We start from the raw sequence: 56,845 nt of genomic DNA on the forward strand, positions 1-56,845 counted from the left end.
ATCTCCGGCCCCTCCCGTCTGCGCTCAGCAGCAGCGGCTCCCGGGGTTGGCGTCCTGGTCCCGATACACGCGGCGCCAGAAGTCCCGTTCGCTGAGCGGCGCGCGATCGGGGTGCGCGACGCGCTCGTGCGCGACGTAGTCGGCGTACCGGGACTGGCCCGTGAGACCGTTCACGTACCAGCGCACGGCGCGCCAGCCCCGCCCGAGCGCGCGGAGGAGCGCACCCGGGCGGATGGTCGCGAGGTCAGTGGCCACGCTCGGGCCTCTGGTCCTCCGGCAGCGCCGCCCATTCCTTCTCGAGCGCGCGCTCCTCAGACGTCGCGATGAAGCCCGCGGGAGCGTACCGCTGCGACGGGACCGCGGGGTCCTCGCGATCGACGACCTCCGTCGCGCGGAACGCCTTGATCGTCTGGATGATCGCGGCCGCGATCACGATGGCGGCGAGCGTGACGAACACGATCGACAGCGTTCCCTGCACCGCCGTGTTGCGCACGGTGGCCTCCGCGGCCGCGAGCTTCGCCGCGTCGTCCGCGCCCGGCGCGAAGTCGACATACGAGCCGTCGGCGATCCCGTCCCGATACAGGAAGTGGTTCGCCCAGTAGCCGACAGCGGGCGTCGACGAGAAGATCTTCTGGAAGGATCCGACGAACGTCACGACCGTGACGAAGGCGAGGGGCAGGGCCACGACCCACAGGCCCTTGAAGGTGCGCCGGCGCGCGATGATCGTCATGACGACCGCGAGCGCGATCGCGGCGAGCAGCTGGTTCGAGATGCCGAACAGCGGGAACAGCGTGTTGATCCCGCCCAGCGGATCGGTCACCCCCATGAGGAGCACCGCACCCCAGCCCGCGACCATGATCGCCGTGCAGATCCAGGCGCCGAGACGCCACGAGGTGTCCTTGAACTTCGGGATCACGTTGCCGATCGAGTCCTGCAGCATGAAGCGCGCCACGCGCGTGCCGGCGTCGACCGCGGTGAGGATGAACAGCGCCTCGAACATGATCGCGAAGTGATACCAGAAGCCCATCCAGGCCGACCCGCCGAGCCACTGGTGGAGGATGTGGGCGAGGCCGAAGGCGAGCGTCGGCGCGCCGCCCGTGCGCGAGATGATCGACTCCTCTCCGACGTTGTCTGCCGCCGACTGGAGCATCTCGGGCGTCACGTTCACGCCCGTCAGCCCGAGGCTGTTCACGAACGCGACGGCGCCCTGCACCGTTCCGCCCGTCGCCGCGGACGAGGAGTTCATCGCGTAGTAGATGCCCTGGTCGATCGAGATCGCGGCGACGAGCGCCATGATCGCGACGAACGACTCCATCAGCATGCCGCCGTAGCCGATGAAGCGCGTCTGCTTCTCCTTCTCGATCATCTTCGGCGTCGTCCCCGACGAGATGAGCGCGTGGAAGCCGGACAGCGCTCCGCAGGCGATCGTCACGAACAGGAACGGGAACAGGCTCCCCGCCCACACGGGTCCGGCCTCTCCCGCCGCGAAGATGCTGAAGGCCGGCATCTCGACCACGGGGCGGACGAAGAGGATCGCGACCGCAAGCAGCACGATCACGCCGATCTTCATGAAGGTCGAGAGGTAGTCGCGCGGCGCCAGCAGGATCCACACGGGGAGGACCGCGGCGATGAAGCCGTAGATGATGATGTACCAGGCGATGGTGGTGCGGTCGAGGGCGAAGATCGCCTGGCCCCACTCGGTGGCGGCCACGTACTGCCCGCCGACGATCGCGGCCATGAGCAGCACGAAGCCGATGATCGAGATCTCGGTGATGCGGCCCGGGCGGATCCAGCGCAGGTACGCGCCCATGAAGATCGCGATCGGGATGGTCATCGCGACCGAGAACACGCCCCAGGGGCTCTCGCCGAGGGCGTTGACGACGACGAGCGCGAGGATCGCCGTGATGATGATCATGATGAGCAGCGTGGCGAGGATGGCCGCGGCTCCTCCGAAGCGGCCGAGCTCGTCCTTCGCCATCTGGCCGAGCGAGCGTCCGCCTCGGCGCATCGAGAAGAACATCACGAGGTAGTCCTGCACCGCGCCAGCGAGCACGACGCCGACGACGATCCAGATCGTTCCGGGGAGGTAGCCCATCTGAGCGGCGAGGACGGGACCGGTGAGCGGACCGGCGCCGGCGATGGCGGCGAAGTGGTGGCCGAACAGCACGCGGCGGTCGGTCGGCACGTAGTCCTTGCCGTCGGCCCGGTACTCGGCAGGCGTCGCGCGCCGGTCGTCCGGACGGACGATCAGCCGCTCGATGTACTTGGAGTAGAAGCGGTAGAAGATGACGTAGGTGCAGACGGCGGCGAACACGAACCAGACCGCGTTGACGCTCTCGCCGCGGACGATCGCGAGCATCGTCCACGAGACGCCGCCGAGCAGCGCGATCGCGATCCAGATGATGACCTTGAGCGGGGTCCACTTCGGCTTCGCGTCGACGGCGACGGGCGGCAGATCCCGTCGCGACGATGCGGATGAGGTCTTCGATGACATGGAGTGCGGGGCATCCTTCTTCGGCGTCGCGCGGCGCGGCGATCACCGCACCGCACGGGCGATCCTCGACGACCGCCGACGGACAAGCCTGGACCCGCGAGGCGTCTTCCTGCGAACCCATGAGGAGCATCCGATGAATCCGCTGGGATGCCCAGGCGTCAGACCAGCTCGTCGCCCTCGATGAGGCTCGTCACCAGCGCGGCGATCGCCGACCGCTCGGACCGGGTGAGCGTGACGTGTCCGAAGAGCGGCTGCCCCTTGAGGGTCTCGATGACGCTGGCGATGCCGTCGTGACGTCCGACCCGGAGGTTGTCGCGCTGCTGCACGTCGTGCGTGAGCACGACCCGCGAGTTCTGGCCGATCCGGCTGAGCACGGTCAGCAGCACGCCGCGCTCCAGCGACTGCGCCTCGTCGACGATGACGAAGGCGTCGTGCAGCGAGCGCCCGCGGATGTGGGTGAGCGGCAGCACCTCGAGCAGGCCCCTCTGCATGACCTCGTCGACGACGTTGTCGGAGACGACGGAGCCGAGGGTGTCGAAGACCGCCTGGCCCCACGGCCCCATCTTCTCCCCCTGGTCGCCCGGCAGGTAGCCGAGCTCCTGGCCGCCGACGGCGAAGAGCGGCCGGAACACGATGATCCGCCGCTGCTCGCGGCGCTCGAGCACGGCGTCGAGCCCCGCGCAGAGCGCGAGCGCCGACTTGCCCGTGCCCGCGCGTCCGCCGAGCGACACGATGCCGACCTCGGGGTCGAGCAGCAGGTCGATCGCGAGGCGCTGCTCGGCCGAGCGCCCGCGCAGGCCGAACACCTCGCGGTCGCCGCGCACGAGGCGCATCTCGCCGTCCGCCCCGGTCGCACGCGCGAGCGCCGAGCCGCGCTCGGACTGGATCACCAGGCCGGTGTTGGCGGGAAGGCCCCGCACGTCGTCGTGGAGCGCGACCTCGGACTCGTAGAGGTCGGCCATCTCGTCTCCCGAGAGGGCGATCTGCGCGATGCCCGTCCATCCCGAGTCGGCCGCCTGCTCGGCGAGGTACTCCTCGGCGGGGATGCCGAGGGCCGCCGCCTTCACCCGCATGGGGACGTCCTTCGACACGACCACGACGTCCTCGCCGTCCTCCGCGAGCCGCGCGGCGACCGCGAGGATCCGCGCATCGCCGTCGGCCGTGCGCAGGCCGTCGGGGAGCACGCGCAGGTCGGCGGCCCCGAGCTCGACCCGCAGCGTCCCTCCCCCGCGGGTGGGGACCGCGACGTCGAGCCGACCGTGCTCGATGCGGAGCTCGTCGAGGAAGCGCAGCGCCTGGCGCGCGAAGTAGCCGATCTCGGGGTCGTGCCTCTTGCCCTCGAGCTCCGCGAGCACGACGGCCGGCAGCACGACGTCGTGCTCGGCGAAGCGGAACATCGCCCGCGGATCGCTCAGCAGCACCGAGGTGTCGAGCACGTACGCGCGCTGAGCCGCAGGCGGGGCGTCGACGTCGGGATGATGCTCGATGGTCTGTGTCGTGGTGGTCACGGAACCGCTCCCTCCGCGGGCGATCTGCCCATTGGCACGACCGTAAATCACACCGGTGTCATTCGGAAGGGCCTCGGCTCGGCGCGCGGGAGGATTTCACACGCCGTTCACACGGCGCGCCGGTCAGCGTCCGAAGCGTCGGTCGCGGGATCCGTAGTCGCGCACGGCGCGCAGGAAGTCGACCTCGCGCAGGTCCGGCCCCAGCGCCTCGACGAAGTAGAACTCGCTGTGCGCGCTCTGCCAGACGAGGAAGTCGCTCAGCCGCTGCTCGCCCGAGGTGCGGATCACGAGGTCCGGGTCGCGCTGACCGCTCGTGTAGAGGTGCGCGCCGATCTGGTCGGGGGTGAGGTTCTCCGCGAGGTCCTCGATCGTGCCGCCGTGCCCGCGGTGCTCGGCGATGATCGACCGCACCGCGTCGACGATCTCGTAGCGCCCCCCGTAGCCGACGGCGAGGTTCACGTGCAGGCCCGCATTCTCGGCCGTGCGGCTCTCAGCGTCGCGCAGCGCGGCGAGAAGGAAGTCGGGGAGGCCCTCGTCGCGTCCGACGTGCTTGACCTTCCAGTCGCCCCGGCGCGAGAGGCGGCCGGCGAGCCCCGCGATGATCTCGATGAGGTCCTGCAGCTCGCCCGTGTCGCGCTTGCGCAGGTTGTCGCCCGAGAGCAGATAGAGCGAGACGACCTCGACGCCCAGGTCGGAGCACCACTCGAGGAACTCGACCATCTTGGCGGCGCCCGCGCGGTGCCCGTGAGCGGGCGTCTCGTAGCCGAGCTGCTTGGCCCAGCGGCGGTTCCCGTCGATCATCATCGCCACGTGCCTCGGCACGCGGTCGGGGTCGATCTGACGGCGCAGGCGCGAGGCGTACAGCCGATAGAGGGGTCCGGTTCCCGCCTCGGATCGCGTGCTCACCACGAGACGACGATACCCCGCCGCACCTGTGTGCGCCGCGGGGCATACGTTCTCTCGTACGCTCGGAGGATGACACCGCGCGAGACGCCCGCCCCGTCCGGCTCCGATCGCGTCCCGCCCGACGAGGGCGCGTCGATGCCCCAGCTCCCCCTCCTCGAGGCGACGAGCGGCGCACCCGAGGAGATCCGCCCCAGCTGGCGCGGGTGGATCCACACGGGCACCGCGCCCGTCGCCCTGGCCGCCGGCATCGTCCTCATCTGCCTCGCCCACGGCACCCCCGCGAAATGGGCCTCCGCGGTCTTCATGGCGTCGTCGCTGCTCCTGTTCGGCAACTCGGCCGTCTACCACCGCTTCCGCTGGGGTCCGCGGACGAAGGCCGTGCTGAAGCGCATCGACCACGCGAACATCCTGCTGCTGATCGCCGGCACCTACACGCCGATCGGCGTGCTCGCGCTGCCGCCCGAGAAGGGGACGATCCTGCTGATCGTCGTCTGGTCGGGTGCGCTCCTCGGAATCCTGTTCCGGGTGCTGTGGATCGGCGCGCCCCGCTGGCTGTACGTCGCGCTCTATCTCGCGCTCGGCTGGGCCGCCGTGATGTACATGCCGGACCTGTTCCGGGCGAGCGCCGCGATGATGGTGCTCGTGGTCGTCGGCGGCGTCCTCTACTCCGTCGGCGCCGTCGTCTACGCGATGAAGCGTCCGAACCCGTGGCCGCACCACTTCGGCTTCCACGAGATCTTCCACGTGTGCACCGTGCTGGCGTTCCTGTGCCACTGGACCGCGGCGCTGCTCATCGCCCTCGATCCCGCCTACAACGCGGGCTGACCGCCCCGGGCGCTCAGGGGCGGGGGTCGGGATCCGCTGCCGGGTCCGCCTCGGCGTCGCCAGGCGCGCTGTCGCGCTCCGACGGAGCCTCCTCGTCGCCGCGCGCCGCGCGCTCCTCGGCGTCGAGCATCTCGCGCACCTCCTCGCGGTAGCGCGTGCGGCGCACACGGCGCAGCATGTCGAGCACGAGGAGGATCACCGCGATCACGACCAGGGCGATCGTGAGGAACCCGAGCGGTCCCGGGGTGACCGAGTCGGGATCGACGGTCGGCGTGGGGATCGGCGTCTCCTCGAGACCCGCGAAGACGACTGAGAAGACGTGCATCCACCTGCTCCTGAGAATGGGGCGGCTAATCTGGAACCACCCCACCCTATTCGTCCCCGCTGAGAGGCGCTCGTGACCACACAGGAGCAGCTCGACATCCGCTACGGGCGCGCACGCCGCCTGCCCCGCGGCGTCGTCTGGACGCTCCTCGGCGCGGCGGGCGCCGCGATGATCGGCGTCGTCGTGTGGATCTCGCTGTCGCAGTCCCTCGGCACGGTCGACTACGACGATCTCGGCTTCGAGGTGCGAGACGAGAGCGCCGTGGAGGTGCGCTTCCAGGTCACGAGCGCGCACGACGCCCCCGTCGCGTGCGTCATCGAGGCGCAGGACAGGCAGCACGGGATCGTGGGGTGGCAGGTCGTGGAGTATCCGCCGTCATCCGGCGCGGCCTCCACGCACACCGAGACGATCCCGACGGTCGCGGAGGCCACGACGGGATTCGTGAACGCCTGCTGGCTCCGGTAGATTCTTCCGGATACCCGGTGCGGAGCCAGGCACCTCCCGCACCACTCGTCTCGATCGCCCGTCGATCAGGACGATCATCTGTTCCTTTCAAAGGAGAACGCATCGTGTCGAACGAGACTCCCTTCCTCACCCAGGAGGCCTACGACCGGCTCGCCGCCGAGCTCGAGCACCTCTCGACGGTCGGTCGCGAGGAGATCGCCAAGCGCATCGAGGCCGCCCGCGAAGAGGGCGACCTGCGCGAGAACGGCGGCTACCACGCCGCGAAGGACGAGCAGGGCAAGCAGGAGGCCCGCATCCGCCAGCTGGCCGCGATCCTGAAGGACGCGGAGATCGGCGAGGCGCCCGAGGCCGACGGCACCGTGCGGCCCGGCACCGTCATCACGGCTCTGATCCTCGGCGACGAGGAGCGCTTCCTGCTCGGCAGCCGCGAGATCGCCGGCGGGACCGACCTCGACGTGTACAGCGAGCAGAGCCCGCTCGGGTCGGCGATCATCGGCATGAAGGAGGGCGACAAGGGCTCGTACGAGGCGCCCAACGGCAAGTCGATCCCCGTCGAGATCGTCCGGGTGGAGACCTTCACCGGCTGACGCCGGATCCGCATACGACGAGGGGCGGCCCGCAGATGCGGGCCGCCCCTCGTCGTATGCGCGCGGATCAGTCCGGCACGATCTCGGGGCGGAAGCCTCCGGCGCGGAGCGCCTCGAGAACGAGCGCGCGATGCTCCTCGCCGCGCGTCTCGACGGAGATCTGCAGGACGACCTCGCTGATCTGCATGCCCTGTCCGTGGCGCGTGTGCAGCACCTCGATGACGTTGGCGCCCGCCTGCGCGAGGAGCTCCGACACCTGGACCAGCTGCCCCGGACGGTCCGGGAGCGGGATACGGATGGTCATGTACCGTCCGGCGGCCGCGAGACCGTGCGAGACGACGCGCTGCAGGAGCAGCGGGTCGATGTTGCCGCCGGAGAGGATCACGGCGGTCGGCCCCGTCGCACGCACCTTCCCGGCGAGGATCGCGGCGACGCCGACCGCGCCGGCGGGCTCGACGACCTGCTTGGCCCGTTCGAGCAGGGACAGCAGCGCGCGGGCGATGTCGTCGTCGGACACGGTGACGACCTCGTCGACGAGATCGCGGATGATCTCGAACGGCACCGCGCCCGGGCGCGCGACGTGGATCCCGTCGGCGATCGTCGGCTCGGTCGTGATGGTCGTGGGCTCGCCCGCCTCGAGCGACACCGGGTAGGCGGCCGCGTTCTCGGCCTGCACCCCGACGATGCGCACCTCGCGGCCCTCCGCGGCCGCCTTCGCCTTCGCGGCCGCCGCGACCCCGGCGATGAGGCCGCCCCCGCCGATGCCCATGACGATCGTCTCGACCCCAGGCACCTCGTCGAACACCTCGAGGCCCAGCGTGCCCTGGCCGACGACGATGTCGCGGTGGTCGAAGGGGTGGATCAGCACGGCGCCGGTGCGCTCCGCATGGGACGCCGCCAGCGCGAGGCTCACGTCGACCGTCGCGCCCTCGAGCACGACCTCCGCGCCGTACCCCCGCGTCGCGAGGAGCTTGGGCACGGGCACGCCCAGCGGCATGTAGATCGTCGCGGGGATCCCGAGCTGCTGCGCGGCGAGGGCGACGCCCTGCGCGTGGTTGCCGGCCGAGGCCGCGACCACTCCCCTCTCGCGCTCCTCCGCGGTGAGGCGCGAGAGGCGGTGCGTCGCTCCGCGGATCTTGAAGGATCCGGTGCGCTGCAGGTTCTCGAGCTTGAGCGACACCTCGACGCCGAGCACCTCGCTGAGGTGCTGCGACGGCTGGATGGGTGTGCGCTCGATGACGCGCTCGAGATCGCGAGCGGCCTCCTCGAACTCCTCGAGCGACGGCAGATCGGCGTGCGTCACGCGCGTTCCTCCTCTTCCTCTCCTCCGCGGCCGAGGGTCCTCTTCTCGGTCCGCCACATCAGGTCGGCCTCCGGCAGGTCGCCGGTGCGCCAGGATCCGGTCGCGAGGGTCACGGCCACGACGTTGACGAACGCCGCGAACGGGACCGCGAACAGCGCCCCGGCGATGCCGCCCGCCATCGACCCGGCCATCACGACGAGCACGACCGCGAGGGGGTGCACCTTCACGGCGGCGCCCATGATGAGCGGCTGCAGCACGTGGCTCTCCACCTGCTGCACGAGCAGCACGACGCCGAGCATCGCGACCGCCACCCAGGGGCCGTTGTAGGCGAGCGCGATCAGCACGGCCAGCGCTCCGGAGACGATCGCTCCGACGAACGGGATGAACGACGCGAGGAACACCGTCACGCCGATCGGGATCGCGAGCGGCACGCCGAGCAGAGCCGCGCCCACTCCGATGCCGATGCCGTCGATCGACGCCACGAAGATCTGCGTGCGCGCGTAGTTGATGAGCGTGGCCCAGCCGTTCTTCGCGGCGCGGTCGACGGCGACGCGCGCCCGCTGGGGGAAGAGGCGGACGGTCCAGCGCCAGATGCCCTCGCCGTCGGTGAGCAGGCAGATAAGGGCGAAGAACGCCAGGAGCGCGCCGGCGCCGACGTGGCCGACCGTCGATCCGACGGACACCGCCCCGGACAGCAGGAGGTCGCTCTGCTCGCGGACGAAGGATCCGACGACCGAGAGGAACTCCGAGACCTGCTCCTCGGGAAGGAGGCCGGAGGCGAGCACCCATGCCTGCAGCTCGCCCCAGCGCTCGACGGCCCGCTCGCGGACGATGTCGCTCTGCTCGGAGATCTGCCACACGACGAGCCAGACGAGGCCCGTCACGATCGCGATCGTGCCGACGAGCGAGACGACGATCGCGACGGGGCGAGGGACCCGGTGCCGCAGCATCCAGGAGAAGAAGGGCCAGAGCAGCGCCGTGAGGAGGATCGCGACGAGGACGGGGACGACGATGAGGCTGAACTTCGCGACGCACCAGACGGTGAGCGCGATCACCGCCGCGAGGATCAGGAGCCGCCACCCGTAGGCGGCGGCGATGCGCAGCGGGCGCGGAACCTCCTCGGCGACCGGGCGCGGCGACGGATCCGCCGTCTCGTCGACCGCTCTCGTGGAGCCGAACAGCCCGCGTCGCCTGCCGTTCCGGTCGCTCATCTGCGCCAGTCTCCGGGTCCGGAAGCGGTCAGAACTGCACGCGCGGCGGCTGGCTGATGGTGCTCTGGTCCTCGACCTCGAAGAACTCGCGCGCCGAGAAGCCGAGACCGTTCGCGAACAGGTTGTTCGGGAACTGGCGGATCTTGATGTTCAGCTCCCGCACGCCGCCGTTGTAGAAACGGCGCGACGCCTGGATCTTGTCCTCGGCGTCGACGAGCGACTGCTGCAGCTGCAGGTAGTTCTGGCTGGCCTGCAGAGCCGGGTAGGACTCGGCGACGGCGAACAGGCTCTTGAGCGCCTGCTGCAGGTGGCCCTCGGCCTGACCCGCTGCCGCGGGGCTCTGGGCCGCGATGACCTCGGAGCGCGCCCGCGTGACGTTCTCGAGCACGGACTTCTCGTGCGCGGCGTAGCCCTTGACCGTCTCGATCAGGTTCGGGATGAGATCGGCGCGGCGGGTGAGCTGGACCGTGATGCCGCTCCAGGCCTCGTCGACGCGCGTGTTGAGGGACACGAGCGAGTTGTACGTCGCCCAGAGGTAGATGCCGACGATCACGAGGACCGCGCCGACGATCAGGACCGGTACCAGCCATTCCATGGTGTTTCTCCCTGCTCGCTGTTGCAGACCAGCTTACCGGCGCGGATGGGCGCCGCCTGGGTGCGGGGCGGACGACGTCAGGCGTCGTCGCCCGCGCGACGCGATGCCGCGATCCACGCGTCGAGACGCTGCTCCGCGCGCCCGTCGTCGATCGCCGCCGCCGCCTCGTCCCGCGCCTCGGCGAGCCGCTGGATCATGTTGCGGTTCGCCTGAGCGGGATCCTGCGAAAGCCGGTAGGCGACGATGCCCGCGGCGGCATTGAGGAGGACGATGTCGCGCACCGCTCCGCGCTCCCCCGCGAGGGTGCGCCGGAGCGTGGACGCGTTCTCCGCCGGGGCGCCGCCCACGAGGTCGCTCATGACGGCGGTCGGGAGATCGAGGTCGCGCGGGTGGATGTCGAACTCGTGCATGTCGCCGTTCGAGATCTGCCAGATGCGGCTGTACCCGGTCGTCGTGAGCTCGTCGAGTCCGTCCTCCCCGCGGAACACGAGCGCCGTGGCGCCGCGCGTCCGGAAGACGCCCGTGATGATCGGCACGACTTCGGCCGAGGCGACGCCCACGGCGTTCGCCTCGGCGCGCGCCGGGTTGACGAGCGGACCGAGGAAGTTGAACACGGTCGGCACGCCCAACTCCGCGCGGACGGGCGCCGCGTGGCGGAACCCGGGGTGGAAGGCCGCCGCCCAGGCGAAGGTGATCCCCGCCTCGTCGAGCACCCGCGCCACGCCCTCCGGCGACAGGCGCAGATCGATGCCGAGCTCGCTCAGCACATCGGAGGAGCCCGTCTTCGAGCTGACCGCGCGGTTGCCGTGCTTGACGACGGGGACGCCCGTGGCGGCGACGACGATCGAGGCCGTGGAGGAGATGTTCACGGTGCCGTGGCGATCGCCGCCCGTGCCGACGATGTCGAGCACGTCCGCGTCGACCGGCAGAGGCACCGCCGCGTCGAGGATCGCGTCGCGGAAGCCGATCACCTCCTCGACCGTCTCCCCCTTGGCGCGCAGGGCCGTGAGGAGGCCTCCGAGCTGGGCCTGGCCCGCCTCGCCGCTCATCACCTGGCGCATCGCCCACTCCGCCTCGGAGACGGTGAGGTCGCCTCCCGAGACCACGGTGCTGAGGATCTGGGGCCAGGTGGGGTGACTCATAGGGGCGATGCTAGGGGATCCTCCGAATCTCGACACGCTGTAGAAGACGCGCGGAGGGTCGGCGGATCCGGAGGCGCGCAGAGCGTTCTCACGGCGCGATCTGCGCTTTCATCACGACTTCACAGCACTCTCACCCTGGCCCCATAAGCGATGGAGCTGGCCCCGCGCCCCCCGAGGTGCAAAAATCTCCCCCTCTTATCGGCCATAATGGTCACGTGACGACCCCAGCTACCTATTCCCCCGCGCCCAGAACGGTGAAGCGCCCCGATCCTGTCAGCGTCGGCACGATCGTGTGGCTCGGCTCCGAGGTCATGTTCTTCGCGGGCCTCTTCGCCATCTACTTCACTCTCCGCAGCACCTCTCCCGGCCTCTGGGAGCAGCAGACGGAGCTGCTGAACGTGCCCTTCGCGTTCGTCAACACGGTCATCCTGGTCGCGTCGAGCGTGACGTGCCAGTTCGGCGTGTTCGCGGCCGAGCGCATGCAGCCGTACACCGTCAAGGGCCAGGGCTGGAAGTCGATCGGGATGATCCCCTGGTTCTGGATGTCGTTCGCGCTCGGCGCGGTCTTCGTCTCCGGACAGGTGTGGGAGTACGCGCAGCTCGTCGCCGAGGGCATCACCCTGAGCAGCGACCCCTACGGCTCCGCGTTCTACCTGACGACCGGCTTCCACGCGCTGCACGTCACGGGCGGCCTCATCGCGTTCCTCCTCACCATCGGGCGCGTCTACGCCGTGAAGAAGTTCACGCACAAGGAGGCCACCACCGCCATCGTCGTGTCGTACTACTGGCACTTCGTCGACGTCGTGTGGATCGCCCTGTTCGCCGTCATCTACTTCCTCCAGTAAGAGCGGAGCACCATCAGTCATGGCATCTGAGAAGAAGAAGCGTCGCTCGTCCGGCCGCCGCAGCCCCCTCGCGGCTGCGGCGCTGATCGGTATCGGCCTCCTCGCGACGGGCGGTCTCTACGCAGGGGCGTCGGCTGCCGTCGCCTCGACGGAGACCCCGACCGTGTCGACCGCGCACGCCGACCTGGAGGAGGGCGAGAAGCTGTTCGCGGCCAACTGCGCCACCTGCCACGGCCTCGACCTCCAGGGCACCGACAACGGCCCGTCCCTCGCGGGCGTCGGCGCGCTCGCCGTCGAGTTCCAGGTCTCCACCGGCCGCATGCCGATGCAGATGAACGGCCCCCAGGCCGACCAGAAGCCCGTGCAGTTCACCGAGGAGCAGATCCTCGCGATGTCCTCGTACGTCGACTCGGTCGCGCCCGGCCCCGAATTCCCCTCCGAGCGCGTGCTCGACGGCGAGGGCGACGTGTCGCGCGGCGCCGAGCTGTTCCGCATCAACTGCGCCATGTGCCACAACGTCGCCGCCGCCGGAGGCGCGCTCACCCAGGGCAAGTTCGCGCCCGACATCCAGGACACCTCCGCGCTGCACATCTACGCCGCGATGGTGACCGGTCCGCAGAACATGCCGGTGTTCAGCAACATGAACCTCGACGACGAGGCCAAGCGCGACATCATCTCGGCTCTGCTCTACCAGCAGGAGATGCAGGCCCCCGGCGGCTTCACGCTCGGCTCGCTCGGACCGGTGTCCGAGGGTCTGTTCATCTGGATCTTCGGCATCGGCGGCCTCATCGCCGTCGCCGTCTGGATCACGGCGAAGTCGAACTGAGCATGTCGAACGAAGAGGACGTGACAAGGAGCACGATGGCACACGACGAATCGCAGGGCGTGGAGAAGGCGCAGCAGCCCTCCTCCGGCCTCGCCGTCGCGATCGACGACCCGGTGCAGAACCCCGGGCTTCCCCCGCACCGCGAGCGCATCACCGACCAGGACCCGAAGGCCGCGAAGCGCGCCGAGCGCACGATCTACACGCTGTTCTACGTGTCGGTCGCCGCGAGCATCTGGGCCGTCGCCGCGTACATGCTGTTCCCGATCGAGGACATGGAGTTCACCTCGATCCGGCACAACAACATGTTCATCGGCCTGGGCATCGCGTTCGCCCTGCTCGCCATCGGCGTCGGCGCCATCCACTGGTCGAAGACGCTCATGAGCGACAAGGAGCACGTCGAGGAGCGCCACCCGACCCGCGGCACGGTCGAGACGCGCGACGGCGCCGTCGAGGTGTTCGAGAAGGCCAACGAGGAGTCGGGCTTCGGTCGTCGCAAGATGATCCGCAACTCGCTGTTCGCGGCTCTCGTCGCCTCGATCCTGCCGGGCGTCACGCTGTTCCGCGGCCTCGCGCCGCACGACGGCCAGAGTCCCGTCGCCCTGCTCAAGCAGACGATGTGGACGGACGGCGAGCACCTCACCCGCGACCCCGACGGCACCCGCATCCGCGCGAGCGACGTCACCCTCGGCTCCGCCTTCCACGTCATCCCCGAGACCCTCGCCGGGCTCAGCCACAGCGACGGCTACCTCGAGGAGAAGGCCAAGGCGATGGTGCTCATGGTGCGCATGCGCCCCGAGCAGCTCACGGAGCGCGAGGAGCGCAAGGACTGGTCGTACGACGGCATCGTCGCGTATTCCAAGGTCTGCACGCACGTCGGCTGCCCCGTGGCGCTGTACGAGCAGCACACGCACCACCTCCTCTGCCCCTGTCACCAGTCGCAGTTCGACGTGTCCGACGAGGCGAAGGTCGTCTTCGGCCCGGCCTCGCGCCCGCTGCCTCAGCTGCCCATCACCGTCGACGATGAGGGATACCTCATCGCGAAGAGCGACTTCACCGAGCCCGTCGGTCCGAGCTTCTGGGAGCTGCATTGAGCACCGCACACGAACCTGAAGACAAGAAGGCGCCGCTCGGCGGGCGCTTCGTGGGCGCCACGGCGAACTACATCGACGAGCGCACGAGCCTCTCGGGACTGGTCAAGGCCCTCGGCCGCAAGGTCTTCCCCGACCACTGGTCGTTCATGCTCGGCGAGATCGCGCTGTGGTCGTTCGTCGTCGTGCTCATCTCGGGCACGTTCCTGACGTTCTTCTTCCAGGCGTCGATGGTCGAGACCTACTACAACGGCGCCTACGCCCCCATGCGCGGCATCGCGATGTCCGCCGCGATGGAGTCGACGCTGCACATCAGCTTCGACCTGCGCGGCGGCCTCCTCGTGCGCCAGCTGCACCACTGGGCGGCGCTGACCTTCGTGGCCGGCATCGGCGTGCACATGCTGCGCGTCTTCTTCACCGGCGCGTTCCGCAAGCCCCGCGAGCTCAACTGGGTCGTCGGCTTCGTGCTCTTCGTCCTGGCGATGGCCGAGGGCTTCACGGGCTACTCGCTCCCCGACGACGTGCTCTCCGGCAACGGCCTGCGCATCATCGACGGCATGATCAAGGGAATCCCCGTGATCGGTCCGTGGACGTCGTACCTGATGTTCGGCGGCGAGTTCCCCGGCACCGACATCGTCGGACGCCTGTACACCCTGCACATCCTGATCCTGCCGCTGATCGTGATCGCACTGATCGCCGTGCACCTCGTGCTGATGATCGTCAACAAGCACACGCAGTTCGCCGGCCCCGGCCGCACCAACGGCAACGTCGTGGGCTACCCGATGATGCCGGTGTACATGTCGAAGATGGGCGGCTTCTTCTTCATCGTCTTCGGCGCCCTGGTGCTGATCGCGTCGCTCGTGCAGATCAACCCGATCTGGGGCTACGGCCCGTACGACCCGTCTCCCGTCTCGGCGGGAACGCAGCCCGACTGGTACATCGGCTTCGCCGACGGCGCGCTGCGCCTCGCTCCCCCGCACCTCGACGTGACGATCCTCGGCCACGTCTACCCGCTGGGCATCCTCATCCCGATCGCCGTGCTGGGCGTGTTCATCGTGCTCGTCGCGATCTACCCCTTCATCGAGGCGTGGGTCACGGGCGACAAGCGCGAGCACCACATCGCGCAGCGTCCGCGCAGCGCGGCGACGCGCACCGCCATCGGAGCCGCGGGCGTCTGGTTCTACGCGGTCCTGTGGGCGGCGGCCTCGTCCGACCTCATCGCGACGCACTTCCGCCTCACGATGGAGGGCGTGATCCACGCCCTGCAGGCCATGCTGACACTCGGCACCGTGATCGTGTACTTCATCACGAAGCGCATCTGCCTCGCGCTGCAGAAGAAGGACCGCGAGATCGTGCTGCACGGCTACGAGTCGGGCCGCATCATCCGCCTGCCGCACGGCGAGTTCCAGGAGGTGCACAAGCCCCTCGACGAGTACGAGCGCTGGACGCTCGTCGCCGACGAGACGTACGAGCCGCTCATCGCGCGCCCGAACGACAAGGGCCGCATCCCGGCCTCGCAGAAGTTCCGCTCGGCGCTGTCGCGCTGGTTCTTCGAGGACCGCCTCCAGCCCGTCACCGAGACCGAGTACCGCGCGGCGCTGGAGCACCAGCAGCACACGCTGCACGAGATCGGCGAGCCGGAGCACGACGAGATCGAGAGCGGCGCAGCCAAGCACTGAACGCCCGCAGAGAGGGCCCGAACGGAGGATTCCGTTCGGGCCCTTTTCGCGTCCTCTCTCCCCCGCCTCTGTCCGGCGGTCTGCGACTCTTCCCGCCCCGGGTGCCTCTCCCGGAGAGAAGGAGACGCTCCCTCTCCGCGCCCGGTTCGCCTCTGAGAGGCTTCGGGATCCCGTACCACGAGTGCGCCGCGGCCACAGAGCCGTGGCGGGCCGGCCGATCCGTCTGCGCCTGCCGGTCCTGCGCACCGAGCGGTGCCGGAGCTCGTCGCCGCGCGAGACCAGGGGCATCGCGGTCATCGCGGGGCGTACGCTCCGTGCCGCGGGTGATTCTCGTCCCACCCTGCGAGCTGCGCCGAGGATCCGTCCCCCGAGCCCAGCCCCGCCGCGGAAGGGGATCTCCGGGGGGCGAACCGCCCGGCGCGCAGTTCGCCTCTGACAGGCTTCGGCCCGTCCCTCCGCGGGTGCGTCACGAGCCCTGGCGTGGGTCGGATCCGACGGTCCCTCTGCCTCTGCCGAGGCGCCGCGCCGAAGGAGGCACGGAGAGCGTCGTCGGGACGGACAGGCACCTCGCGACCGTCACGCCCTGCGTGCGCTCCGTGCCAGGTACGGGCAGGCGCCCGCGCGCCATCCCTCGCGATCGCCGACCCACCCGGCGCCGGGTCTGCCATCAGCCGCACGCGGTGGCCGTCACTCAGCCCCGCCCTCCGCCCGCCTCGCTCTCCTCGCGGCGTCGGAGGACCCCGTGGTTCGCCCGACAGCGCGGCGCACGGTCGGAGCACGGTCGACGACGGAAACTGCCCCCTCCTCCATCTGCCTCGCCCTCCTCGCGTCCCGTGTGCGGCTCCCCGCGTCGCACCACCCCGCACACGGGCCACGAGCTCGCCGCTGCGAACGCGCCCTCTCTCCCGGCACCTGCAACCACCTCCCCGGGTCGCCCGAACGCACGCGCCGAGCGCGGGGATCCATTCGTCTCCGCGACACAGACGGCCGACCACCTCCCCGAGAACACGGCAGGAACGCCCGACGGCGCGTACGGCGGTGACCCACGGCACCGAGCGGAGCCGGCGCGCGTCGCCCGCACCGCCACCAGCCGCGGTCGTCGACGTGCCTGCGCTCCGGAGCACGGCCCCTGGCAGCCACCGACGTTCCCCGAGCCGCGCAGTGCTCCTCTGACCGTCCCAGGTCGCGCGAACGCACCCGCGAACGGCCCGGGTCCCTGCGATTCTGCGACCCGGCCGTTGGGCAGCCCGCCCCGAGGAGGAGAAACGCACCGGCGGCGGGGCGCGATCCGTCCGCGGTTCGGGTGGCCTCCACGAGAACGCAGCACGCACGCCTGACGGCGCGGGATGCAGCCGGCTCACTCCCCGGAGGCGTCTGACCTCGGCGAGAACATGCCCGCGACCGCGAGCGGCGCTCTCGGAGGCGCGAACGTACGCACAGAGGGTCGGGTCCGATCCTCTGCCGTCCCGCTCCCTGCACCGCGCCTCCGGCGCTCCCGTCCCCGACAGCGTGTTTCGGGGCGCACGTACAGCGGGGGCGTGGTCCCTCGGTCACGGCAGCAGTTATTCCGGCTCGGGCGACGGAGCACCGCGTCAGGAGGCCCTCGGCAGCTCGAGCGCCGTGAAGGTCGTCAGCCGGGCGCTCCTCGCGCCGCAGACACCCTCACGGTGCTCCCGAGCACCAGAGAGCAGCGGCGCGCCTGCCCGCTCGTGGCCGCGAGAAGAAGACGCTCGCGACGACGCAAGCGGCCCCCGAGCGCGATGCTCGGGGGCCGCTTCGGAAGAGCGCGTGGGGCGCTCAGCGGGCGAAGTTGCCGCGGTAGTACTCGTACACCCAGCCGACGAGGCCGACGACGAGGAGTCCGGCCGCCAGCGGGATGAGGAAGTGCGCCGTCGCCAGGGCGATCACGCCCACCGCCGGCGCGGAGGCCAGCACGAGGGGCCACCACGACCAGGGGCTGAACTCGCCCTGCTCGAAGTCGCCGTCCTCCGTGCGCGCGTCGAGGCGATCCTCGGGGAGGTCGAGGCCCTTCTGCGAGCGGTGGATCTTCTCGACGAAGAACCCGATCATGCCCGACATGAAGGTGGTGAACAGCAGGGTCGCGGTGCCGACCCACTCGAGACCCTCGTACCAGGGCGTCACACCGTGGGCGACGACGTTCCAGACGATGTACACCGCGGTCATGAGGGCGAAGAACGCCGTCAGGACCCACCAGATGACCGCCTGCGACTTCATTTGGTCTGTCCTTCCGCAAGGGCCGGCGCCGGCTCGGCATCAGGCGCCGTCTCGGGGTGGTTGATGTCGAACGCCGGGCGCTCCGAGCGGATGCGCGGGATCGACGCGAAGTTGTGACGCGGGGGCGGGCAGCTGGTCGCCCACTCGAGCGAACCGCCGTAGCCCCACGGGTCGTTGCTCGTGACCTTCGGCGCGTTGCGCGCGGTGATCCAGACGTTCAGGAAGAACGGGATCATCGACGCCGCGAGGATCATGGCTCCCACGGTCGAGAGCTGGTTGCCCCACGTCCACCCGTCCGCCTCGGAGTAGTCCGCGTAGCGGCGGACCATGCCGTCGACGCCCAGCCAGTGCTGGATGAGGAACGTCATGTGGAAGCCGATGAACAGCATCCAGAAGTGCACGTAGCCGAGACGCTCGTTGAGCATCTTTCCGGTCCACTTCGGCCACCAGAAGTAGAAGCCCGCGAACATCGCGAACACGACCGTTCCGAAGACCACGTAGTGGAAGTGCGCGACGACGAAGTACGAGTCGCTCACGTGGAAGTCGAGCGGAGGAGCCGACAGGATCACGCCCGTGAGGCCGCCGAAGACGAACGACACGAGGAAGCCGAGCGAGAACAGCATGGGCGTCTCGAACGTGAGAGAGCCTCGCCACATCGTGCCGAGCCAGTTGAAGATCTTCACGCCGGTCGGAACGGCGATGAGCATCGTCATGAGCGCGAAGAACGGCAGCAGCACCGCGCCGGTCACGTACATGTGGTGGGCCCACACCGAGACCGACAGCGCCGCGATCGCGATCGTCGCGTAGACGAGGGTCTTGTACCCGAAGATCGGCTTGCGGCTGAACACAGGGAAGATCTCGGAGACGATGCCGAAGAAGGGCAGCGCGATGATGTAGACCTCGGGGTGCCCGAAGAACCAGAACAGGTGCTGCCAGAGGAGCACCCCGCCGTTGGCCGGGTCGTACACGTGCGAGTTGAAGATGCGGTCGCTCGCGGCGGCCAGCATCGCGGCGGCCAGAACCGGGAACGCGATGAGGATGAGCATGCTCGTGATGAGCGTGTTCCAGGTGAAGATCGGCATGCGCCACATGGTCATGCCGGGAGCGCGCATCGTGATGATCGTCGTGATGAAGTTCACCGCGCCGAAGATCGTTCCGAATCCGGAGATGCCGAGGCCGACCATCCAGAGGTGCCCGCCGACGCCCGGCGAGAACGACGCGTTCGCGAGCGGCTGGTATGCGAACCAGCCGAACGAGGCTGCGCCCTGCGGGGTGAGGAATCCGGCCACCGCGATGATCGAGCCGAACGTGAACAGCCAGAAGGCGAAGGCGTTCAGACGCGGGAAGGCGACGTCGGGCGCGCCGATCTGCAGGGGAAGCAGCGCGTTGGCGAAGCCCGCGAACAGCGGCGTCGCGAACATCAGCAGCATCACGGTGCCGTGCATCGTGAAGAGCTGGTTGTACTGCTCCTTCGTCGGCACGATCTGCATGCCGGGGGCGAACAGCTCGGCGCGGATGATGAGCGCCATGACGCCGCCCAGCAGGAAGAAGACCACCGAGGTGATCAGGTACATGTACCCGATCGTCTTGTGGTCGGTGGAGGTGATCCACTTGACGATGATGTTGCCCTTGTCACCCGTGCGGGATCCGCTCAGGAGAGCGGCCTGACGGGGAGGCAGAGGCTGGGACGCGCTCATTCTCAGTGCCCTTCCTCGTTCTCGTCCTGCGCCCCGGTGCCCGGGAGGTTCTGCAGGCGGTGGTATTCGTCGCTGACATCGCCGACGTTGCCGTCGGACTCGAGGGAGCCGAGGTAGGCCTCGTACTCGGCCTCGCTGACCACCTCGACGTTGAAGAGCATCATCGAGTGGTACTCGCCGCACAGCTCGGCGCACTTGCCGGCGTACGTGCCCTCGCGGGTCGGGATGAACGACCACGAGTTGTCGTGGCCGATGTACATGTCCTTCTTGTACAGGAAGTCGATGATCCAGAAGGAGTGGATCACGTCGCGCGACTGCAGGTCGATCGTGACCTTCTTGTCGACGGGCAGCACCAGCGTCGGCAGCTGCTCCTGGTCGATGTTGCCCTGCGCGTCGGGCTGCGCCTGGATGCCCATCGAGTAGACGGGCTCGCCGCCGGCCGTGGCGTCCTCGTACTGGAAGTCCCACGCCCACTGCTTCGCGATCGCGGTGATCTCCACCTCGACCTCGTCGTCCGCCCAGGGCTTCTCCACCGCCGCCTGCTCCCGCGCGGTGAACGCGAAGAGACCGAGGACGAGGATCAGCGGAACCGCCGTGAAGAAGATCTCGATCGGCATGTTGTAGCGGAGCTGCACGGGCAGACCGGACTGGCCCTTGCGGCGCCGGTACACGATCATCGCCCACAGCATGAGCCCCCACGTGATGACGCCCACGATGAGCAGCACCACCCAGGAGCCGACCCAGAGAGAGGCGAGCCCCTCGGTCTGGTTCGTCGTCGGAACGCCCGACTCGTCAAAACCGGGGAGGTAACCGTGGAGCTCAGTGGGAGTGCAGCCCGCGAGGGCGACCGCGGCCGCCGCGGTCACGGGGAGCGCGGCCCAGCGGATTCGGCGTTTCGACGGCACGAATTCACCTTTCGAACAGGGAAGTGGCTGTCTTCCATCCTATGGCAACGTCCCACCCGGTTCATGCCACGCTCTCAGCGAGCCGACACCTGGATGTGCACGAAAAACCCCCGGGCTCGGAGAGCCCGGGGGTTTTCTGCGTGCTGATCAGTGGAAGCTGTCGCCGCAGGCGCAGCTGCCCGAGGCGTTGGGGTTGTCGATCGTGAACCCCTGCTCCTGGATCGTGTCCTTGAAGTCGATCGTCGCGCCGTCGAGATAGGGGATCGACATCGCGTCGACGATCACCTCGACGCCCTCGAAGTCGACGGTCTGGTCGTCCTCGAGGTAGCGCTCGTCGAAGTAGAGCTGGTAGATGAGCCCCGAGCATCCGCCGGGCTGCACCGCGACCCGCAGGCGCAGGTCGTCGCGTCCCTCCTGGTCCAGCAGGCTCTTCACCTTCGCCGCCGCGGCGTCGGTGAGGCTCACGCCGTGCGCGCGCTCGGGCGCCTCGGCGGTCATCGTGGTGTCGGTCATGACCTTCTCCTCTCCGTGGGTCACCGCGCACGTGGGGCGGCTGTCTTCGTCGATTCTACGGGCCGGAGCCGGGGGCGGCTCGTCAGCCGGCGTTCTCGCGGCGGTCGAGGCGCGCCAGGAGCAGGGCCTCTGATCGGATCGCGCTGCGGAAGGTCTCGATGTGGAGCGACTCGTTCGGGCTGTGCGCGCGCGAGTGCGGGTCCTCCACGCCGGTGACGAGGATCTGCGCGCCCGGGAAGCGCTCCACCAGGTCGGAGATGAACGGGATCGACCCGCCCACCCCGTAGTCGACCGGCTCAGCGCCGTAGCCCTGCGCGAGCGCGGAGCGCACCTCCTCGACCGCCCAGCCTGACGTGTCCACGAGGAACCCGTCGCCGAGGTCGACCTCGCTGAACTGGAGCTGCGCCCCGAACGGCGCGTGGGCGCGGAGGTGCCGCTCGATCGCGGCGTAGGCGTCCGCGGAGCTCTGCCCGGGCCCGACCCGGCAGCTGACGACGACCGTCACCTCGGGCGAGAGGGTGTTGCTCGCCGCCTCGACCGGCGTGAAGTCGATGCCCGTGACGGTCACGGTGGGCTTGTTCCAGATGCGGCTGAGGATGGTGCCGTCGCCGATGGGCCGCACCCCGTCGAGGAGCCCCGTCTCCTCGCGCAGGCGCCGCTCGTCGTAGGCGGGGGTCTCCGCGTCGCGCTGGGCGAGGCCCTCCACCGCCACCGATCCGCTCTCGTCCCACAGGGTCGACAGCAGGCGGATGGCCGCCATCATCGCGTCCGGCACCGCTCCCCCGAACATCCCCGAGTGCGACGCGTGCGCGAGCGTGCGCACCGTGAGGTGGAACTTCGCGTTCCCGCGCAGCGACACGGTGACGGCGGGCGTGGTCTCGTCCCAGTTTCCCGAGTCGGCGACCACGATCACGTCCGAGCGCATCTCGTCGGCGTGCGCTTCGAGGAACGGGACGAACGAGCGGGATCCGTACTCCTCCTCGCCCTCGACGAACAGGACGATGCCGAGGTCGAGGTCGTCCGCGCCGACGGTCTCGGCGATCGCGCGCAGCGCCGCGATGTGCGTCATGACGCCCGCCTTGTCGTCGGCGGCGCCGCGCGCGTAGATGCGCCCGTCGCGCACGGTGGGCTCGAACGGCGGGGTCTCCCACAGCTCGTCGTCTCCGGGAGGCTGCACGTCGTGGTGCGCGTACAGCATGATCGTCGGGCGTCCCGCGCGCGCCCGGCGCACCGCGAGGACGGCCGGCTGGCCGAGCTCCCCGTCTCCGTCCGCCACGGGAGCGCGCGAGATCGACACGTCGTCGAACAGCCCGGTCTCCTCCGCGAGGCGCGCGATCTCCTCCGCGCTCGCCTCGAGACGGGTCTGATCGAACGCCGGCCAGGCGATCCCCGGGATCCGCACGAGCCGCCCGAGGTCGTCGACGGCGCGGGGGAAGCCCCCCGCGACCGCTTCGAGGAGCGCGTCGTCATCGGAAGGGATCTGGCCGTCCTGAGGAATCGCGGAAGTCATGCGGGTAATCTTAGGAGGATCCTCCCGCTCGACTCCCCTCCGAGGTGCTCCGTCATGGCCAAGAACGCCCAGCCCGCCGACAACGATGCGGCCGACGCCCCCCAGGCCGTCGGCAAGGGGCGTCCGACCCCGACGCGCGCCGAGCAGGAGGCGAAGCGCATCCGGCCCCTCGTCGCCACGACGAAGGAGGCCAAGAAGGCCGCGCGCCAGGACATGCGCGCCCGTCAGGAGCGCGCCCGGGTCGGCATGTCCAACGGCGAGGACCGCTACCTGGGGCCCCGCGACAAGGGGCCGCAGCGCCGCTTCGTCCGCGACTGGACCGACGCCGGATGGCACCTCGGCGAGTTCCTCATGCCGATGATGGTCCTCGTGATCGTCATGACGTTCATCCCGACCTACGCGACCCAGTTCTGGTCGTTCGTCGTGCTGTGGATCTTCATCATCTTCGTCATCGGCGACATGCTGCTGCTCTCGAACCGCGTCAAGGCGAAGGCCGCCGAGAAGTTCGGCGACAAGCGCGAGAAGGGCCTCGGCTGGTACGCCGCGATGCGCTCGATCCAGATGCGCTTCATGCGCGTTCCGAAGGCTCAGGTGCGCCGCGGGCAGTATCCGTCGATCTGAGCGCACGCGCACGAAGAAGGGGGCCGAAGCGAGCTCGGCCCCCTTCTTCGTGCTCAGCGCCGCGACGCGAGCGCGCGGCTGATGCGGCTGGCCCAGAGCGGGCCGCGGTAGATGAAGGCGCTGTAGCCCTGCACGAGGGTCGCCCCCGCCTGGAGGCGCTCGGTCACGTCGTCTGCGGTCTCGATGCCGCCGACCGAGATCACGCAGAACTCGGGATCCGAGACCGCGGCGCGCACGGTGCGGAGGACCGCGAGGGATCGCTCGCGCAGCGGCGCGCCCGACAGTCCGCCCGCGCCGATCCTCTCGACCTCGTCGGGCGCCGCGCGGAGCCCCTCGCGGGAGATGGTCGTGTTCGTCGCGATGAGGCCTGCGAGGCCCGCGTCGCGCGCCAGGAGGGCGATCGCCTCGATCTCGTCGTCCTCGAGATCGGGGGCGATCTTCACGAGGAGCGGCGTCGTGCCGACCGCGTCGCGGACCGCCTCGAGCAGCGGGCGGAGCGTCTCAGCCGCCTGCAGCCCGCGCAGGCCGGGGGTGTTGGGAGACGAGACGTTGACCGCGACGTAGTCGGCGAGCGGCGCGAGCATGCGCGCGCTGCGCAGATAGTCGTCCGTCGCGTCGGCGACGTCGACGACGCGGCTCTTGCCGATGTTCGCGCCGACCACCGCTCCCCCGCGACGCAGGCGGGCGAGTCGCCGGGCGGCCGCCGCCGCGCCGCGGTTGTTGAAGCCCATGCGGTTGACGAGCGCGTCGTCCTCCACGAGACGGAACAGCCGGGGCTTCGGGTTGCCCGGCTGCGGGATCGCCGTGACCGTGCCGATCTCCACGTGCCCGAACCCGAGCGCCGAGAGCCCTCGCACGCCCACGGCGTTCTTGTCGAACCCCGCGGCGATGCCGAGCGGCGACGGGAACGTGCGCCCCAGCGCGCGCACGCGCAACGACGGGTCCGGCGCCGTGAGACGCGAGACGACCGGCCGGAGCGGCCAGGTGCCCGCCGCGCGGATGACGAGCATGCCGACGTGGTGGATCAGCTCGGGATCGGTGTGCCGGAGCACGCGCCGGTAGATCAGGTCGTAGAGCCCCATGTCAGTCCTCGCTCGGCTCGGTGCGGTGGTCGGCGCGCAGATCGGCGATCGCCTCTTCGAAGTCCTCGAGCGAGTCGAACGCGCGGTACACGCTCGCGAAGCGCAGGTAGGCGACCTCGTCGAGGTCGCGCAGCGGACCGAGGATGGCGAGCCCGATGTCGCCCGTCTCGAAGGCGCTCTGCCCCGTCGCGCGCAGCGCCTCCTCGACCTTCTGGGCGAGCAGCGCGAGATCGTCGTCGGTGACGGGGCGCCCCTGACAGGCCTTGCTCACGCCGGAGACGACCTTGCTGCGCAGGAACGGCTCGACCGCGCCCGAGCGCTTGATGACGGTGAGCGCCGCGGTCTCGCTCGTCGAGAAGCGGCCTCCGCATTCGGGGCACTGGCGCCGTCGTCGGATCGACAGGCCGTCGTCGCTGGTGCGCGAATCGATGACGCGCGAGTCCGGGTGGCGGCAGAAAGGGCAGTGCATAGGGCGCTCAGCCTATCGCGACGGACGCCGCAGGGCCCTCAGGGAATCCGCGGCCTCAAGCGAATCTCGCGCGCACGGCCTCGCCGTGCGCGGGCAGCTGCTCCTCGTCCGCGAGCGCGACGATCCGGTCGGCGACCTCCGCGAGCGCCGCGCGATCGTAGGAGATCACCTGCTGCGGACGCAGGAACGTGTACGCGCCGAGCCCCGACCCGTAGCGCGCCTGTCCCCCCGTCGGGAGGACGTGGTTGCTCCCCGCCAGGTAGTCGCCGAGGCTGACGGGCGACGACGGGCCCACGAACACCGCTCCGGCGCTCGTGTACTCCGCGACCGCCTCCTCCGCATCGGCGAGGTGCAGCTCGAGGTGCTCAGGGCCGTAGGCGTTGCTGAAGGCCGCGGCCGTCGCCGCGTCGTCGACGAGGACGATCGCCGACTGCGGTCCGGCGAGCGCCTGCCGCACGCGCTCGGCGTGGCGGGTGCGACCGGCCACGCTCTCGACCTCCTCCGCGACGCGGCGCGCGAGGTCCTCCGACCAGGTGACGAGCACGGCGGAGGCCTGCTCGTCGTGCTCCGCCTGGCTCACGAGGTCGTAGGCGATGAGCCGCGGATCCGCGTCGCCGTCCGCCGACACGAGGATCTCGGTGGCGCCCGCCTCGGCGTCGGTGCCCACGCGGCCGGCGACGACCCTCTTGGCCGCCGCCACGAAGTTGTTGCCGGGGCCGGAGACGACGTCGACGGGATCGAGGTCGAGCGACGGCACGCCGTAGGCGAACGCCGCGATCGCCCCCGCGCCTCCCATCGCGTAGACCTCGTCGACGCCGAGGAGGCCGGCGACGGCGAGGATCGTCGGGTGCACGCGGCCGCCCGCGTCGCTCTGCGGCGGGGAGGCGAGGGCGATCCGGCCGACCCCCGCGACCTGCGCGGGCACGACGTTCATCACGACGCTCGACGGGTAGACAGCCTTGCCGCCCGGCACGTACACGCCCGCGCGCGCGACCGGCTGCCAGCGCTGCGCCACGCGGGCGCCGTCGCCGAGGAGCGTCGCGCGCGGCTCGGGAACCTGGGCCGCCGAGGCGCGGCGCACGCGGTCGATCGACTCCTCGAGCGCCGCGCGGACGTCGGGCTCCAGGCCGGAGACCGCCTCGGCGATGTGCGCGGCGGGCACCCGGATCTCGTGCGCGACGACGCCGTCGAACCGCTCGGCCTGCGCGCGCAGCGCGGACTCGCCGTCCGCGCGGACCTCCTCGACGATCCGCGCGGCCGCGTCATGCGCCGCCTGACGCGCCTCGGCGGCGCGCGGAACGGCGGTGAGGAGCTCGGCGGGGGTCAGGTCCAGACCCCGGAGGTCGATCGTGCGCATGGTGTCCTTCGTGTGAGCGGCTCAGCCGCGGGTGACGCCGGAGATGTCGAACAGGAAGCCGATGCGGCCGTCGTCGTGGCGGATGACGAACACGTCGCCGCGGTCCTCGAGCACGAGCGCCCAGGCGGTCGGGCCGACGCGGAAGCCGGGCTGGCCCTGCGGGTCGTAGACCTGGCGCTCCTCCGGAACGAGCGCCCAGAAGGGCTGGGGCGCGGCGGTCGCCTCCGCTTCGGCGACCGGCTCCGATGCGGGGCCCTCCCCCGCGTCGGGCTCGGACAGCCCGGGAGCCTCCTCCGTCTGCGACGGCGCGGCGTCCTCGACGGGTGCGGCCTGCGTGACGGGATCCCCCGAGGGCACGTCCGCGGCGGCGCCGGGCACGTCCGCGGCGGCCTCGGCCGGCGGCACGGGCGTCTCCTCCGCGGGAGAGGAGAGATCGCTCCCGACGATCGGCGCGACGGGGAACGCCGTCGTCTGCGGGGCGGACTCGGCGACGGGAGGGCCGGCCTGCTGCGGCGCGGCGACGGGCCCGTGCTGCTGGGCCCACGGGGTCGGGATGCTGCCGTAGGGCGCCTGCTGCGGCGCGCCGGCGGGGTGCGGCGCGGCCTGCTGTCCGTCCCACGCGGGCGCGGGCGCGAGGCGCACACGGGCGAGGGGGCGAGCGGGCCGGGCGGTCGGGTGAGCGAGCACCTCGTCGCGCCCCGCGAAGTCATCGGAGAACGGCGGGACGAGCGGCGCCAGGGCGGTGAAGAACAGGCCGGCGAGCGCGACGATCAGCCCCAGCCAGGGCACGGGACTGGCGTAGGGGAAGGCGTTCCAGACGACCGCGAGCCAGACGTAGGCCGTGACGGCGAAGGCCACGGAGGCGAACTGGTCGATGCCGAGCCCGCCGATGCGCTGCAGCGACGGACGGAAGCGGCGCGCCGCGAGGAGCGACGATGCGAGGAGCGGCAGGAGCACGGCGCCGACCCAGTCGATCCCCATGCGCCACACCGGCAGATAGGCGCTCGGCCCGAAGAAGCCGACCTCCGACGTGCGCACGACACTGAAGAAGGACAGGAGGAGCAGAACCGCTCCCGCGCCGACCACGAACCACTCGCGCAGGGTGAACGGACCCGCGCCCTGCTGCGCGTTCGCGGGATCCTCCTCGAGCGGCTGCTCGTGCGACGCCTGCGCGATGAAGCGCTGGTTCGGGAGCGTCCCGGCGGCCGGCTGCTCATTCTCGGGTCGGGGGGCGTTCAGGTCAGTCACGATGCACTCCTTCTGACGTCGCGGCGCGAGACGACCCGATGATCCTACGCGTCGAGATCGAACGGATCATGCGAGGCACTGCGGACCGAGCAGGGCCTTGAGGTCGCCGAACAGCTCGGCGGAGATCCGCACGGGCTTGGGGACCTCGAAGACCTTGGCGACGCCGCCCCTGTGCATCTTCAGATGCACCTCCGTGTCGCCGGCATGCCGATCGAGCACCTCGGCCAGATCGCCCACGACGCGCTCGGTCGCCCGCGCCTCGGGCAGGAGGAGCATGAGCGGGCCGGACACGTCGTCCGTGCCGATGTCGGGCGCGAACGCCGCCTGCGCGTGGATGTTGAGCCCGTCGTCGCGGACCGACACGCGACCGCGCACCACGAGGATCGAGTCCTGCTGCAGGATCGGCTGGAACTCCGTGTAGGTCTTGCCCATGAACATGACCGTGACCTCGGCCTCGAAGTCCTCGATCGTGATCATGCCGTACGGGTTGCCGCTCGACTTCGCCACGCGATGCTGCGCGGTCGTCACGAGCCCCGCGATCATGACCTGGTCTCCGTCCGAGACGTCCTCCGAGTTCAGGAGGTCGTTGATCGTGATCGACCGGTGCTTCGCGAGCGGCACTTCGAGCCCCGCCAGCGGATGGTCGGAGACGTACAGGCCGAGCATGTCGCGCTCGAACGCGAGCTTGTCCTTCTTCGTCCACTCGGGTCGCTCCGGCACCTTGTTCGCCGCCTGCGGCTCGTCCCAGAGGCTGTCGAAGTCGAACCCGATCGCTCCCCCGGCGGCGTTGCGCTTGTCCGAGACGGCCTGCTCGACGGCCTGCTCGTGGATCTCCACGAGCGCGCGGCGCGTGGAGCCCATCGCGTCGAAGGCCCCGGCCTTGATGAGCGACTCGACCGTCCGCTTGTTCGTCACGTGCATCGGCACGCGATCGAGGAAGTCGTGGAACGACGTGTACGGCCCCTCCTCCCGCGCCTGGATGATGCCCTCGACCACGTTGTGGCCGACGTTGCGGACCGCGCCGAGGCCGAAGCGGATGTCGTCGCCGACGGCCGCGAAGAACTCGATCGACTCCGACACGTCGGGCGGGAGCACCCGGATCCCCATGCGCCGGCACTCGTTGAGGTACATCGCGAGCTTGTCGCGCGAGTCGCCGACCGACGTCAGCAGCGCGGCCATGTACTCGGCCGGATAGTGCGCCTTCAGGTACGCCGTCCAGTAGGAGACGACGCCGTACGCCGCCGAGTGGGCCTTGTTGAAGGCGTAGTCCGAGAAGGGCAGCAGGATGTCCCAGAGCGCCTTGATCGCACCGGCGCTGAAGCCGCGCTCTCTCATCCCCGCGGAGAAGCCCTCGTACTGCTTGTCCAGCTCGGACTTCTTCTTCTTGCCCATCGCGCGGCGCAGGATGTCGGCCTGTCCGAGGCTGAACCCGGCGACCCTCTGCGCGATCGCCATCACCTGCTCCTGGTAGATGATGAGGCCGTACGACTCCTCGAGGATGTCGGCGAGCGGCTCCTCGAGCTCAGGGTGGATCGGCGTGATCGCCTGCTCGCCGTTCTTGCGCAGCGCGTAGTTCGTGTGGGAGTTCGCCCCCATCGGCCCCGGACGGTAGAGCGCGATGAGGGCCGAGATGTCCTCGAAGCTGTCGGGCTTCATGAGGCGCATCAGCGACCGGAGCGGACCGCCGTCGAGCTGGAAGACGCCGAGCGAGTCGCCCCGGGTGAGGAGCTCGTACGCCTTGCGGTCGTCGAGCGCGAGGTGCTCGAGGTCGAGATCGACCCCCTGGTTGGTGCGGACGTTGTCGATCGCGTCCGAGATGATCGTGAGGTTGCGCAGCCCCAGGAAGTCCATCTTGATGAGGCCGAGCGACTCGCACGCCGGATAGTCGAACTGCGTGACGATCTGGCCGTCCTGCTCGCGCTTCATGATGGGGATGATGTCGATGAGCGGGTCGCTCGACATGATCACGCCGGCCGCGTGCACGCCCCACTGGCGCTTCAGCCCCTCGAGTCCCACGGCGCGGTCGTAGACCGTGCGCGCCTCCGGGTCGGTCTCGATGACCGTGCGGAACTCGCTCGCCTCCTTGTACCGGGGATGGTCGGGGTCGAACATGCCGTCCAGCGGCATGTCCTTCGCCATGACGGGCGGCGGCATCGCCTTCGTGAGCCGCTCGCCCATGCTGAACGGGAAGCCGAGCACGCGACCCGCGTCCTTGAGCGCCTGCTTCGACTTGATCGTGCCGTAGGTGACGATCTGCGCGACGCGCTCGTCGCCGTACTTCTCGGTCACGTAGTCGATGACCTCGCCGCGGCGCCGGTCGTCGAAGTCGACGTCGAAGTCGGGCATCGACACGCGGTCGGGGTTGAGGAAGCGCTCGAAGATGAGGCCGTGCTCGAGCGGGTCGAGGTCGGTGATGCGCATCGCGTACGCGACCATCGACCCTGCGCCCGATCCGCGCCCCGGCCCCACGCGGATCCCGTTCTCCTTCGCCCAGTTGATGAAGTCGGCGACCACGAGGAAGTATCCGGGGAACCGCATCTGGGTGATGATGCCGATCTCGTACTCGGCGCGCTTGCGCACCTCGTCCGGGATGCCGTTCGGGTAGCGGTAGTGGAGGCCCTTCTCGACCTCCTTGACGAACCAGCTCTCCTCCGTCTCGCCGTCGGGGACGGGGAAGCGCGGCATGTAGTTCGCAGAGGTGTCGAACTCGATCTCGCACCGCTCGGCGATGAGCAGCGTGCTGTCGCAGGCCTCGGGGTGGTCGCGGAACATCTGCCGCATCTCGGCCGCGGACTTGATGTAGTAGCCGTCGCCGTCGAACTTGAAGCGGTTCGGGTCGTCGAGGGTCGATCCGGACTGCACGCACAGGAGCGCCTCGTGGGCGGTCGCGTCGTGCTGGTGGGTGTAGTGCGAGTCGTTCGTGGCGACGAGCGGGATCCCCAGATCCTTCGAGATCTTCAGCAGGTCGCCGATGACGCGGCGCTCGATGTCGAGGCCGTGGTCCATGATCTCGCAGAAGTAGTTCTCCCTGCCGAAGATGTCCTGGAACTCGGCCGCCGCCTGACGCGCCTCCTCGTACTGTCCGAGCCGGAGGCGCGTCTGGACCTCGCCCGAGGGGCAGCCGGTCGTCGCGATGAGGCCCTTGGCGTAGGTCTGGAGCAGCTCGCGGTCCATGCGCGGCTTGAAGTAGTAGCCCTCCAGGCTCGCGAGCGAGCTGAGCCGGAAGAGGTTGTGCATGCCGGGGGTGTTCTCGGCCCACATGGTCATGTGGGTGTAGGCGCCGGCTCCCGAGACGTCGTCGCGCTTCTGGTCGGCTGTTCCCCACGCCACGCGCGTCTTGTCGGAGCGGTGGGTGCCGGGGGTGACGTACGCCTCGAGGCCGATGATGGGCTTCACGCCGGCGGCCTTCGCCGCGTTGTAGAACTCGAAGGAGGCGTAGTTGTTGCCGTGATCGGTCACCGCGATCGCCGGCATCTCCATCTCGGCCGCGGCCTTCGTCATCTCGGTGAGCTTCGCCGCCCCGTCGAGCATCGAGTACTCGCTGTGGACGTGGAGGTGCACGAAGTTGTCGGAGGCCATGGCTCCAGTCTAGGTTCGCCGGATGGCCGTCGGCCGGGCGAGGCGGCGAGTCCGCCGAGCGCGTCGGACGACGAGGACGCCCCTGCGTCGGGCGGAGGCCGCCGCGGTCTCCCGAGGCGCTCAGCCCTCGCGCAGGACGTCGAGCGCGTGCTGCAGATCGGCCGGGTAGGGCGACGCGAAGGAGACCGTCTCCCCCGTCGACGGGTGCGCGAACGAGAGCCGATGCGCGTGGAGCCACTGCCTGGTCAGGCCGAGGCGCTCCGAGAGCGTCGGATCGGATCCGTAGAGCGGGTCGCCGACGCAGGGGTGGCGGTGAGCCATCATGTGCACGCGGATCTGATGGGTGCGGCCCGTCTCGAGGTGCACCTCCAGCAGGCTCGCCCGCGGGAACGCCTCGATCGTCTCGTAGTGCGTGATCGAGTCCTTCCCCGACGGGGTGACCGCGAACTTCCACGAGTGGCTCGGATGCCGCCCGATCGGCGCGTCGATGGTGCCGGCGAACGGATCCGGATGCCCCTGGACGACCGCGTGGTAGATCTTCTCCACCGTGCGGTCCCGGAAGGCGCGCTTGAGCACCGTGTAGGCGTGCTCGCTCTTCGCGACGACCATGAGGCCGCTCGTGCCGACGTCGAGGCGATGGACGATGCCCTGCCGCTCGGCGGCTCCGCTCGTCGCGATGCGGACGCCCGCGGCGAGGAGCGCGCCGGGAACGGTCGGCCCCTCCCATCCGACGGACGGGTGCGACGCGACGCCCGCCGGCTTGTCGACCACGACGATGTGCGCGTCCTCGTGCACGATGCGGAGGTCGGGGACCTCGACGGCGACGACGACGGGATCCCGCCGCTCCTCCCAGGTCACGTCGAGCCAGGATCCGCCCGTCACGCGGTCGGACTTGCCCACCGCGCGGCCGTCGAGCTCGACGCCCCCGGCCGCCGCCACCTCGGCCGCGAACGACCGGGAGAAGCCGAGCATCTTCGCGAGCGCCTGATCGACCCTCTGCCCCTCGAGTCCCTCCGGAACCGGGAGGCGGCGCGATTCAGGCATCCGCCGTCTCCTCGTCCTCCTCGCGGCGCGCCAGGTCCCGGCCGCGCGTGCCGTCGAGCCGGAGGTCGATGACGACGAGCAGCGCCACGGAGAGCATGCCGCCGACGATGAAGATGTCGGCGACGTTGTAGATCGCGGGGTCCGTCCAGAACCACATCCACGGGGTGAGGATGAAGTCGACCACGTGGCCGACGCCGAATCCCGGCTCCCGCAGCAGCCGGTCGGCGAGATTGCCGAGCACGCCGCCCAGCAGCAGCCCCAGGACCACCACCCACAGGCGCGATCGCACCCGCGTGATGGCGAGGAAGACGATCGCGCAGGCGACGAGCGCCAGCGCGATCGTGAAGATCCAGGTGACGCCCTCCCCCATGGAGAACGCGGCGCCCGGGTTGTACACGAGCAGCCACTGCAGCGCCTCGCCGACGACCGGCACCGGCTGGCGCTCCTCGAGGGAGGCGATGGCGGCGCTCTTGCTCAACTGGTCGGCGGCCAGCACCACGACTGCGAGGACAGCGATCGCGATGCCGGCCGCCGGACCGGGAAGAGGTGCTCTTCTCGTCACAGACGTCCGCGGCTCAGAGGCCGAACGCGGACGACGGCGAGTTGCCCTTGTCGGAGCCGCCGGGAGCGTCGAGGTCGGCGAGCTTCTGCTCGAAGTAGCCGCGCAGCTGCGCGCGGTAGTCGCGCTCGAACTGACGCAGCTCGGTGATCCGCCCCTCGAGGCTCTTGCGCTCGCTGTCGAGCTTCTGCGAGATCTCGCGCTGCTTGGCCTCCGCGGCCGACACGATGCTCGACGCCTTGAGCTCGGCCTCGTCGACGAGCTGCTTCGCCTTCGCCTCGCCCTCCGCGACGTGCTCGTCGTGCAGGCGCTCGGCGCGGGCGATGATGCTCGCGGCGCTCGAGGCGGTGCTCGTGACGCTCGACGTGTCGGCGGTCGGCTCCGGCTCCGCGGGAGCCGCGGGCTCCTCGACGACGGGCTCCGGGGCCGGAGCGGGCTCGGGGGTCGCGGCCGGGGCGGCGGCGGGAGCGCCGCTCTCGAGCTCGGCGACGCGCGCCTTGAGCTGCTCGTTCTCCTCGATCGTCTTCCGCCACTCGACGACGATCTCGTCGAGGAAGTCGTCCACCTCGTCGGGGTCGAAGCCCTCCTTGAAGCGGACGTGCTGGAACTGCTTGGTGACGACGTCTTCCGGCGTCAGGCTCATAATGTCGGCTCCTCTTTCGATGGCGAGATCATCTTAGATCAGAAGTGTCGGGTCAGAACATGAACACGATCGCACGCAGGACGCTCATCAGGACGAAGCACAGCAGCATCGTCAGAGCGAACCCGAGGTCGATCGCGACCTGTCCGATCCGCAGCGGCGGGATGCGCTTGCGGAAGAAGCGGATGGGAGGATCGGTCAGCGTGTACACGGCCTCGCACAGGACGAGCATGAAGCCGCGGGGACGCCAGGACCGGTTGAACAGCGGGATGTACTCGAGGATGAGACGCACGAACAGCGTCACGACGTACAACGAGAGCACGATGTGCAGGATCGTTGCGACGAACCCGATGAGACCCACGAGAGACCACCCTACGCGACGGGACCCGGCGCGCCCAAAGGCGCCCCGGGTCCGAGACCTGACGAGCTGATCCGGCGTCAGCCGGAGAACGCCGTGTCGTCGGCGGGAGCGATCCCGCCGTCTCCCGACACCGCGATGTTCTCCGGGCTGAGCAGGAAGACCTTGCTCGTGACCCGCTCGATGCGGCCGTAGAGCCCGAGCGACAGTCCGCTCGCGAAGTCGATGAGGCGCCTGGCGTCGGCATCGCTCATCTGCGACACGTTGATGATGACCGGGAGCCCCTCGCGGAAGTGCTCCGCGATCGCCTGCGCGTCGCGGTACTGCTTCGGGTGGACCGTCACGATCTCGCTGACCGACCCGGAGGCGGGCTGGTGCACGACGGCGGGGCGACGCAGGGGGGTCACGGGAGCGGTCCTCTCATCATCGTGCGGGGTCTCCTCGCGGTGCTCGCGCTGCGGCGTGCGGGCGGGCTGCTGCGGGGCGACCTCCTCGGCGTATTCCTCTTCGTCTGCGAGGCCGAGGTAGACCATCGTCTTCTTGAGCGGGTTCGCCATGGCGTCCTCCGGGTGTGTCGTCGTGCTCGTCTTGTGTGAAGGCTAATCGCGCGACGGCCGCTGACCGGTGATTGCGGTGCCGATCCGCAGGTGTGTCGCGCCGGCGGCGACGGCCTCCGCGAAGTCGTGCGACATGCCGGCCGAGATCGCGGCCGCGTCCGGCGCGATCGACCGGACGCGCGCCGCGTGCGCCGCGAGCCGCTCGAACGCCACGGCGGGGTGCTCCTCGAGGGGCGCCACGGCCATCGTCCCGACGAGGCGCAGGGACGGGGAGGAGACGATCGCCTCGGCGAGCGCCTCCAGATCGGCGGGCGCCGCGCCTCCGCGGCCCGGATCGTCCGTGAGGTTCACCTGCGCGAAGACGTCGAGGGGCGCGTCGCCCGACTCGGCCGCCCGCTCGAGCGCGTCGACCAGCCGCACCCGATCCACCGAGTGGACCGCGTCGGCGGCGCGCCGGACCGCACGCGCCTTCTTCGTCTGCACCTGGCCGATCGCGTGCCACCGCAGGCCGGAGAGCCCGTCGAGCTCGGCCCGCTTCGCCGTGAGCTCCTGCTGCCGGTTCTCCCCGACGTCGCGCACGCCGAGGGCGTGCAGCTCGGCGACGAGGGACGCCGGATGGAACTTCGTCACGACGATGCGGGTGAGCTCCGCCGGCGAGCGGCCGGCGGAGCGCGCCGCGGCGGCGATCCGCTCGTCGACCTCGGCGAGGCGCGACGCGAGCGAGGTCACTTCAGGAATTCGGGGATGTCGATGTCGTCATCGTCGTACCCGCCGGGCTCGGGCAGGGCCTGAGCCGTGGGGATCGAGGGAGCCGGCTGCTCGACGATCGCCTGCGGCCGCTCCTCTTCCTCCTGCGCGTCGGCGGAGGGCGCCTCGGACGAGGCGCCGTCGCCCGGGAGCACGGGCCGTCGCGGCTCCTCGCTCCGCGCGCCGAAGGACGGGACCTCGACGCGCGGCGCCGGATCGCCCCCGTCGAAGCCCGCGGCGACGACCGTGACCCGGACCTCGTCGCCGAGGGTGTCGTCGATGACGGTTCCGAAGATGATGTTCGCCTCGGGGTGCGCGGCCTCCTGCACGAGGCGGGCGGCATCGTTGATCTCGAAGATGCCGAGGTTCGACCCGCCCTGGATCGACAGGAGCACGCCGTGCGCGCCCTCGATCGAGGCCTCGAGCAGCGGGGACTCGACCGCGAGCTCGGCCGCCTTGATCGCGCGGTCGGCGCCGCGCGCCGATCCGATGCCCATGAGCGCGGACCCCGCGCCCTGCATGACGCTCTTGACGTCGGCGAAGTCGAGGTTGATGAGTCCCGGCGTCGTGATGAGGTCGGTGATGCCCTGCACGCCGGCGAGGAGCACCTGGTCGGCCGTCGCGAACGCCTCGACCATGGAGATGCCGCGGTCGCTGATCTCGAGCAGGCGGTCGTTCGGCACGACGATGAGGGTGTCGACCTCCTCCTTGAGCACGGACACGCCCTGCTCGGCCTGCTGCTGGCGCCTGCGCCCCTCGAAGGAGAACGGCTTCGTGACGACGCCGATCGTCAGCGCGCCGATGGACTTGGCGATGCGCGCGACGACGGGCGCGCCGCCGGTGCCGGTGCCGCCTCCCTCGCCCGCGGTGACGAAGACCATGTCGGCGCCCGCGAGCGCCTGCTCGATCTCCTCGGCGTGGTCCTCGGCGGCGCGTCGGCCGACCTCGGGGTCGGCGCCCGCGCCGAGACCGCGCGTGAGATCGCGGCCGACGTCGAGCTTGACGTCGGCGTCGCTCATCAGCAGCGCCTGCGCATCGGTGTTGATCGCGATGAACTCGACGCCGCGCAGCCCGATCTCGATCATGCGGTTGACGGCGTTGACGCCGCCGCCGCCGACGCCGACCACCTTGATGACGGCGAGGTAGTTCTGGTTCTGGCTCATGCTGCCTCCATCGAATGAACCCGGGCTGCCGCCGGCGGCTCCCTCGGCGAGCCCTCAACCTTAAACCTCAACAGGAGGGTTAAAGTATGCGCCGGCATAGATCTTGTGCTCGTGTCGACGCTACGTGGGATGCGGCGGACATCCGTCAACGCGCCGGGGCGTGTCGGGAGAAATCGCTCCCCGGGCGCGTCAGCCGACGACGAGCACCCCGGCGGAGGAGACGTCGTAGACCGAGACCTCCTCGGGAGGGTTCGCCTTCATCCCGCTCTTCAGCGTCTCGAGCTTGCGCGCCGTGTCCTCCGAGCTCCCCCAGACCACGCGCACGCCCCCGCCGTCGGAGAGGAACAGCGCGATGTCCTCGGGCGAGGACGCGGACACGGACGTCACGCGCGAGAGGACGTCGTCGGGCAGCGAGCGCAGCACCTGGCCCGCCGCGGCGAACGCCGCGGATCCCGGCCCTCCCTCGGCGTCGGCGATCGGCAGCCCCTCCGGCCGCTCCGGATCGGTCGCGAGCGCCACGCCCGCGGCGTCGACGGTCGTGAAGCCCGCGTCCGACTCGATGACGGCGACCGGGGTGCGCTCGACGATGCGCACGACGAGCTCGTGCGGGGGGCGCGCCTCGACCTGATAGGTCTCGATGAGGGGGAAGCCGACGAGCTCCGCCTTGATCTCGCTGTGGTCCACGAGAGGCAGGGGTCTCCCCCGCTGCGCGTCGAGCGCGGAGGAGATCGCCTCGGGCGAGATCGTCTCCGCCCCGACGACCTCGATGCTCTCGACGGCGAACAGCGGACTGTAGGCCGCGCCCACGCTTCCGGCGCCGACGATCAGGAAGGCCGCCCCCGCGCCGATCCACGCCCGGCGACGGCGCCGCGAACGCGCCGTGAACCGGCGCACCTCGCGACGCTCGAGGGAGCTCTGCCGACGATGCTCCCGCCAGCGGCGCAGCCGCCCGCCGTCCGACGACCAGCGGGAGTCGGGGACGTCCCCCGCGTCGTCGTCCTCGAGCGGATCCTCCCCGGATCCCTCGCCGCTGTCCGCCCCGCGCCCGCGTCGGACGAACGACAGCAGATCCGTCGGCCGGCGCCGCGGCGTCTCCTCCTCGAGCGCGCCGGACGGCGCGTCGGCCTCCTCGTCGGCCGGCGCGCTCGACCGCTCGCGCGGCGGCAGGGGGCCAGGACGCTTCACGCTGCGCTCCTCAGTTCCGGGGCGCCTCGCCGCGGAGCGCCTCGAGCACCTGCGGGATGATGAGGTATACGTTGCCGCACCCGAGCGTGATGATGAAGTCGCCCGGCTCGGCCACCTCCGCCGCGCGCTCGGCCGCGCGCTGCCAGTCCGGCTCGTACGACACGTCCGACGCGTCCCGGAACGCGCTCGAGACGAGCTCGCCCGTGACACCCGGAATCGGATCCTCGCGCGCCCCGTAGACGTCGAGGACGACCGTGTGGTCGGCGTGCTCCTCGAGCACCTGCGCGAACTCCCCCGCCATGAGCTGCGTCCGGGAGTAGGTGTGGGGCTGGTGGAGGGCGATGATCCGCCCGGCGCCGACGACGTCGCGCGCGCCCTGGAGGGCGGCGGCGACCTCCGTCGGGTGATGGGCGTAGTCGTCGAAGACCCGCACCCCGCGCTCCTCGCCGTGCAGCTCGAAACGCCGCACGGTGCCGCCGAAGGCCTCCACGGCCCGCAGCGCTGGCTCGAGCTCGTACCCGAGCGCGATCAGCACCGCGACCGCGCCGGCCGCGTTGATCGCGTTGTGCCGGCCGGGGACGGTCAGCCGCCCCTCGACCCGCTCGTCTCCCCTGACCAGAGCGAAGGACACAGGGCCCTCGGTCGAGATGCCCTCGACGCGGAGGTCCGCGCCGGCCGCCTCGCCGAACGTGACCACGTTGCCGTGCGTCAGGCGCGCGGCGACGCGCTGCGCGCCCGGGTCGTCCGACGAGATGACGACGGCCTCGCTCGCCGCGTCGGCGAAGCGCACGAAGGCGTCGTCGAAGGCCTCGTGGGAGCCGTAGTGGTCGAGATGGTCGGCGTCGACGTTCGTGATGAGGGCGACCGCGGTGTCGTACAGGAGGAACGTGCCGTCCGACTCGTCGGCCTCGACGACGAACAGGTCGTCGGAGCCTCCGCGGCTGGAGACGCCGTACGCCTGGATCACCCCGCCGTTCACGAAGCTGGGATCCGCCCCGAGCCCCTCGAGGCCGGTGACGATCATGCCGGTCGACGTCGTCTTGCCGTGGGCGCCCGCGACCGACACGAGCCGGTGCGATCCGATGAGGAACGCCAGCGCCTGCGAGCGGTGCAGCAGCGTGAGGCCGCGCTCCCTGGCCGCGAGCAGCTCCGGGTTGTCGGGCCAGATGGCCCCCGTGTAGACGACGACGTCGACGTCTCCCAGGTTCGCCGCGTCGTGGCCGATGCTCACGCGGGCGCCGAGCTCCGCGAGATCGCGGGTGTTCTGGCTCTCCGCGCGGTCGGACCCCGAGACGGGCACGCCCGCGGCGAGGAACATCCGGGCGAGGCCGGAGATGCCGGACCCGCCGATGCCGATGAAGTGCACGGAGCGGATCTCGTCCGGGATCGGGACGGTGAGGTCGGGAGCGATCATGATCAGGCCTTCCCCGCGCTCGCGAGCGCGCGGTCGAGATGGGCGACGACGTTCTCCGTGCCGCGGCGGGTGCCCGCCTCGCGTGCGGCGGCGGCCATCTCGTCGATCGCACGGCGGTCGTTCAGCAGCGGCATGACCTCGTCGCGCACCCGGTCGGAGTCGAACTCCGCGTCGTCGATGAGGAGCGCCGCGCCCGCTCGCACGCTGGCCGCCGCGTTGAGCGCCTGCTCGCCGTTGCCGACGGCGTACGGCACGTAGACGGCGGGGATGCCGAGGGCCGCGATCTCGGAGACGGTCGACGCGCCGGCGCGGGAGACGATGAGGTCGGCGAGCGAGAAGGCGAGATCCATGCGGTCGACGTAGCGCCGCATCGCGTACCCCTCCTGCTCGGGATCGACGAGGTCGCTCTTCTCCCCCGTGATGTGCAGCAGCTGCCATCCCGCGCCGCGCACGTCGCGCCAGGATCCGATGAGCGCGTCGTTGATGCGGCGCGCGCCGAGCGAGCCGCCGAACGCGAGGAGCACCGGCTTCGCGGGGTCGAGGCCGAAGTACCGCGCCGCCTCCTCGCGGAGGGCCGCGCGGTCGAGGTCCGCGATCTCCGGGCGCAGCGGCATGCCGACGACCTCGCCTCGCTTCAGCGGGGTGCCCTCGAACGCGACGCCGACGGCGGCGGCCGATCGCGCGCCGAGCACATTCGCGAGGCCGGGGCGGGCGTTCGCCTCGTGGACCACCGCGGGCACGCCCTCGCGCCGCGCCGCCACGTAGGCGGGCGCCGCCGCGTATCCGCCGACGCCGAGCACGACGTCGACGCCGCGGTCGCGGATGTAGCCGCGCACGCGCGAGACCGCCGCCGAGAAGCGCCGGGGGAACCGCAGCGCCGCGAGGTCGGGGCGGCGGGGGAAGGGGACCTTCTGCACGATCAGCAGCTCGTAGCCGCGCTCGGGGACGAGCCGGGACTCGAGCCCCTCCGCCGTGCCGAGCACGAGCACCTCGTCGTCGGGGCGGCGCGCCTTCAGCGCGTCGGCGACCGCGAGCAGGGGGTTCACGTGTCCGGCGGTGCCGCCGCCGGCGAGCAGGTAGGTCGTCACCGGACGATCTTATGCCGTTCCGCCTGGGGGTCGGCGGAGCCGCCGCGGGGCGGCAGCGTGCGCGCGAACGACAGCAGCACGCCGCAGGCGAGTAGGATCGCGATGAGCGACGATCCGCCGGAGGACAGGAACGGCAGCGGCACGCCGAGCGCCGGGAACACGCGCAGGACGACGCCGATGTTCACGAGCGCCTGCCCGATGATCCAGGTGCCGAGGCTCCCCGCCGCGACCCGCACGAACAGGTCGTCCGTGCGCTGCACGATGCGGAAGATCGCCACCGCGAGCACCGCGAACAGCGCGAGCACCACGACGCACCCCAGCAGCCCGAGCTCCTCGCCGAGGATCGCGAAGATGTAGTCGTCCGCGGCCGCGGGCAGCCAGTTGTACTTCTCCTTGGAGTTGCCGAGGCCGACCCCGAGGATGCCGCCTCCCGCGAGCCCCCAGATGCCGTGCAGCGGCTGGTAGCAGGTGTCGAGGTAGTCGGCGCACTCGCGGTCGAACACGCTGAAGATGCGCCGCATGCGGTTCTCGCTCGTGAAGATGGCCGCCGACACCCCGGCGAGGCCGACGACGACGATCGGGAGGATGAACCGCAGCGGATACCCGCCGAAGAACATCGCCCCGAGCACGATGAGCGCCATGATCATGGTCGTGCCCAGGTCCTCGCCGGCCATGACCGTGGCGAGGGCGAGCCCCGCGACCGGCAGCAGCGGGATCATCGCGTGCCAGAACCGATGGGCGAGCGGACGCTTGCGGGCGATGATGAAGGCCAGCCAGACCGCGAGCCCGAGCTTGAGGAACTCCGACGGCTGCAGCGTCGACGAGCCGATCAGGATCCAGTTGCGGTTGCCGCCGAACTCGTGCCCCAGGGGGGTGAACACGAGCATCTGCAGCGCGATGCCGAGGCCCAGCGCGATCCACGCCAGCTTGCGGAACCAGGACGCGGGGAAGCGGCTGAGCAGGAACATCGCGGGGATCGCGACGGCCGCGTAGATGAGGTGGGTCGTGCCGCCTCCGAAGGGGCTGCCACTGTCGCGGATCGAGGTCACGGTCGTCGCGGAGAACACCATGACCACGCCGAACGCCGTCAGCAGCACCGCCGTGGAGGCGATGAGGAGGAACTCGACGGAGACGGGGCGCATCCCGCGCCCGAGGCTCACCCGGGCGGCGAGCAGGCGGCGCTCAGTGCGCTCCTGCGTCTTCTCCGTCGCCATGGGCGCTCCCCTTCTCGATCCGGTCCGCCACGGCCCGAGCGAAGCGGTCGCCGCGCTCGCCGTAGGTGCGGAACTGGTCGAACGACGCGGCCGCCGGCGCCAGCAGGACGACGTCGCCGCTCCGGGCGACCGCGTCCGCCAGCTCGACGGCGCGCGCCATGACGTCCTCAGTCTGCGCGTCGTCCACCTCGTAGAGGGGCACCCCGGGGGCGTGTCGGGCGAACGCGTCGCGCACGGGGGCGCGGTCCGCTCCGATCACGATCGCGGCCTTCGTCCGCGCCCCGTGGTCCGCGACGAGCGCGCCGATGTCGACGCCCTTGAACAGGCCGCCGACGATCCAGATCGCGCCCGGGTGGGCGGTGAGCGAGGCGACCGCCGCGTGGGGGTTCGTCGCCTTCGAGTCGTCGATCCAGGTGATCCCGCCCGAGCGCCCGACGACCTGGATCCGGTGCGGATCGGGCGAGAACCCCGCGAGCGCGTCGCGCACGGCGGCGTGGGCGATGCCCGCCGAGAGGCTGAGGGCCGCGGCCGCCAGGATGTTCCGCACCATGTGCGGAGCGGCGAGGTCGCGCTCCCGCAGCGCGTCGATCGTCGTGATCTCCGCGGCCGATGTGCGGCGGTTCTCGACGAACGCCCGGTCGGCGAGGATGCCCTCCACGACGCCCAGGTCGCTCGGGCCCGGGATGCCGAGGTCGAAGCCGATGGCGCGCGCGCCCTCGGTCACCTCGGCCTCCTCCACCATGCGGAGCGTCGCCTCGTCGGCCTTGCTGTAGACGCACGCCGTGGTCGTGTGACGGTAGACGACGGCCTTCGCATCGCGGTACGCCTCGGCCGAGCCGTGCCACTCGAGGTGGTCGTCGGCGAGGTTGAGGCAGACGGACGCGAGCGGCACGGGCGCCCCCGGGCCGTCCGTCAGCCCGAGGTACCAGAGCTGGTGGCTCGACAGCTCGACGACGAGCACGTCGAACCCGGCCGGGTCGCGCACCGCGTCGAGGATCGGCACGCCGATGTTGCCACACGGCGCGGCGCGCAGACCGCCCGCCACGAGCATCGAGGCGGTGAGGTTCGTCGTCGTGGTCTTGCCGTTGGTCCCGGTGATGAGGATCCACTCGGCGGGGGTCCCGTCGGGGCGCACGACCTTGTCCCGCACCCGCCAGGCGAGCTCGATGTCGCCCCAGAGGGGGATCCCCGCCTCGCGCGCCCACGCGATGACCGGGTGGGACGGGGAGAAGCCGGGCGAGGCGACGACGACGTCGGGAGCGAAGTCGACGAGCTCGCGCGGCGCCTCCGAGAGCGGCGTCTCGAGGAGCGACGCGCCGATCACCGGGATCAGGCGCGCGTGCTCCTCGTCGGCCGTCTCGGTGACGACGAGCACCTCGGCGCGGAGCTCCGCGAGCGTGTCCGCCACCGAGAACCCCGTCGCGGCGAGGCCGAGGACCGCGACGCGCAGGCCGGCCCAGTCGGCGTTCCAGCTCGTGAGAGCGTCGAGGCGGGAGAGCGCGGGACCGGTCATACTCGGGAGAGCCATTCGATGTAGAGCAGGCCGACGCCGCTGATCGCGAAGAGCCCCGCGATGATCCAGAACCGCACGACGATCGTCGACTCGGGCCAGCCGCGCAGCTCGAAGTGGTGGTGGATCGGGCTCATCAGGAACAGGCGCTTGCCGTGCGTGAGCTTGAAGTAGAGGCGCTGGAGGATGACGGAGCCGCTCGACATGACGAACAGCCCGGCGATGAGCACGCCGAGGAGCTCCGTGCGGGTGAGCACGGCCATCGCCGTGATCACGCCGCCGATCGCCATCGAGCCGACATCGCCCATGAAGACCTTCGCCTTCGGCGCGTTCCACCAGAGGAATCCGATGAGCGAGCCGACGACCGCGGCCGACACGATCGAGAGATCGAGGGGATCGCGCACCTGGTAGCAGGCCGCGAGGTTGTCCGGGGCGATGCCCGCTCCCCCGCAGGTCTGGTTGAACTGCCAGAACGCGATCGTGCTGTAGGCGCCGACGACGAAGATGCCTGCGCCCGCGGCGAGGCCGTCGAGGCCGTCCGTGAGGTTCACGGAGTTCGAGAAGCCCGTGCCGAGCAGCGACAGCCACGCCATGTACAACAGCCAGCCGAGCACCGGGGTGAGCGCGAAGAACGAGAGCACGTCGATGTCTCGGATGAAGGAGATGTACCCGCTGCCGGGGGTGAGCTCGTAGCGGTTGCGGAAGTGCAGGGCCGCGATGCCGAACGGCACCATCACGAGCACCTGGCCGACGATCTTCTTCCACCCGGACAGGCCCGCGTAGTTCTGCATCTTGACTTTGAGGAAGTCGTCGATGAAGCCGACGAGGCCGAACCCGAGCATGAGCCAGATGACGAGCCAGCCCGAGATCGTGGGCGGATTCCCGCCGCCGTAGGTGCCCGCCAGGTATCCGACGATCGTGCCGAGGATGAAGATGACGCCGCCCATCGTGGGCGTGCCCCGCTTCATCTCGTGCTTGGGCGCGTTGAAGCCCTCGCCGTCGGTGCGGATGACCTGTCCCCATCCCCAGTGGCGGAACAGCCGGAGGAAGACGGGGGTGAGCAGGAGCGTGAAGGCGAGCGAGATCGCCGCCGCCGCCAGAAGGGATCTCACGAGAACGCCTCTCCCAGTCGATCGCCGAGCAGACGGAGCCCGGCGGCGTTGGACGATTTCACGAGCACGCGATCGCCGTCGCGCAGCTCGTCCGCGAGGTAGTCGTACGCCTCGTCCGCGGTGGCGAAGAACACGGCCTCCCCGCTCCACGACCCCTCGGCGATCGCGGCGAGGTAGAGCGCGCGGGCCTCCTCGCCGACCACGACGATCCGCGGGATGCGCAGGCGCACGGCGAGGAGCCCGATGCGCTGGTGCTCCTCGACGTGCTGGTCGCCCAGCTCGTTCATCGCGCCGAGCACGGCGACCATGCGCTCGCCCGGTCCGGTGATCTGCGCGAGGGTGCGCAGGGCGGCCTGCATCGCGTCGGGGCTGGCGTTGTAGGCGTCGTTGATGATGCGGACCCGGTCGGATCCCATCACCTGCATGCGCCAGCGCTCCGCGAGCTCGACCCTCTCCAGGCGCGCGGCGGCGCGTCGGGGGTCGACGCCGAGCGCGACCGCCGCGGTGAGGGCGGCCATCGCGTTCTTGACGTGGTGGGCGCCGAGAACCTGCAGGTGCAGGTCGATGCGCTCCCCGTCGACCTCGAGGACGGTGTCGGTGCCGGAGGCGGTCACGGCGACGTCGAGCGCGCGCACCTGGGCGCCCTCGCCCTCCCCGAACCAGCGGACGGAGACGCCGCGCGCCTCCGCGGTGGGCGCCATCGCGCTCACCCGCGGGTCGTCGGCGTTCAGCACCGCGACGCCGCCCGGCCGCACGGCCTCCACGAGCTCGCGCTTGGCGAGAGCCGTCCGCTCGATGCCGCCGAAGCCGCCCGCGTGCGAGAGGCCGACCATGAGCACGACGCCCACGTCCGGGGTCACGAGGCCGGCCAGGCGGGCGATCTGCCCCGGGGCGTCGGCGCCCAGCTCGCAGATGAGGAACTCGGTGCTCTCGGTCGCGCGCAGCATCGTGAGCGGCGCCCCGACCGCGTTGTTGAAGGACGCCACCGGCGCGACGGTCTCGCCGACCTCGCCGAGCACGGCGGCCAGCATGTTCTTCGTGGTGGTCTTGCCGTTCGATCCCGTGATGCCCACGACCCGCAGACGACCGAGGGCGCGCACGCGCGCGACGACCTCCCGCGCGAGGCGCGCGAGCGCCTCCACGACGTCCTCCACGACGATCTGCGTGACGGGCTCGTCGACGGGCCTCTCGACGAGGGCCAGCGCGGCCCCCTTCTCGACGGCCGCCCCGATGAAGAGGTGGCCGTCCGTCGTCTCGCCGGGCTTCGCGACGAAGACGCCGCCGGGTGCGATGGCGCGGGAATCGGTGTCGACGGCGCCCGACACCGCGGTCTCCGCGGTGTCTCCGCCGTGCAGCCGCAGGTCGCCGTCCGCGAGGGAGGCGATCTCGGCGAGGGTGAGAGCGATCATGTGTCTAAGGTGTTCTCCTGCTCGCGAGCGCGGATCAGTCCGTGAACTTGGGAAGGGGCTCGAACGGCTCGCTCGACGGCATCACTCGATAGGTCTTCAGGACCTGGGTCATCGCCTTGTTGAACGCCGGGGCGGTGGCCGCAGATGACGTTACCCTACGCGGCTCGTCGAGCGTCACCATGACGATGTACTCAGGATCCTCGGCCGGCGCCATGCCGATGAGGCTCGTGTAGTAGGCGTTCGCCTTGTATCCGCCGCTGCCGTCGGTCTTCTGCGCGGTTCCCGTCTTGGCGGCCACGCGGTAGCCCGGGATCGAGATCTGCTCGGAGACGGCGCCCTCGGCGGCGACGTTCTCGAGGATCTGCACCGTCTGGTCGGCGGCCTGCTCGCCGATGACGCGCTCGGCCTCGGGCAGGTCCTCCTTCTCGACGGTGCCGTCCGCGCGGGTGCAGCCGTCGACGATGTGGAGCGGCTGCCGGACGCCGCCGTTCGCGAGCGTCTGGTAGGCGCTCACGACCTGCGGCATCGTGACGAGCATCGCCTGGCCGAAGGTCGTCGCGTAGTAGGTCTGGTTGTCCCACGTGTCGGCGGGGTGCAGCAGTCCCGGCTCCTCCCCCGCGAAGTCGATCGGCGTGGGCGTTCCGACGCCGAACCGCTCGAGGTACTCCTGGCGGGTCTGCGCGGGGACGAGCTCGCCGATCTTCGACAGCGCGACGTTGGACGAGTCGACCATCGCTCCGGCGAGCGTGTACTCGTACTGCGGGTGGGAGAAGGAGTCGCCGACGCGCGCGCCGTTCGGGAACTCCTCGAAGCCCGAGGCGGAGACGTGCGTCAGGGGCGTCGCGGCCCCCTGGTCGAGCACGGTCGCCGTCGTGAGCGCCTTGAAGGTCGAGCCCGGCTCGAACGGGGTGGTGAAGATGCGCGAGCCGCGATCCTCGGGCTCGGCCGCGGAGGGATCGTTCGGATCGACCGTCGGGTACTCGACGGCGGCCTTCACCTCGCCCGTGGCGACCTCGGCCACCATGATCTGCCCGGCGAGCGCCTGCTGCGTCTCGACCTCCTCCTTGAGCATCTGGAGGAGGTACCAGCTGAGGTCGGTGTCGATCGTCAGCTGCAGCGTGCCGCCGTCGGTCGCCGGAGAGGAGTGGGTCGTGCCGGGGATGCGGACGCCGTGGTCGCCGGACACCTGGTAGGTGATCTCGCCGTCCTCCGACGCGAGGCAGCCGTCCTCGATCCGCTCGTATCCGGCGAGGGGCTCCTCGTCGCCGCCGACGAAGCCGACGATGTTGCCGGCGACGGCTCCGTTCGGGTAGGTGCGGGACTTCTGCGTCTCGAAGCTCAGCATCGGCGCGTCCAGCTGGAGGAGGTCGCGGTACTGCTCGGTCGTGAGCCCGGTCGCGATGCGGAGGTACTGGGCGTTCGGGTTCGCCTCGAGCGCGTCGGCGACCGACTTCTCGATGTCGGAGCCGCTCGCGTCGACGATCTCGCCGATGCGCTCGGCGAGATGCCCCCACGACTCCACGTACTCCTCGCCGGCGTCGTCGTGGCGCGTCACGTCCTGGGCGTGGCGGGGGTTGATCACGGCGATGTAGCGCACCGTGCTCGAGGCGAGGACGTCGCCGGCGTCGTCGACGATCGATCCGCGCACGCCGTGCACGGTGTCCGACTGCACCATCGAGGCGATGGTCTGGGAGTCCTCGACGTGCTCCTGTGCGCGCACCACCTGGATGTCGAACAGCCGCACGACGAACGCGAGCAGCACGACGAGGATCGCGACGAGCGCGACGCTCGTGCGGCGCCGCACGCTCGGGGCGGTCTTCGCGGTCATCCTGTTCCCCCTCGGCTTCTGTCCTGGGTCTCTAGTGCGTGGAGGGCGACGGCAGCCCGTCGCCGATCGCGGGCGGGACGGGCATGTCCCCCGGCAGATCGGATGCCGGGTCGGATCCCTCGTCGACCGTCGCGTCGGGATCCGTGATCAGCGGGGTGTCGGCGATGAGGGCGTTGGGGGCGGCGCTGCCGCCGGACACGTCGACGGTCGACGTCGATCCCGCCGCCTCTCCCGCGCCCGTGACCTTCGCGTCGCTCAGCCGCAGGTAGCTGGGCGACGAGTCGATGACCATCCCGAGCGCGGCGGCGTTCGCGGCGAGGTACTGGGGCGATGCGAGCCCCGCGACGTCGTCCGACAGCTCCTGCACGTCGAGCGTGAGCTGCCGCTCCTCCGCCTGGAGCGCGGCGAGCTCGTACGACCCCTGCGCGGTGAGGATCGACACCCCGAGCTGGGCGAGTCCGATGAGCGCCGCGCCCGCCACGGCGAGGAGCGCGTAGGCGAGACGGGGCCGCCTCCTCGGCAGGGGGCGGTCGAGCGCCCTCAGGCGCTCGTCGCGCCTCTCGCGTCCCGAGCGACCGTCGTCGAACGGGATGAGATCGACATCGGCGATGCTCATGCGTCCTCCCTCACACGTTCGATGGCGCGCAGCCTGACCGGCTTGGCGCGCGGGTTGCGCTCCGCTTCCTCGTCGCTCGCTTGCTCCGCGCCCCGCACGAGCAGGCGGAAGCGCGGCTGATGCTCCGGGAGCTCGACAGGCAGCCCCGGCGGGGCCGTGGACGCGGTCGCCTCGGCGAACAGCCGCTTGACGAACCGGTCCTCGAGGGACTGATACGACAGCACGACGAGGCGGCCTCCGACGGAGAGCGAGCGCAGCGCGGCGGGGATCGCGCGCTCGAGCGCGGCGAGCTCGCCGTTCACCTCGATGCGCAGCGCCTGGAAGACCCGCTTGGCGGGGTGTCCCGCGCTCTTGACGGCGGCGGGCGTCGCGTCCTGCAGGACGTCGACGAGACGGCCGGATCGGGTGATCGGCTGGGCGGCGCGCGCCGCGATGATGGCGCGCGCGTAGCGGCCGGCGAGCTTCTCCTCGCCGTACCGCTCGAAGATGCGGCGCAGGTCCCCCTCGCCGTACGTCGCGAGCACGTCGGCGGCCGTCCGGCCGGTCGTCGGGTCCATGCGCATGTCGAGAGGCGCGTCCTGCGCGTAGGCGAACCCCCGATCCGCCTCGTCGAGCTGCAGCGACGAGACCCCGAGGTCGTAGAGGACCGCATCGGCCCGCTCGTGTCCCGCCGTCTCGAGCGCGCCGAGGATCCCGTCGTACACGGTGTGCACGAGCGCGGTGCGGCCGGCGAAGGGGGCGAGCCGCTCGCCCGCGATGCGCAGCGCCTGCGGGTCGCGGTCCAGCCCGACGAGGTGCGCGGAGCGGAACCTCTCGAGGATCGCCTCGGCGTGACCGCCCATGCCGAGGGTGCCGTCGACGTAGACGGCGCCGTCCCGCTCGAGGGCGGGGCGGAGCAGCTCGACGCAGCGGTCGAGCAGGACGGGGACGTGGATGTCGCGGATGCTCATGGCGTATGCGGTGCTCTCATCTCGGTTCCGGGCGACTCTGATCCCCATCCGCGCGACCTGCCTCCGGGGAAGAGGAGTCAGGGCCGCGGCTGGGAGTCACAGCCGCCCGGGCCTCAGAACAGCCCGGGGATCACCTCCTCCTGCATCTCGGAGAAGGCGTCCTCGTTGCCGGCGAGGTAGGTGTTCCATGCCTCGGCGTCCCAGATCTCGGCGTGCGCGCCGACGCCCGTCACGACGAGCTCCTTCGCGAGGCCCGCGTACTGCCGCAGGTGCTGCGGCAGCGTGATGCGGTTCTGCCCGTCGGGGGTCTCTGCGCTCGCTCCGGAGAGGAACAGGCGCATGAAGTCGCGGGCCTGCTTGTTGCTCAGGGGGGCCTGGCGGATCCGCTCGTGCACCTGCTCGAACTCCGACGTGGAGAACACGTAGAGGCAGCGCTCCTGGCCGCGCGTCACGACGACGCCGCCCGCGAGCTCCTCGCGGAACTTCGCGGGGAGGATGACGCGGCCTTTGTCGTCGAGCTTCGGCGTGTGGGTGCCCAGCAGCATCGGCCATTCACCCCCCTGTCGTGATCAGCCGTCCGTGAGGTGCGCCCCACATTACTCCACTTCCCCCCACTTCCCACCCCCTCTTTCTCACAGCGCGCGCATAGCACATGCCCGAACCCGCGGAATCATGCGGGTCGGGCAGGGTGGAGGGAAGTGGAGCGGAATCGGGGATCCGGTGGAGGAAGGCGGCGTGTCGCTCCCCGGACGCCGTCCGGGCACGAAAAAGCGCCGCCTCCCGAAGGAGGCGGCGCGGGGTGCGGAGCGGGCTACTCGCCCTGCTGGCGGCGGTCCCATCTGTCGTTCATGCGATCCATGAAGGACTCGTTCGATGAGCCGCCGGGGGTGCGCGGACTGCGGGGGCCGCGGGCGGCGGGGGCCTCGTCGACGCCCTTGCCCGGGGTGAGCGCCAGCACGACGCCGCCGACCATCGCGGCGAACCCGATGACCCCGACGATGACGCCCGCGACGGCGGCGGTGCCCCAGAGGGCGATGCCTCCGACGATGGCGCCGAGGCCGACGACGACGAGCAGCGCGCCGATGACCATGTTGCGATAGCTCAGCGCGCGCCGGCCGCCTGCCTGGACGACGTCGGCGTCGTTCTGCATGAGCTGGCGCTCCATCTCATCGAGAAGTCGCTGCTCCTGCTCGGAGAGTGGCATCGGGAAAACCCCCTCGTTCGAAAACCTGACCCTCAGTCTACCGCCGAGGTGGCCTCCTAGGCTAGAAGAGTGACGCCCTCCCCCGCCTCGGTCAAAGCCACTTCCCAGCGCCTCGCGAGCTTTCTCGCCGAACGCGCGGAGGAGATACGCCTCGACCCGGTCTTCGCGGGGCTTCCCGACGCCGATCCCGTCGCCTCCGTGCTCGTCGACGCCGCCGCGAGCGCGCTCGACGGGGGCAAGCGGCTGCGGGCCCGCTTCGCGTGCGGCGCCTGGCGCGCCGTGACCGGAGCCGAGACGCTGGCCCCCGAGGCCGTCGACCTCGGCGCCGCGCTCGAGGTGTTCCAGGCGGCCGCCCTCGTGCACGACGACATCGTCGACAACTCCGACACCCGACGCGGCCGACCGTCGGCGCACCGCGCCCTGGAGGCGAGGCACCGCGCGTCCGGCTGGGACGGCGACGCGGAGGCGTTCGGCCGCTCCGCCGCCGTCCTGCTCGGCGACCTCCTGCTCGGCTGGAGCGACGACCTGTTCGAGTCGGCCGCCGCGGCGGCCGGGGGCGATCGACGGGCGCGCGCCGAGTACGCCCGCATGCGACGCGACGTCATCCTCGGGCAGTTCCTCGACGTCGCCGAGGAGGCGACCTGGGTCACGATCCCCGACGCCGCCCACGCCGACCGCGCCCTCCGGATCGCGACCCTCAAGTCGGCGCGCTACAGCGTGCAGCAGCCGCTCGTCATCGGCGCCGCTCTCGGCGGGGCCGACGACGACGCCCTCCGCGCGCTGCGCGAGGTCGGCACCCCCACCGGCCTCGCCTTCCAGCTGCGCGACGACGTGCTCGGCGTGTTCGGGGATCCGTCCGTGACGGGCAAGCCCTCGGGAGACGACCTCCGCGAGGGCAAGCGCACGCTGCTCGTCGCCCTCGCCAGGGAGAGCATGTCGCCCGTCGGACGAGCGCGCTTCGACGGGGCCCTCGGCCGGCGAGACCTGTCGGACGGCGACATCGCCGCGCTGCAGGACGACATCCGCGAGACGGGATCGCTCGATCGCGTCGAGGAGCGCATCGCGGGATTCGTCGCCGACGCCGAGCGTCAGCTCGACGACGGCAGGCTGGCGCCCGGGGTGCGCGACGAGCTGCTGCCGCTCATCGAGGCGGCCACCCGCCGCGCGGCGTAGCGCGGATCAGGCGAGCGTCTGGGCGACGCGGCGCACCTCGGCCTTGCGGCCGGCCAGGAGGGACTCGATCGGAGCGTTCCCGAGCGACTCCTCCACGCGGAACAGCCAGTCGACGATCTCCTCGTCGGAGAACCCCGCGTCCTGCAGCACCATGATCGTGCCGCGCAGCGCGGGAAGCGGCCGTCCGTCGCGCAGGAACGACGCCGGCACGCGGAGGACGCCGTCGCGACGCAGCGCGAGGAGGTGCCGCTCGTCGAGAAGCCGGTGCACGCGCCCCGGCTTCTCGCCCAGGATCTCCCCCACCTCGGGCAGGGTCAGCCAGTCGATCTCGGGAACGGGGTTCATCGCGTTGTCGGACACGAGCCGATTCTGTCATGTCGCGCTGAGGGTGCGCCTGACCGGGATCGCGGCCGCGGATCCGTAGAATCGCCCTCGTGCCGAACAGACCGACGACCGACCCGCTCATCGGGCGGCTCGTCGACGGCCGCTATCGCGTCCGCGCGCGCATCGCCCGCGGCGGGATGGCCACCGTCTACGTCGCGACCGACCTGCGCCTCGAGCGCCGCGTCGCGCTGAAGGTGATGCACCACCACCTGAGCGACGACAGCCGCTTCCAGATGCGCTTCATCCAGGAGGCGCGCGCGGCCGCGCGCCTGAGCGACCCGAACGTCGTCGGCGTCTTCGACCAGGGGCAGGACGGCGACATCGCCTACCTCGTCATGGAGTACCTCCCCGGCCTCACGCTGCGCGACCTGCTCACCCAGCAGCAGCGCCTCACGCTCTCGCAGACCATCACGGTGATGGACGCCGTGCTGTCCGGTCTCTCCTCCGCGCACGCGGCCGGGTTCATCCACCGCGACATCAAGCCGGAGAACGTCCTGCTCGCCGAGGACGGCCGCATCAAGATCGGCGACTTCGGCCTGGCCAGGGCGACGAGCGCGAACACCTCGACCGGCCAGCAGCTGATGGGCACGATCGCCTATCTCGCCCCGGAGCTCGTGACGCAGGGCACCGCCGACGCCCGCACCGACATCTACGCGCTCGGCATCATGCTGTACGAGATGCTCGCGGGCGACCAGCCGTACCACGGCGAGCAGCCGATGCAGATCGCCTATCAGCACGCGACGGAGCAGGTGCCGCGCCCGAGCATCCGCAACCCCGAGGTGCCTGAGCAGCTCGACGAGCTCGTCCTGTGGGCGACGGAGCGCGAGCCCGACGAGCGCCCCGCCGACGCGCAGACGATGCTCGCGCGCCTGAGGGAGATCGAGCGGCAGATCGACGTGTTCCCCGTGCCCGTGCAGACGGTCCCGCCCCTGCGGCCGGCCGCGTCCGATGTCGAGGCGCTCGAGACGGCGGCGCAGACCGCGCTCCTGCCGCCCGAGGCGGTGGCCGACGCCGACCCGACCTCCGTGCTCGCGCCCACCGGCCCGATCGCGTCCGGATCCGCCGACGACAACGCGGCGGCGCTGCGCACGGCCACGCGCCGTCGTCAGCGTCGCGGCTGGTGGGCCGTCGCGATCGTGCTGCTGCTCGCCCTCGCCGCCGGCGGGACCGGATGGTGGTTCGGGTCGGGGCCGGGATCGCAGGTCCCCATCCCCGACGTGTCGGGGGCCGCGAGCTTCGAGGAGGCGCAGGCCGCCCTCGCGGGCGCAGGCCTCGAAGCGGTCGACGAGAGCAGGCACGACCTCGACGTCCCGGAGGGAGCCGTGATCGGCACGGAGCCGGGAGGCGGATCCCGCGTCGATCCGGGCGCCGTCGTGACGGTGCTCGTCTCCGCCGGACAGCGCCCCGTGTCGGTGCCCGTCCTGACGGGAGGCACCGAGGACGACGCGCGCGCCGCCCTCGACGACGCGGGGATCCTCGTCGACGACGAGACCGTCGGCGTGTTCGTCGACGACGCCGCGGGATCCGTCGTCGATGCCGCGATCCTCCCCCGTGCGGGAGGCGACGCGTTCGGCTGCGGCGGGGGATGCGACGCGCACGAGGGCGACGGCGCCCGGCTCACGGTCTCCCACGGCCCGCTCCCCGACGTCGCGGGGACGCAGCCGGACGACGCGGCAGGCCAGCTCCGCGACGCGGGCCTCGAGGTCGCCGACGAGGCGGTCGAGATCTTCGACGCCGAGACCGAGGCGGGGTCCGTCATCCGGCTCGCCGACCGCGGCGAGGACGGACCCTGGCAGGTCGGCGAGACCGGGACGCTCATCGTCTCGCTCGGCCCCCTGCCCGCCGTCGCCGGCGAGAGCGCCGACCAGGCCGTGTCCGCGCTCCTCGACGCCGGGCTGTCCGTGGCCGGGGAGCGCATCGAGCAGTACGATGACGCGGTGCCCGCCGGGTCCGTCATCGGCCTCGCCGACCGCGAGGGCGGCGGCGCGTGGCGCGCGGGCGACGAGGTCACCCTCATCGTGTCGCTCGGACCGCAGCCCCAGCCCGTTCCGGACGTCGTCGGGATGAACCGCGACGAGGCCGTCGCGACGCTCGAGGACGCCGGGTTCTCCACCGAGTACTCGGCGCTCTGGAACGCCTTCCCCAACGCGTGGGTCGTGGTGAGCTCCACCGACCCGGCCGCGGGCGAGGAGCACGTGCCGTCCGAGACGACCGTGCGGCTCTTCCTCAGCACGACCGGCCAGATATAGCGATCGAGGGGACCCCCTCGGGGATCCCCTCGATCGCTCATGCTCGGCCTGCGCCTCAGCGCTTCTCGAGCTCCTCCGCCACGAGGAACGCCAGCTCGAGCGACTGCATGTGGTTGAGGCGGGGGTCGCACAGCGACTCGTAGCGCGTCGCGAGCGCGGCCTCGTCGATGTCCTCCGAGCCGCCGAGGCACTCCGTCACGTCGTCGCCCGTGAGCTCGACGTGGATGCCTCCCGGGTGGGTGCCCACGGCGCGGTGGGACTCGAAGAAGCCCCGCACCTCGTCGACGATCTCGTCGAAGCGGCGCGTCTTGTAGCCCGTCGGGGTCGAGAAGCCGTTGCCGTGCATCGGGTCGGTGACCCACAGCGGCTGGGCGCCTGACGCCTTGACCGCCTCCAGCAGCGGGGGCAGGGCGTCGCGGATCTTCCCGGCTCCCATGCGCGTGATGAACGTGAGCCGGCCGGGCTCGCGCTCGGGGTCGAGCTTGTCGATGAGGGCGAGCGCCGTCTCGGGCGTCGTGCTCGGGCCGAGCTTGACGCCGATCGGGTTGCGGATCGTCGAGAAGTACTCGACGTGCGCGCCGTCGAGATCGCGCGTGCGCTCGCCGACCCACAGGAAGTGCCCCGAGGTGTTGTAGACGTCGCCCGTGCGCGAGTCGATGCGCGTGAGGGGCGCCTCGTAGTCCATGAGGAGGCCCTCGTGGCCCGTGAAGAAGTCGACCCGCTTGAGTTCCTCGAAGTCGGCTCCGGCCGCCTCCATGAACTTGATCGCCCTGTCGATCTCGACGGCCATCTGCTCGTAGCGCTTGTTCGCCGGGTTCTCGGCGAAGCCCTTGTTCCACGAGTGCACCTCGCGCAGGTCGGCGAAGCCGCCCTGCGTGAACGCGCGGATGAGGTTCAGCGTGCTCGCCGCGGTGTGGTACGCCTGCAGCAGCCGGCCGGGGTCGGCGGTGCGCGAGCCCTCCGTGAAGTCGAAGCCGTTGACGATGTCTCCGCGGAAGGCCGGGAGGGTCACGTCGCCGCGCGTCTCGGTGTCCTTCGAGCGCGGCTTGGCGAACTGGCCCGCCATGCGCCCCATCTTCACGATGGGCATCGACGCGCCGTAGGTGAGCACGACAGCCATCTGCAGCAGCGTCTTCACGCGGTTGCGGATCTTGTCGGCGGTCGCGCCAGCGAACGTCTCGGCGCAGTCGCCGCCCTGCAGCAGGAAGGCGTTCCCCGCGGCGGCCTCTCCCAGGCGATAGCGCATCGCGTCGACCTCGCCCGCGAACACGAGCGGAGGCAGGGTCGACAGCTCGGCCGACACCGCATCGACGGCGGAGCGGTCGGGCCAGGAGGGCTGCTGCTTGATCGGGAGTCCGCGCCAGGAGTCGGGCGCGCCGAGGGTGTGCTGCATCCCTCGATCCTAGCGGCTGCGGGAAGCCGGATCCGACACGTCGCGGGAGCGCCGGTCGTCACTCCTCCCGGGCGAACGCGCCCTTCGACAGCCGCCCCTCCGCCTCCGCGAGCCGGCGGTGCTTGGAGGCGTAGTCGTCGACGTACTCCTGACCGCCGAGCTGCTGCAGAGCGACCATGATCTCGTCGGTGACGCTGCGCAGCACGAAGCGGTCGTCCTCGAGTCCCTCGTAGCGGGAGAAGTCGAGCGGCTCGCCCAGCACCATGCCGACGCGCATGATGCGGGGATGCGACGCGCCGATCGGCAGCATCGTGTCGGTGTCGACCATGACGACCGGGATGACGGGGACCTTCGCGACGAGTGCCATGCGCGCGATCCCCGTTCGCCCCTTGAAGAGACGGCCGTCGGGGCTGCGCGTGCCCTCCGGGTAGATGCCGAGCAGGTCGCCGCGCCCGATCACCTGGAGGGCGGTGTTCAGAGCCGCCTCCGACGCCGATCCGCCCGAGCGGTCGATGGGGATCTGGCCGGTGCCCTTCATGAACCACTTCGTCGCCCACCCCTTGATGCCGCGCCCGGTGAAGTACTCGGCCTTGGCGAGGAAGGACATGCGCCGATCGAGCATGAGCGGGAGGAAGACGGAGTCGACCACCGAGAGGTGGTTGCTCGCGAGGATCGCGGCGCCCTGCTTCGGCACGTGCTCGGCTCCCGTGATCCACGGGCGGAAGAGCGCTTTGAGGACGGGGCCGACGATCAGGTTCTTGAGGATCCAGTAGAACACGCGGACTCCAGGGGTCGGGGACGGCGGAGAGTCTATCCGGCGGCATGTTCCCCCTTAGACTGGAAGAACCCTATGCGACGGGCGGAGAGACCCGAAGCCCGCCCCGACCGGTATCGAAGGAGCTGCCGTGATCGAGTTCTCCACGGAGATGATCGTCCCCGCCGACCCCGACCGCAACATCTCGGATCTGCTCGCGGATCGCGCGCGAGAGACACCAGACAAGGCGCTCTTCGGGATCCCCGACGGCTCGGGCGGGTGGCGCGACAAGACCGCGCGCGAGTTCGAGTCGGAGGTCGTCGCGCTCGCGAAGGGCTTCGTCGCCGCCGGCGTCCGCCCCGGCGACCGCGTCGGATTCCTCGCCCGCACCACGTACGAGTGGTCGCTCGTCGACTTCGCGCTCTTCTACGCGGGCGCCGTGATGGTCCCCGTCTACGAGACGAGCTCGCCCAGCCAGATCCAGTGGATCCTGTCCGACTCCGGGGCCGTGGCGCTCCTCGTGGAGAACGCCGATCACGACGCGCGCGTCGCCGAGGTGCGAGACGAGCTGCCTCTCATCGACCAGTACTGGCGCATGGACACCGGTGCCCTCGACGAGCTCGTCGAGCAGGGCGCCGAGGTCGAGGACGACGAGATCGAGCGCCGCCGGAGCCTCGCCAGGGCCGACGACGTCGCGACCCTCATCTACACGTCTGGCTCGACCGGCCGCCCGAAGGGATGCGTGCTGACGCACTCCAACTTCGTCGACCTGGCTCAGAACTCCGCGAAGGCGCTCGAGGTGATCCTCCAGCAGCCGGGCGCCTCGACGGTGCTGTTCATCACGACGGCGCACGTGTTCGCGCGCTTCATGTCGATCCTGTACATCCACGCCGGCATCCGCACGGGGCACGAGCCGAACACGAAGAACCTCGTGCAGACGCTCGGGTCCTTCCAGCCCACGCTGCTGCTCGCGGTTCCGCGCGTGTTCGAGAAGGTCTACAACTCGGCGGAGCAGAAGACGGAGTCGGAGGGCAGGGGCAAGATCTTCCGGCGCGCCGCCAAGATCGCGATCGAGCACTCCCGGCGCGTGCAGGCCGGCGAGCGCGTCGGCCCGCTCCTCGCGGCTCAGTTCCGCCTCTTCGACAAGCTCGTCTACAGCAAGCTGCGCGCCCTCATGGGCGGCCGGGTCACCTACGCGGTGTCGGGGTCGGCTCCGCTCGGCGATCGCCTCGGCTACTTCTTCCGGGGCCTCGGCGTGACGATCCTCGAGGGCTACGGC

52 protein-coding genes (1 of these 52 cut by a window edge) are annotated in these 56,845 nt (G+C 70.8%); 11 read left to right on the forward strand and 41 right to left on the reverse strand.

Translation table 11 applies throughout. The annotated features are described in order from the left end of the window. Positions 1-24: 24 nt before the first annotated feature. From NHL53_RS06520 to NHL53_RS06535, 4 genes are all read right to left on the reverse strand, one after another. Positions 25-255, reverse strand: coding sequence for a YbdD/YjiX family protein (locus NHL53_RS06520; protein ID WP_433776044.1), 231 nt, complete (start codon positions 253-255; stop codon positions 25-27). After that, positions 245-2,494 (reverse strand): carbon starvation CstA family protein, encoded by a 2,250-nt coding sequence (locus tag NHL53_RS06525; RefSeq protein WP_433776045.1) that lies wholly within the window; start codon positions 2,492-2,494, stop codon positions 245-247. The genes NHL53_RS06520 and NHL53_RS06525 overlap by 11 nt, the downstream gene beginning before the upstream one ends. A 158-nt stretch (positions 2,495-2,652) precedes the next feature. Continuing rightward, positions 2,653-3,981: a PhoH family protein gene (locus tag NHL53_RS06530; protein ID WP_433776156.1), complete on the reverse strand. Its 1,329-nt coding sequence runs from the start codon at positions 3,979-3,981 to the stop codon at positions 2,653-2,655. A gap of 144 nt (positions 3,982-4,125) precedes the next feature. Continuing rightward, positions 4,126-4,908 (reverse strand): isoprenyl transferase, encoded by a 783-nt coding sequence (locus NHL53_RS06535; protein WP_433776046.1) that lies wholly within the window; start codon positions 4,906-4,908, stop codon positions 4,126-4,128. A gap of 135 nt (positions 4,909-5,043) precedes the next feature. On the opposite strand from NHL53_RS06535, the gene trhA reads away from it, so the two are divergent. After that, complete coding sequence (gene trhA / locus NHL53_RS06540; protein WP_433776157.1) at positions 5,044-5,733, forward strand: PAQR family membrane homeostasis protein TrhA; 690 nt, start codon at positions 5,044-5,046, stop codon at positions 5,731-5,733. Positions 5,734-5,746: 13 nt separating this feature from the next. Here trhA and NHL53_RS06545 read toward each other — a convergent pair whose 3' ends face one another. Next, a complete protein-coding gene (locus NHL53_RS06545; protein WP_433776047.1) occupies positions 5,747-6,058 on the reverse strand; it encodes a hypothetical protein in 312 nt (103 codons plus the stop codon). 72 nt (positions 6,059-6,130) lie between these two features. Here NHL53_RS06545 and NHL53_RS06550 point away from each other — a divergent pair, with 72 nt between their 5' ends. Together NHL53_RS06550 and greA are read left to right on the forward strand one after the other, a co-directional pair. Beyond that, on the forward strand, positions 6,131-6,523 hold the full coding sequence (locus NHL53_RS06550) for a DUF4307 domain-containing protein (protein ID WP_433776048.1): 393 nt from the start codon (positions 6,131-6,133) through the stop codon (positions 6,521-6,523). 104 nt (positions 6,524-6,627) lie between these two features. Then, positions 6,628-7,110 carry a transcription elongation factor GreA gene (greA, locus tag NHL53_RS06555; protein WP_433776049.1) on the forward strand — a complete coding sequence of 161 codons (483 nt, stop codon included), beginning with the start codon at positions 6,628-6,630 and terminating at the stop codon, positions 7,108-7,110. Positions 7,111-7,177: 67 nt separating this feature from the next. Here the strand turns inward: greA and ilvA are convergent, their stop codons facing one another. The 4 genes from ilvA to trpD form a co-directional block, all read right to left on the reverse strand. After that, positions 7,178-8,413, reverse strand: a complete 1,236-nt coding sequence (gene ilvA / locus NHL53_RS06560) for a threonine ammonia-lyase (RefSeq protein WP_433776050.1) — start codon at positions 8,411-8,413, stop codon at positions 7,178-7,180. Then, positions 8,410-9,624: an AI-2E family transporter gene (locus NHL53_RS06565; RefSeq protein ID WP_433776051.1), complete on the reverse strand. Its 1,215-nt coding sequence runs from the start codon at positions 9,622-9,624 to the stop codon at positions 8,410-8,412. Before NHL53_RS06565 ends, ilvA begins: the two co-directional genes overlap by 4 nt. Positions 9,625-9,652: 28 nt before the next feature. Continuing rightward, on the reverse strand, positions 9,653-10,219 hold the full coding sequence (locus tag NHL53_RS06570) for a LemA family protein (protein ID WP_433776052.1): 567 nt from the start codon (positions 10,217-10,219) through the stop codon (positions 9,653-9,655). A gap of 77 nt (positions 10,220-10,296) precedes the next feature. After that, a complete protein-coding gene (gene trpD / locus NHL53_RS06575) occupies positions 10,297-11,361 on the reverse strand; it encodes an anthranilate phosphoribosyltransferase (protein WP_433776053.1) in 1,065 nt (354 codons plus the stop codon). Between the two features lie 215 nt (positions 11,362-11,576). On the opposite strand from trpD, the gene ctaE reads away from it, so the two are divergent. The 4 genes from ctaE to qcrB are packed head-to-tail and all read left to right on the forward strand — an operon-like array spanning position 11,577 to position 15,799. After that, on the forward strand, positions 11,577-12,206 hold the full coding sequence (gene ctaE, locus NHL53_RS06580; protein ID WP_433776054.1) for an aa3-type cytochrome oxidase subunit III: 630 nt from the start codon (positions 11,577-11,579) through the stop codon (positions 12,204-12,206). 19 nt (positions 12,207-12,225) lie between these two features. Further along, positions 12,226-13,032: a cytochrome bc1 complex diheme cytochrome c subunit gene (gene qcrC / locus NHL53_RS06585; protein ID WP_433776055.1), complete on the forward strand. Its 807-nt coding sequence runs from the start codon at positions 12,226-12,228 to the stop codon at positions 13,030-13,032. Between the two features lie 35 nt (positions 13,033-13,067). Then, a complete protein-coding gene (qcrA, locus tag NHL53_RS06590) occupies positions 13,068-14,123 on the forward strand; it encodes a cytochrome bc1 complex Rieske iron-sulfur subunit (protein WP_433776056.1) in 1,056 nt (351 codons plus the stop codon). After that, positions 14,120-15,799 (forward strand): cytochrome bc1 complex cytochrome b subunit, encoded by a 1,680-nt coding sequence (gene qcrB, locus NHL53_RS06595; protein WP_433776057.1) that lies wholly within the window; start codon positions 14,120-14,122, stop codon positions 15,797-15,799. The genes qcrA and qcrB overlap by 4 nt, the downstream gene beginning before the upstream one ends. Before the next feature lie 1,797 nt (positions 15,800-17,596). Here qcrB and ctaF read toward each other — a convergent pair. The 5 genes from ctaF to NHL53_RS06620 form a co-directional block, all read right to left on the reverse strand. Continuing rightward, entirely contained in the window at positions 17,597-18,034 is a 438-nt protein-coding gene (gene ctaF / locus NHL53_RS06600; protein WP_433776058.1) for an aa3-type cytochrome oxidase subunit IV, read from the reverse strand. Further along, on the reverse strand, positions 18,031-19,731 hold the full coding sequence (gene ctaD, locus NHL53_RS06605) for an aa3-type cytochrome oxidase subunit I (protein ID WP_433776059.1): 1,701 nt from the start codon (positions 19,729-19,731) through the stop codon (positions 18,031-18,033). Before ctaD ends, ctaF begins: the two co-directional genes overlap by 4 nt. Positions 19,732-19,733: 2 nt before the next feature. Further along, a complete protein-coding gene (ctaC, locus tag NHL53_RS06610; RefSeq protein WP_433776060.1) occupies positions 19,734-20,636 on the reverse strand; it encodes an aa3-type cytochrome oxidase subunit II in 903 nt (300 codons plus the stop codon). 147 nt (positions 20,637-20,783) lie between these two features. After that, positions 20,784-21,149, reverse strand: coding sequence for an iron-sulfur cluster insertion protein ErpA (erpA, locus tag NHL53_RS06615; protein ID WP_433776061.1), 366 nt, complete (start codon positions 21,147-21,149; stop codon positions 20,784-20,786). 82 nt (positions 21,150-21,231) lie between these two features. Continuing rightward, positions 21,232-22,659, reverse strand: a complete 1,428-nt coding sequence (locus NHL53_RS06620) for a dipeptidase (protein ID WP_433776062.1) — start codon at positions 22,657-22,659, stop codon at positions 21,232-21,234. A gap of 54 nt (positions 22,660-22,713) precedes the next feature. Here NHL53_RS06620 and NHL53_RS06625 point away from each other — a divergent pair, with 54 nt between their 5' ends. Then, a complete protein-coding gene (locus tag NHL53_RS06625) occupies positions 22,714-23,280 on the forward strand; it encodes a DUF3043 domain-containing protein (RefSeq protein ID WP_433776063.1) in 567 nt (188 codons plus the stop codon). Positions 23,281-23,333: 53 nt separating this feature from the next. On the opposite strand, the gene NHL53_RS06630 is transcribed toward NHL53_RS06625, so the two are convergent. The 24 genes from NHL53_RS06630 to NHL53_RS06745 form a co-directional block, all read right to left on the reverse strand. Then, positions 23,334-24,362 (reverse strand): quinone-dependent dihydroorotate dehydrogenase, encoded by a 1,029-nt coding sequence (locus NHL53_RS06630; protein WP_433776064.1) that lies wholly within the window; start codon positions 24,360-24,362, stop codon positions 23,334-23,336. 1 nt (position 24,363) lies between these two features. Next, entirely contained in the window at positions 24,364-24,831 is a 468-nt protein-coding gene (gene nrdR, locus NHL53_RS06635) for a transcriptional regulator NrdR (protein ID WP_433776065.1), read from the reverse strand. Positions 24,832-24,886: 55 nt separating this feature from the next. Then, entirely contained in the window at positions 24,887-26,188 is a 1,302-nt protein-coding gene (hisD, locus tag NHL53_RS06640; protein ID WP_433776066.1) for a histidinol dehydrogenase, read from the reverse strand. A 21-nt stretch (positions 26,189-26,209) separates the two neighbouring features. After that, complete coding sequence (locus NHL53_RS06645; RefSeq protein WP_433776067.1) at positions 26,210-27,436, reverse strand: hypothetical protein; 1,227 nt, start codon at positions 27,434-27,436, stop codon at positions 26,210-26,212. 66 nt (positions 27,437-27,502) lie between these two features. Further along, the gene (gene dnaE, locus NHL53_RS06650) at positions 27,503-31,015 is read right to left on the reverse strand and encodes a DNA polymerase III subunit alpha (RefSeq protein ID WP_433776068.1); all 3,513 of its coding nucleotides are present in this window, start codon (positions 31,013-31,015) and stop codon (positions 27,503-27,505) included. Between the two features lie 120 nt (positions 31,016-31,135). Then, the gene (locus NHL53_RS06655; RefSeq protein WP_433776069.1) at positions 31,136-32,059 is read right to left on the reverse strand and encodes an RluA family pseudouridine synthase; all 924 of its coding nucleotides are present in this window, start codon (positions 32,057-32,059) and stop codon (positions 31,136-31,138) included. Next, the gene (locus NHL53_RS06660) at positions 32,052-32,621 is read right to left on the reverse strand and encodes a signal peptidase II (RefSeq protein WP_433776070.1); all 570 of its coding nucleotides are present in this window, start codon (positions 32,619-32,621) and stop codon (positions 32,052-32,054) included. The genes NHL53_RS06655 and NHL53_RS06660 overlap by 8 nt, the downstream gene beginning before the upstream one ends. A 13-nt stretch (positions 32,622-32,634) precedes the next feature. Next, the gene (locus tag NHL53_RS06665) at positions 32,635-33,261 is read right to left on the reverse strand and encodes a DivIVA domain-containing protein (protein ID WP_433776071.1); all 627 of its coding nucleotides are present in this window, start codon (positions 33,259-33,261) and stop codon (positions 32,635-32,637) included. Positions 33,262-33,313: 52 nt separating this feature from the next. Continuing rightward, entirely contained in the window at positions 33,314-33,619 is a 306-nt protein-coding gene (locus NHL53_RS06670) for a YggT family protein (RefSeq protein ID WP_433776072.1), read from the reverse strand. Between the two features lie 77 nt (positions 33,620-33,696). After that, positions 33,697-34,173, reverse strand: a complete 477-nt coding sequence (locus tag NHL53_RS06675; protein WP_433776073.1) for a cell division protein SepF — start codon at positions 34,171-34,173, stop codon at positions 33,697-33,699. A gap of 42 nt (positions 34,174-34,215) precedes the next feature. Next, positions 34,216-34,902, reverse strand: a complete 687-nt coding sequence (locus NHL53_RS06680) for a YggS family pyridoxal phosphate-dependent enzyme (protein ID WP_433776074.1) — start codon at positions 34,900-34,902, stop codon at positions 34,216-34,218. Continuing rightward, positions 34,899-36,083, reverse strand: a complete 1,185-nt coding sequence (gene ftsZ, locus NHL53_RS06685; protein ID WP_433776075.1) for a cell division protein FtsZ — start codon at positions 36,081-36,083, stop codon at positions 34,899-34,901. Before ftsZ ends, NHL53_RS06680 begins: the two co-directional genes overlap by 4 nt. A 189-nt stretch (positions 36,084-36,272) precedes the next feature. Next, positions 36,273-37,268: an FtsQ-type POTRA domain-containing protein gene (locus tag NHL53_RS06690; RefSeq protein WP_433776076.1), complete on the reverse strand. Its 996-nt coding sequence runs from the start codon at positions 37,266-37,268 to the stop codon at positions 36,273-36,275. A gap of 10 nt (positions 37,269-37,278) precedes the next feature. Then, positions 37,279-38,682 (reverse strand): UDP-N-acetylmuramate--L-alanine ligase, encoded by a 1,404-nt coding sequence (gene murC / locus NHL53_RS06695; protein WP_433776077.1) that lies wholly within the window; start codon positions 38,680-38,682, stop codon positions 37,279-37,281. 2 nt (positions 38,683-38,684) lie between these two features. Then, positions 38,685-39,770 carry a UDP-N-acetylglucosamine--N-acetylmuramyl-(pentapeptide) pyrophosphoryl-undecaprenol N-acetylglucosamine transferase gene (locus NHL53_RS06700; RefSeq protein WP_433776078.1) on the reverse strand — a complete coding sequence of 362 codons (1,086 nt, stop codon included), beginning with the start codon at positions 39,768-39,770 and terminating at the stop codon, positions 38,685-38,687. Then, positions 39,767-40,984 (reverse strand): putative lipid II flippase FtsW, encoded by a 1,218-nt coding sequence (ftsW, locus tag NHL53_RS06705; protein ID WP_433776079.1) that lies wholly within the window; start codon positions 40,982-40,984, stop codon positions 39,767-39,769. Before ftsW ends, NHL53_RS06700 begins: the two co-directional genes overlap by 4 nt. Next, complete coding sequence (gene murD / locus NHL53_RS06710; RefSeq protein WP_433776080.1) at positions 40,953-42,497, reverse strand: UDP-N-acetylmuramoyl-L-alanine--D-glutamate ligase; 1,545 nt, start codon at positions 42,495-42,497, stop codon at positions 40,953-40,955. The genes ftsW and murD overlap by 32 nt, the downstream gene beginning before the upstream one ends. Next, entirely contained in the window at positions 42,494-43,606 is a 1,113-nt protein-coding gene (mraY, locus tag NHL53_RS06715) for a phospho-N-acetylmuramoyl-pentapeptide-transferase (protein WP_433776081.1), read from the reverse strand. Before mraY ends, murD begins: the two co-directional genes overlap by 4 nt. Then, complete coding sequence (locus NHL53_RS06720; protein WP_433776082.1) at positions 43,603-45,015, reverse strand: UDP-N-acetylmuramoyl-tripeptide--D-alanyl-D-alanine ligase; 1,413 nt, start codon at positions 45,013-45,015, stop codon at positions 43,603-43,605. Before NHL53_RS06720 ends, mraY begins: the two co-directional genes overlap by 4 nt. Before the next feature lie 34 nt (positions 45,016-45,049). Further along, positions 45,050-46,843 (reverse strand): peptidoglycan D,D-transpeptidase FtsI family protein, encoded by a 1,794-nt coding sequence (locus NHL53_RS06725; RefSeq protein ID WP_433776083.1) that lies wholly within the window; start codon positions 46,841-46,843, stop codon positions 45,050-45,052. Positions 46,844-46,874: 31 nt separating this feature from the next. After that, positions 46,875-47,459 (reverse strand): hypothetical protein, encoded by a 585-nt coding sequence (locus tag NHL53_RS06730; RefSeq protein WP_433776084.1) that lies wholly within the window; start codon positions 47,457-47,459, stop codon positions 46,875-46,877. Further along, positions 47,456-48,409 (reverse strand): 16S rRNA (cytosine(1402)-N(4))-methyltransferase RsmH, encoded by a 954-nt coding sequence (gene rsmH, locus NHL53_RS06735; RefSeq protein WP_433776085.1) that lies wholly within the window; start codon positions 48,407-48,409, stop codon positions 47,456-47,458. The genes NHL53_RS06730 and rsmH overlap by 4 nt, the downstream gene beginning before the upstream one ends. Before the next feature lie 113 nt (positions 48,410-48,522). After that, positions 48,523-48,954 (reverse strand): division/cell wall cluster transcriptional repressor MraZ, encoded by a 432-nt coding sequence (gene mraZ / locus NHL53_RS06740; RefSeq protein ID WP_433776086.1) that lies wholly within the window; start codon positions 48,952-48,954, stop codon positions 48,523-48,525. 266 nt (positions 48,955-49,220) lie between these two features. Further along, a complete protein-coding gene (locus tag NHL53_RS06745; protein ID WP_433776087.1) occupies positions 49,221-49,613 on the reverse strand; it encodes a DUF3040 domain-containing protein in 393 nt (130 codons plus the stop codon). Between the two features lie 69 nt (positions 49,614-49,682). Between NHL53_RS06745 and NHL53_RS06750 the strand changes: the two genes are divergently transcribed. After that, the gene (locus tag NHL53_RS06750) at positions 49,683-50,786 is read left to right on the forward strand and encodes a polyprenyl synthetase family protein (protein WP_433776088.1); all 1,104 of its coding nucleotides are present in this window, start codon (positions 49,683-49,685) and stop codon (positions 50,784-50,786) included. A 6-nt stretch (positions 50,787-50,792) separates the two neighbouring features. Here NHL53_RS06750 and NHL53_RS06755 read toward each other — a convergent pair whose 3' ends face one another. Further along, positions 50,793-51,131 (reverse strand): Rv2175c family DNA-binding protein, encoded by a 339-nt coding sequence (locus NHL53_RS06755; RefSeq protein WP_433776158.1) that lies wholly within the window; start codon positions 51,129-51,131, stop codon positions 50,793-50,795. Between the two features lie 89 nt (positions 51,132-51,220). Here NHL53_RS06755 and pknB point away from each other — a divergent pair, with 89 nt between their 5' ends. Next, a complete protein-coding gene (pknB, locus tag NHL53_RS06760; RefSeq protein WP_433776089.1) occupies positions 51,221-53,419 on the forward strand; it encodes a Stk1 family PASTA domain-containing Ser/Thr kinase in 2,199 nt (732 codons plus the stop codon). 55 nt (positions 53,420-53,474) lie between these two features. On the opposite strand, the gene NHL53_RS06765 is transcribed toward pknB, so the two are convergent. Next, the gene (locus NHL53_RS06765; RefSeq protein ID WP_433776090.1) at positions 53,475-54,812 is read right to left on the reverse strand and encodes a class II 3-deoxy-7-phosphoheptulonate synthase; all 1,338 of its coding nucleotides are present in this window, start codon (positions 54,810-54,812) and stop codon (positions 53,475-53,477) included. 58 nt (positions 54,813-54,870) lie between these two features. Further along, a complete protein-coding gene (locus tag NHL53_RS06770; protein WP_433776091.1) occupies positions 54,871-55,590 on the reverse strand; it encodes a lysophospholipid acyltransferase family protein in 720 nt (239 codons plus the stop codon). Between the two features lie 127 nt (positions 55,591-55,717). On the opposite strand from NHL53_RS06770, the gene NHL53_RS06775 reads away from it, so the two are divergent. Beyond that, positions 55,718-56,845, forward strand: the 5' portion of a protein-coding gene (locus tag NHL53_RS06775) for an AMP-dependent synthetase/ligase (RefSeq protein ID WP_433776092.1). It continues 705 nt past the right edge of the window; the window shows 1,128 of its 1,833 coding nt (coding positions 1-1,128); its start codon is at positions 55,718-55,720; its stop codon lies off the right edge, out of view.

It is taken from the genome of Microbacterium sp. gxy059, from assembly GCF_050958665.1.
Lineage (GTDB): Bacteria > Actinomycetota > Actinomycetes > Actinomycetales > Microbacteriaceae > Microbacterium.

What these genes read in the sequence shown, in the direction of transcription:
- NHL53_RS06630 (WP_433776064.1), bottom strand. Translation starts at nt 24,362, where the DNA reads ATGGGGCTCTACGACCTGATCTACCGGCGCGTGCTCCGGCACACCGAT.
- NHL53_RS06655 (WP_433776069.1), bottom strand. Translation starts at nt 32,059, where the DNA reads ATGCCTGAATCGCGCCGCCTCCCGGTTCCGGAGGGACTCGAGGGGCAG.
- NHL53_RS06565 (WP_433776051.1), bottom strand. Translation starts at nt 9,624, where the DNA reads ATGAGCGACCGGAACGGCAGGCGACGCGGGCTGTTCGGCTCCACGAGA.
- qcrC (WP_433776055.1), top strand. Translation starts at nt 12,226, where the DNA reads ATGGCATCTGAGAAGAAGAAGCGTCGCTCGTCCGGCCGCCGCAGCCCC.
- ctaF (WP_433776058.1), bottom strand. Translation starts at nt 18,034, where the DNA reads ATGAAGTCGCAGGCGGTCATCTGGTGGGTCCTGACGGCGTTCTTCGCC.
- NHL53_RS06665 (WP_433776071.1), bottom strand. Translation starts at nt 33,261, where the DNA reads ATGAGCCTGACGCCGGAAGACGTCGTCACCAAGCAGTTCCAGCACGTC.
- mraZ (WP_433776086.1), bottom strand. Translation starts at nt 48,954, where the DNA reads ATGCTGCTGGGCACCCACACGCCGAAGCTCGACGACAAAGGCCGCGTC.
- ftsZ (WP_433776075.1), bottom strand. Translation starts at nt 36,083, where the DNA reads ATGAGCCAGAACCAGAACTACCTCGCCGTCATCAAGGTGGTCGGCGTC.
- NHL53_RS06730 (WP_433776084.1), bottom strand. Translation starts at nt 47,459, where the DNA reads ATGAGCATCGCCGATGTCGATCTCATCCCGTTCGACGACGGTCGCTCG.
- rsmH (WP_433776085.1), bottom strand. Translation starts at nt 48,409, where the DNA reads ATGAGCATCCGCGACATCCACGTCCCCGTCCTGCTCGACCGCTGCGTC.
- ctaD (WP_433776059.1), bottom strand. Translation starts at nt 19,731, where the DNA reads ATGAGCGCGTCCCAGCCTCTGCCTCCCCGTCAGGCCGCTCTCCTGAGC.
- trpD (WP_433776053.1), bottom strand. Translation starts at nt 11,361, where the DNA reads ATGAGTCACCCCACCTGGCCCCAGATCCTCAGCACCGTGGTCTCGGGA.
- NHL53_RS06755 (WP_433776158.1), bottom strand. Translation starts at nt 51,131, where the DNA reads ATGAACCCCGTTCCCGAGATCGACTGGCTGACCCTGCCCGAGGTGGGG.
- NHL53_RS06725 (WP_433776083.1), bottom strand. Translation starts at nt 46,843, where the DNA reads ATGACCGCGAAGACCGCCCCGAGCGTGCGGCGCCGCACGAGCGTCGCG.
- NHL53_RS06745 (WP_433776087.1), bottom strand. Translation starts at nt 49,613, where the DNA reads ATGCCACTCTCCGAGCAGGAGCAGCGACTTCTCGATGAGATGGAGCGC.
- NHL53_RS06620 (WP_433776062.1), bottom strand. Translation starts at nt 22,659, where the DNA reads ATGACTTCCGCGATTCCTCAGGACGGCCAGATCCCTTCCGATGACGAC.
- murD (WP_433776080.1), bottom strand. Translation starts at nt 42,497, where the DNA reads ATGACCGGTCCCGCGCTCTCCCGCCTCGACGCTCTCACGAGCTGGAAC.
- NHL53_RS06720 (WP_433776082.1), bottom strand. Translation starts at nt 45,015, where the DNA reads ATGATCGCTCTCACCCTCGCCGAGATCGCCTCCCTCGCGGACGGCGAC.
- qcrA (WP_433776056.1), top strand. Translation starts at nt 13,068, where the DNA reads ATGGCACACGACGAATCGCAGGGCGTGGAGAAGGCGCAGCAGCCCTCC.
- NHL53_RS06525 (WP_433776045.1), bottom strand. Translation starts at nt 2,494, where the DNA reads ATGTCATCGAAGACCTCATCCGCATCGTCGCGACGGGATCTGCCGCCC.
- trhA (WP_433776157.1), top strand. Translation starts at nt 5,044, where the DNA reads ATGCCCCAGCTCCCCCTCCTCGAGGCGACGAGCGGCGCACCCGAGGAG.
- nrdR (WP_433776065.1), bottom strand. Translation starts at nt 24,831, where the DNA reads ATGCACTGCCCTTTCTGCCGCCACCCGGACTCGCGCGTCATCGATTCG.
- dnaE (WP_433776068.1), bottom strand. Translation starts at nt 31,015, where the DNA reads ATGGCCTCCGACAACTTCGTGCACCTCCACGTCCACAGCGAGTACTCG.
- NHL53_RS06570 (WP_433776052.1), bottom strand. Translation starts at nt 10,219, where the DNA reads ATGGAATGGCTGGTACCGGTCCTGATCGTCGGCGCGGTCCTCGTGATC.
- murC (WP_433776077.1), bottom strand. Translation starts at nt 38,682, where the DNA reads ATGATCGCTCCCGACCTCACCGTCCCGATCCCGGACGAGATCCGCTCC.
- ftsW (WP_433776079.1), bottom strand. Translation starts at nt 40,984, where the DNA reads ATGGCGACGGAGAAGACGCAGGAGCGCACTGAGCGCCGCCTGCTCGCC.
- NHL53_RS06545 (WP_433776047.1), bottom strand. Translation starts at nt 6,058, where the DNA reads ATGCACGTCTTCTCAGTCGTCTTCGCGGGTCTCGAGGAGACGCCGATC.
- NHL53_RS06675 (WP_433776073.1), bottom strand. Translation starts at nt 34,173, where the DNA reads ATGGCGAACCCGCTCAAGAAGACGATGGTCTACCTCGGCCTCGCAGAC.
- erpA (WP_433776061.1), bottom strand. Translation starts at nt 21,149, where the DNA reads ATGACCGACACCACGATGACCGCCGAGGCGCCCGAGCGCGCGCACGGC.
- hisD (WP_433776066.1), bottom strand. Translation starts at nt 26,188, where the DNA reads ATGCGCACGATCGACCTCCGGGGTCTGGACCTGACCCCCGCCGAGCTC.
- NHL53_RS06765 (WP_433776090.1), bottom strand. Translation starts at nt 54,812, where the DNA reads ATGCAGCACACCCTCGGCGCGCCCGACTCCTGGCGCGGACTCCCGATC.
- NHL53_RS06625 (WP_433776063.1), top strand. Translation starts at nt 22,714, where the DNA reads ATGGCCAAGAACGCCCAGCCCGCCGACAACGATGCGGCCGACGCCCCC.